Raw genomic sequence first — 56,623 nt, 5'->3', positions numbered from 1 at the left:
CAGCTCCAACGCCCGTTGAAGGAAAACTCATCACTTGACGTTCCAGGTCGCCAATGCGGTCCTGTAGGTTTGCGATTTCTTCCAGAAATAACTGTTCGCTCTCGTCTGATGTAAGCCTGCTCTTGTCGCGTAACCTTTGCGCTCTGAGGGCCTGCTCTTGTAGCTCAGTCCAGTCCCAACCAGACGCCGGCATTTTTCCACGAAGGTCCGATGCAGCGGCTTTAGCAACAGCGGCAAGTCCAGAACCGTCTTGAATCTGCCAGCCAAGGTAAAAGCGCCTAACAATTCCAAGGTTCGGAACAGAAAGTGCGATAGTTCCTCCATAGGCATTGCTAGCCTCGCATGCATCACGGAGTTGAAATGAGAACGACCTCGATGGCTCAACCACCACGTGAGCCAATCCACCAAGGTCATATGCCAACTTGTCTATCTCTTGGGAAGACAACAACCAGGCACCATCAGCAACCGCAGAAACATACAATACAGGCAGCCAATGCGTCGCACGCCCCAACGTCACAGCCTTTGCTGTAGCTAAGCCCCCTTCATCGTCAGGCAAAAAAACAGGTGAATCGCTGATTGCAAGCTCTCCATCTGCTGCACCCCAGCCATTCTTAAGCATTGCCTTGATCAAGTAGGGCTTTCGAGGTCGCTCGAGACGGGCGTCGGGCTCTAACGCCAAGCATTGCGTCCTAAACCGAACATGATCTTGATCAGTTTCACACTGCCCTCGTCTCAGCACTGCTTCGGTACGCCAAAGTCGCCCTTCTGAGTCGGGAAAGTCGTGACGAAACCCAATCGCTCGCCACTCATCGCCATCAGAATGCTCTCGAAATCTCAGCTCCTCGCCATCGCTTGAACGCAAATGTGCATTTTCAGCGTCCATATCTTTGAAGGCATCAGAATTCAGAACGTTGCTGTAAGATGTGCCCTGCAGCCAAGCGATCACTTCTGCAACGAAGGCCGCACGGTTTGGCCGCTTTGCGACCGGAAATTCTGTAGCAAATGGAACCATTGATTGAAGTTCGTCAATCTTCCCCTTCTGGTCAACATCTAATCAGATTCATACAAGCGCTCGTTATTTTTTTGGGTTTCTTTCCCTTCAGCGCAATGGCGCTCGCATGATCAAACGATGAACCTGGACAGCACCCTACCTTGCCTCCCCCACCCTCCTGCCTACGTTATGTCAGGAGTGCGGTGGCTGCGGCTGGACGCTCCGGCACCACCTCTCTAAAGCTTTTCCGCTTCCGGCTTTCCTCTTCTAAAGGGACACGACCACCGCATGGCGCTTGAAAAAATCCGCGTACAGGGTGCGCGCGAGCACAATCTGAAGAATGTGTCTGTCGAGCTGCCGCGCGACAGTCTGATCGTGTTCACCGGCCTGTCGGGCTCGGGCAAATCCTCCCTCGCCTTTGACACGATTTATGCAGAAGGCCAGCGCCGCTATGTGGAAAGCCTGTCGGCCTATGCCCGCCAATTCCTGGAGTTGATGGCCAAGCCGGACATGGATTCGATCGAGGGCCTGTCTCCGGCCATCTCCATCGAGCAGAAGACCACGTCGAAAAATCCGCGCTCCACCGTCGGCACGGTCACCGAAATCTATGACTATATGCGCCTGCTCTGGGCGCGTGTCGGCGTGCCCTATTCGCCCGCGACCGGCCTGCCGATCGAAAGCCAGACGGTGAGCCAGATGGTCGACCGTCTGATGGCACTGGAAGACGGTTCGCGCCTCTACCTGCTGGCCCCCGTCGTGCGCGGCCGCAAGGGCGAATACCGCAAGGAATTCGCCGAATGGCTGAAATCCGGCTTCCAGCGTGTGAAGGTGAATGGCGAATTCTACACGCTGGAAGAGGCGCCGACGCTCGACAAGAAGTTCAAGCACGATATCGACGTCGTCGTGGACCGGGTCGTGATCAAGGAAGGGCTGGAAAGCCGGCTGGCCGACAGTCTGGAAACCGCGCTGAAACTGGCTGACGGGATCGCTGTCGCCGAGTTTGCCGGCAAGACCGACGAGAAGGGCAATCCGGAACGCATCGTCTTCTCCGAGAAATTCGCCTGTCCGGTTTCCGGTTTCACCATCGAGGAAGTCGAACCGCGCCTCTTCTCCTTCAACAATCCGGTCGGCGCCTGCCCGAGCTGTGACGGTCTGGGCCAGTCGCTCAAATTCGACGAGGATCTGGTGATCCCCGATCGCGACAAGCCGCTGTCCGATGGCGCGATTGCGCCGTGGAGCCGGGCGACGTCGAAACTCTACCAGCAGACGCTGCAGGCCCTGGCGGAGCATTTCGGCGGCGACATGTTCCAGGCCTGGCGCGACCTGCCTGAGGAATTCCGCAAGATCGTCCTGTGGGGCACGAAGGAGAAGGTCACCTTCGTCTATGAGGACGGGCTGCGGAAATTCGAGACGCAGAAACCCTTCGAGGGCGTGATCCCGAATTTGGAGCGACGCTGGCGCGAGACGGATTCAAGCTGGGTGCGCGAGGATCTTTCCCGCTTCCAATCCTCCCAGCCCTGCGAAACCTGTGGCGGCCGCCGCCTGCGCCCGGAAGCGTTGAGCGTGAAGATCGATGGCCAGGATATCTCCCACGCCTCGGAACTCTCCATCCGTCATGCGGAAGCCTGGTTCACCGCCCTGCCGGAACATCTGACCGCCAAGCAGATGCAGATCGCCGAGCGGATTCTCAAGGAAATCCGGGAGCGTCTGAAATTCCTGGTCGATGTGGGTCTGGACTATCTCACCCTGGACCGCGCCTCCGGGACGCTGTCGGGCGGGGAAAGCCAGCGCATCCGCCTGGCCAGCCAGATCGGCTCGGGCCTGACCGGCGTGCTGTATGTGCTCGACGAGCCCTCGATCGGCCTGCACCAGCGCGACAATACCCGCTTGCTGGAAAGCCTGCAGGGACTACGCGATCTGGGCAATACGGTGATCGTGGTCGAGCATGATGAGGATGCCATCCTGACGGCCGACTATGTCGTTGATCTGGGTCCGGCCGCCGGTGTGCATGGCGGCGAGATCGTGGCCGAGGGCACGCCCAAGGAGATCATGGCCAATCCGGACAGCCTGACCGGGCAATACCTGTCCGGTGTTCGCCGGATCGAGGTTCCAGAGAAACGCCGCAAGGTCGACAAGAAGCGGATGGTGAAAGTCGTCGGCGCGACCGGCAACAATCTCAAAAGCGTGGATGCGGCCTTCCCGCTGGGCGTGATGACCTGTGTCACTGGTGTGTCCGGTGGCGGCAAGTCGACCCTGACGATCGAAACCTTCTACAAGGCCGCCGCCCGCAAGCTGGCCAAGGCCCAGCAAGTGCCGGCCCCGCACGACAAGATCGAAGGACTGGACCAGCTGGACAAGGTGATCGATATCGACCAGTCGCCGATCGGCCGCACGCCGCGCTCCAATCCGGCAACCTATACCGGCGCCTTCACCCCGATCCGCGAATGGTTTGCCCAACTTCCCGAGGCCAAGACGCGCGGCTACAAGCCGGGCCGTTTCTCCTTCAATGTGAAGGGTGGGCGCTGTGAGGCCTGCCAGGGCGATGGCGTGGTGAAAATCGAGATGCACTTCCTGCCGGACGTGTTCGTGCCCTGCGATGTCTGCCACGGTAAACGCTTCAATCGCGAGACGCTGGAAATCCAGTTCAAGGGCAAGTCCATCGCCGATGTGCTGGACATGACGGTCGAGGAAGGCGCGGACTTCTTCAAGGCCGTCCCCGCCGTGCGCGACAAGATGGAAACGCTCAAACGCGTCGGCCTGGGCTATGTGAAAATCGGCCAGCCCGCGACCCAGCTCTCCGGCGGTGAAGCCCAGCGCGTGAAACTGTCCAAAGAGCTCTCCAAGCGCGCCACTGGCAAGACGCTCTACATTCTCGACGAACCGACAACGGGCCTGCATTTCGAGGATGTCCGCAAGCTCCTGGAAGTCCTGCACGAACTGGTCGAGGCCGGAAACTCGGTCGTCGTCATCGAGCACAATCTGGACGTCATCAAGACGGCCGACTGGCTGATCGATCTGGGTCCGGAAGGCGGCGATGGCGGCGGCCGGATCGTCGCCGAGGGCACGCCGGAGAGTGTTGCCGACGTCGAGGAAAGCTGGACCGGCCGCTATCTCGCTCCGATGCTGGAACGGGCGAAGGAATTGCGGAAGAAAGCAGGCTAGGCCTGGCCCCTCAGATCAGACGGACTTCCTCGTTCGGCGCGTCTTCCGTTTCCATTTGAGGAGCAGAAGGTCCGGGTTTTCGGACCTGCTGGGGCGCCTGCGTCAGACGTTTCCGCAGCACCCAGGCCAACGCCAGGGTCAAGATGGCAAAAACAATCGGATCAGCCAGATCGGGCCAGGTCAGGAAGACCGTGTCACCCTCCCCGTAATCGGCGGACCAGTTCAGCGCGTCCATGATCGCGCCTCCGACAGGCTGGTCCGGTGACAGCCCGATATTGTCCAGCGACAGGCCGACAATGATCCAGATATTGAAACCGGCATGCAGGCCTGCGGCCAGGTAGAGGGAGCGCTGCCAGATCGCCACCAGGCAGAAGAAGATGCCGGACAGCATGATGGCGCCAATCCAGAACCCGCCGATCAACCAGCCATCCTCGTAGAATTGCATGTGGTAGAGGCCGAACAGGAGGCTGCTCGCCAAGCAGGCTATTCCAGCCCCCCAGCGCAGGCTCATGGCGGACAGGAGCCAGCCCCGGAACACGATTTCCTCGAACCAGGCATAGGCCCAAAGACTGGCCGCCAGCAGGCCCAGCAGGATCATGTCGCGCGGGGCCAGTGCCTGCCAAGTCCGCCAATAGGCCTGCAGGCCCGGATAGGGATCAACGCCTTCGCCGAACCACAAGCTGAGTGCCCATCCCGCCACGCCGATCAGCCAGGCGATTCCGGCGCCGATGAGAAGCCCGGAAATCTGGCGCAGAAAACCGAAGCGAACCGGCAGGCCGATACTGTCACGACCACGCCCCTCCACATGCCGGATCCAGGCCGTGACCATCCAGAAGCCCAGCACTGCCATGATGGCCATGTAGAGAATTTCGATCTCAACCATCATCCGCTGATTGGAAAAGTCATAGGCAAGAGGCGCGGCAGCCACGGCGGCCATAATGAAAGCGGCCAGCCCCGCGATCAGCAGAGCCAGTCCGCCCATCAGGGCGAAAGGCGTCAGCCAGGCACGCACCCGCCAGGGTTCAGCGACCGGTGCGAACAAGGCTTCGGGGCCCTGCCATGTCGAGACGAGCCATTTCACCGGGACAGGCCCGGCTTGGGGAAGTGTGCAAGGGGGGCTGATGTCATGCCCGTCAGTCCTCGGCCTCGATCCGGGCTTCTTCGCTTGCGATCGCCCGTGTCCAGTCATCATCCCGGCCACTAATGGCCAGGGCGAAATAGGCCGACATGCCATAGCCCAGCAGGGCGATCGGCAAGTTCATGAGCGCGGACACCGCGGCATAGGGAAAGATCTGGTCCAGGCCGAGCCGGTCGCCGGTCAGCATGGCCTGCATCATGTCCTGCTGCAGGGAGAGCGCCGGGACCAACAAGCCGACCGCCATGATCACAAGATTGGCGACAAAGGACGCAACCACGATGACAAGACCACTGAGAAAAGCCTGTCCGACATGACCCTTCATGCCATCCCAGGCTCGTTGCACAGCAAATTGACGCGTCATGGCACTGAGCGCGACGGCCGGCGTCAAGCGGACCAGGGCGTAGAGCAGTCCAATGCCCAGCGGCAGGAATAACAGGTTCAGAATGAGGAAGCCCTGATGGATGGCTGAGAGGCTTAGTATCACGGCCACAAGGACCCCGGGCACGAGCAATACGGTCAGCGTCAGAGCCAGGGCGACCAGCAACGCCCACAATTCCTCTGCGCCAAACCGGACAGGAAGCCAGCCCACATCCTGACCGGTTGTGAGGAGTCGCATCCAGGCAACAAAGGGAATGATCCAGAACAGGAAGGCCAGCGGCAGCACGGCAAAACTCTGGATCATATAGCCCAGAGTCGCTCCCTCCGACGCCCCGTTGCCCATCGGAGGCGTGGGCTGCATCCAGAGTTGCAGCGTGACCCCGCCGGTCATCCAGACAGCCGTCCAGCCCAACAGAAGCCAGAAAGCACGCGGCCGGATGCGGCCAACCAGGAATGCCATCGCCACCGCATTCATCGGGTTGATATTGGTCATGTTTCCCCCTCCTGTCCCCAGAAGAGGGCTAACATGCACCTGCAATCAGAGCCAGCAAAAGCGCCAGCTGCACGCAGCTTGTAGCGTGAACTTACCCCTCGCTCGGGCTGGCGCCCAGCGGGTGGCCCTTGTCCAAGTGGGACGGGTCCGTGGCGGCGCTGGCATCGTCATCATTGCGGATGGCGTTATAGGCGCCGACCGAGTGCCACATGGCTTCCATGACGATCTGCGAACCATAGCTGACCAGGAAGGCCGCGATCAGGCTGATCCGGCCCGTGGTGGAATTGAGCGCGGCGCCAAACATGTCGAACACGACTTGCGGGTCTTCACTGCCATCCATGGTGTTGAGCTGTTCCAGCAGCGGCATGAAAGCGCCCAGCAGCACCATTTGTGTGACGATCCCGATCACCGAGGAGACCACCATCATCATCACCCAGACGGCGAGATAGGCGACCAGCATCTGCCAGAACACACCCTTGGTGGCAGTCCAGCTCTCGAAGAAGCGGAATTGGCCCTCGCGCACGGTCATGGCCGGAGCAGACGCCAGTTTGACCGACAAGACGAGAATGGCTCCGAACACGCCAATGAAGACCAAGATGCCCAAGAGGACGGCGGCACCGCCACCCCCGTCTGCGCCGACCAGGGCCCCGCCGACACCGGCGAAGACGGCGACCAGAATGATACCGGCATAACCTGCCAGGATCAGAATGAGATACATGATGTTGACGCCGAACAGACGCACTTCGTCACCGCCGAAGCGGAAGGGGATGACCGGCTTCACCTCACCCTTGGTGAGGTAACGCAGCCAGGCCCCCTGCACGGCGAGCGAAACCATGATGCCGAACGGCACGGACAGGGCGAAAAAGCCGAAAAAGGGTCCCAATATGCCCAGCACCCGGCTGAAGGCTTCGCTCTCATCCAGCGTGCCATTGGCGTCGGCGATAGCCAGTTCAAACAGGCCGGAAATGGCCGGCCAGAGGATGAAGAAGCTGGCAATGGTCAGGCCGCCGACCAGGGCAAGCTGGCAAATGCCGATCCAGATCGCGCCGCGCGGATTGCGGCTGAGACAATTGAAGAAGTGCAGGATGGCTGCACCGAGATCGAATGGCTTCGCGGTCATGATGGCTCCCTCCACGCCGGTCATGGTGAGAGCCTATCATGCGCGTTTCGCGTGCACGCACCAGAGGGATGTGTGCGCCCAATATCCCGCCCGGTCTATTGCGGCGAAAGCGCTTTCATCCGGTTCTGGTAGATATAGGCGTAGAGCCCTGAAAAGACGGGGACATTAATGGCAGAGAACAGGCCAAGCCAGAGCGAGTACTCGCGCATCCGCATCATGCCGGGAGCTGTTGCATTCTCCTCACCCAGCAGATGCGCCACGTCGAGGATCCGCTGTCCCAGCAAACCGCTGATGGCTTCGTAGAGACCCAGCTCTATCAGGATGGGCAGGCCCGCGGGCAGGAGGCAAAGCACGATGCGCCAGCCATTGCGGTCGCTGAGCGGCCAGACCTTCATCACCCGGATGGCCCGCTGGTCGATCGTCGCCGGCAGGGAGAGTACCAGCCGGCCGGTTAGCCATACGACAATCGCCATCGCTCCCAGGCCCAAGGCAATCACCGCCACCCAGTCAGCCCTTCCCATGTAGGAAACGGCCTCCATCAGGTCGAAACCGGTTTCTTCCGGGTCCAGACCGGCGCGTTCCAGCGCCATGCCGGCCACTGTGCCGAACACCGTGCCCCAGAACAGGAAGACCAGAACGAAGACAATCGCCGTCAGCAGGGCGACCAGAAGCGAAACGATGAAGACACGGAACTCGTCGCGCCCCAGCTGCAAACCCATCCAGCCGGAGAAATCGCCCCGCACGGCCATGCGCAAGGCCGCTGCCGACAGGGCAATACTGGCGATGATGCTGGCAATGGAGACCAGCATGACCAACGGTTGGAAGCCCGGATCCAGCGTGCCCGTGACCAGTCCCTGCGTCAGAAAGAGATAGAGCGCATAGGCCACCGTATAGGGCAGGCCCGCGATCAGGATCGGCCGCCAGTGCGCAAGGAAGAAGGCATAGGCGGCAAACACGCTGCGCAGGATCGGAATGGCGGTCGGGGTCATGGGCGTCTCCGCTGGATGTGCGCCAGAGATACCCTGCCCCGCCACGGGATCAAGCGCGACGCGCGGTCGCGCTATTCATTCATGCGGTAGTCGAAACGGGTTTCGAGGCCTTGGTGGGGAACCGGTTCGCCATCCCGGGTTGCCGGCTGATACCGCCAACGCCGAACCGCCTCCACCGAGGCATCGTCGAAAATTCCAGGCGGGAATGACCCGATGACCTCGACATTCTCGGTCCGGCCGTCCGCTGTCACGTCAAACCGCACATAGACCACGCCATCGAGGTCAGACACGGCGGCTTCGTAGGGATAGCGTGGCTCGCGGCGCGTCAGCGGTTCGGCATCGCAACAGGGTCGATCGGGCTCTGGCTCTCCGACCACGCTCGAGGCGAGCTCATCGGCTGCGGTATACCGCTCCGCATGGAACGGATTTTGGTCAAGGCGCGCATTGAGCCGCGCGAACGCCGCGTCTGTTTCAGCGTCATCCGCGTGATACAGATTCAACCGGGCCGAGGTGTAGGCGGCACGAAGCGTTGATGCGTTGGCATGATCCGGATCCACGTCTGACAGGACATCCTGCGCCATGTGGAGCGAATAGGTCGCCCGTTCGAAATCCTGGTCGAGCGTCTGGGCCACACCCGCATAAAGCTGGGCGAGCCCGTAGCGCGTATCCGGCTCGGTCAAAGAGGCTTCAAAGAGATTGACGGCCTCCGTAGCAGCCATGCCCGCATCAGCAATCTGCCCTCGCCCCATCGCGGTAAGCGCCCGCGTCAGATAGGCATCACCCGCAAAATCACTGGCCGAGGAAAAGTCGCCCTCCAGATCATCGAGCGCCCGCACAGCGTTGCGCGAACAGGCATAGGCGTCTGATGCATCCGAATTGCGCAGGGCAATGAGAGCGGCATTGTGCCAGCGCCAGGCCCGGTCGACCGGGTCGACTTCAGCACGATCCGACAGGCGGGCGGATTCGCGCCAAGCATCCTGGGCCGTTTCCAGATCACCATTGGCCGACGCGGCAAAACCGTGATTCTCCGCCAGGACCGCCAGCGTGCCCTCATCGATGCGCGCGCGCTCACCCGCTTCATGGGCCCGGCTCGCGGCTTCCAACAGAGCCACCGCATCACCGGCATCCAGCGCGGTCTGGTAGTCCTGATAGGCTGAAGCCACATCATCCGGAAGCCCCTGCGCGTGGGCTGCACCCATCGCCAGCGTGATCCCGGCGATGATCGTGAAATGTCTGATCAATGTGCGCATGTTTATCCCCCAGTCGCAGACAGGATGCCGACAGGTCGCACCACGTCAAGTTGTTTGCAAGCCCGGCCTTTCCCGTTGACCCGCTCACCGGCACGGCTAACGTGACCGGACCGAGTGTGTTGGGGGCGTGGCATGAGTGATACGGAAAACGGATCGGCAGGCGGGGATGAGGCCGGTGCGGAACAGCCGGCTGAGGGCACGACGCCCGAAGCGGCTCAATCAGAGGCTTCAACGGCCGGTGCCGGCGCGGAAGCGCCCGCCGAGCCGCCAGCCGAACCGCCTGCAGAGCCACCCGCCGCTGATGCGGAAACCGCATCCGGGGAACCGCCGGAAAGCCTTGTTTTCAGTCAGCACGCCACATGGGGCGGGATTGTCCCGATCACCCTGCTCAATGCCTTGCTCAACATTATCACGCTGACGCTATGGCGCTTCTGGGGGCGGACCCGTGTGCGGCGCTATCTCTGGTCCAGCACGACCGTGAATGACACGCCGCTGGAATATACCGGCTCGGGCTGGGAGCTTTTCCGGTCCTTCATCATCGTCATGCTGGCCATCTTCCTGCCCATCTATGCGCTGATGTTCGCCGGCCAGCTCCTGCTGCCGCCCGAGCAATTCATGCTCTATTTCGGCCTCGCCTATCTGCCCATCCTGCTCTTCTTCTCCTGGCTGCTGGGCATGGCGGTCTGGGTGGCCCGGCGCTATCGCCTGTCGCGGACGACCTGGCGGGGCATACGTCTGGGCCAGACCGGATCGGCCAACCGTTTCGCCTGGGCCTCAGTCGGCTATTCCATCCTCACTTCGATCACGCTGGGCTGGTTTGCGCCGGCCGCAGAGATGCGCCTGACGCGCCTTTTGTGGGCTGACAGCTTCTATGGCGACCGGCGTTTCAAAGTGCCTGCCAGCGAAGAGGGGTTGGCCGGGCCGACCTATGGCGCTTTTGCCCTGGCCTGGATTTCCGGCGTGGTCGGCTATTTCGCCTTCATCGCGGTCTACATGTTTCTCGTCTGGGATACGATCGAGGCAGGCGGGCAGCCGGACTTCGACATCGTCCTTCTGGTCAAAATCTATGCCGCCCTGCTGGTCTACATGATCATTGTCGGCGTGTTCAGCCTGCCCTATGCGGCGGCCCTTCTGCGCCGCAAGGCCGAGATCGTCACATTCGAAGGCGTCACCTTCTCGATCAAGGCGACCACGCTGGGCCTGGGCTGGATCTATGCCGGGAATTTCCTGATTGTCGCCCTGACCCTCGGCCTTGGCCTGCCGATCGCGCAGATGCGCCTGTGGCGCTATATTTTCAACCGGCTGGAAGCGCAGGGCGAGATCGATATCGCCGCGATCCGCCAGAATGCAGACAAGGGACCGAAGTCCGGCGAAGGTCTCGCCGATGCCTTCGATATCGGCAATGTCATCTGATCCGGCACCCATCATTGGCCAGTTCGCCGACGGCGACACGGCCCAGATTCACACCGTCACGGTGGCGGTCGAGGATGATCGCCTCGCCCTGACGGGCGACAGTCTGCGCCTGTATTGGCGGATCAAACGCCTGCGCCGCCTGCCCGATCGGCCGGACGGGTCCGTGGTGATCAGTGAAGACCAGTCGGACGCCCGCCTGAGCCTGGATCCGGACAATGCCGCCCGGCTGCGTCCGCTTTTGCCCAAGCTTCTGGATGACCGGAAAATCCGCCGCGGCACCTGGATGCTGGGCGGATCCCTGACGGCCCTGGCCGCCGGGCTGGCCGGTTTCATGGTCTATGGACTGCCGCTGCTGTCGACCCCGCTGGCCCATGCCGTGCCGCTGGATGTGGAAGCGCGCCTGGGAGCTCGCTCCAACCAGTTCGTCGCCTGGTTCACCGATGAATGCGAAACGCCGGAGGCGGCCCAGGCCGCGCTGGATTCGCTGGGTGACCGGCTGGAGACGGTGTCCCAAAGCCCGTTCGAGCTGAAACTGCGGATCGTCGACGCCCCCTTCCCGAATGCCTTCGCCCTGCCCGGCGGCTGGATCGTGGTGACCGATGATCTGATCGACATGATGGAAAGCCCGGACGAGCTGGCCGGTGTTCTGGCTCATGAGGCTGCCCATGTCGCCCAGCGGCATGTCATGGCGGCCCAGTTGCGCGAGATGGGCGCCGGCGTCCTGCTGGAATTCCTGATCGGCGGCGGCACCGGGGCCGGACAGGAGATTGCCCGCACCGGCGCGACACTGGAAAGCCTGCGCCATTCCCGCGCCGCCGAGGCCGAGGCTGATGATTACGCACTGGCCTATCTGGAGGCCGCCGACATGAATCCAGAAGCCTTGGCCGACTTCTTCGACCGGATGCAGTCCGTGTTCGAGGAGTTGGAAGCTGAGGCCGAAGATGAAGAGGACGCGGCGGAGGATGATTCAGTCCGCTCCCACCAGGAACGTGCCGAAGACTGGCTGCGCGCCACGCTGCGCACCCACCCCGACACGACCCGCCGTGCCGACACCGCCCGCGAGGCGGCGGCCGGGCTGAGCTGGTCCGGTGCCGCCGTGATGAGCGATGAAGACTGGGCCGCCCTGGATGCGGTCTGCGAAACCGGCGTGCGCATCAATGACACGGCCATGGAACGCGCAGCGGACCGGATCGCCGATGTCTTGAGCCAGCCGGGCAAGGATGAGGACGAGGCGGTGTCTGACGAAGTCGATGCCCAGCCGGGTGAAGAGCAAGAATGAGGCGAAGCGGTTGCCTCGAGCGCACTAATCAGAGAGCACAGTATCAAGGAAATAGGCTGTTTCGACCCGCCCCCGTGCCGTGAACCGGACTCCCCCGCGCCCTTCCGAAAGCTCTGCGAGACCAAACAGGTCGACACGCCGGACAGTATAAACGGACGCGTCAGCCTCGCACTGCGGACGGAACCCAGACTCGCGAATGGCCTGCCGGACGCTCCGCAAATAAGCTCGCTCTTCACGCCCCTCATAATGCATGTCGGTGATGGCAGGTTCGCCGCCGGCGGCCGGAACCTCCAGAAGCGATTCAACGACAGCATACCGATTGCCATTCATCATGGCGCGCATGGGGAACTCGACAAACGCTCCCGGCTCCAGGGTCACCGGTGTTCGTCGCATATAGGCACACCAGACAGGCCGAGTTTGGGGAGCAAACCTCTCGGCTCCGCTTGCACTGTCCTGGAACCCCTCAGTGAGCAGGCCTGACACGCGAGACAACACCGTGTCGCGATAGTCATCCGCCCCATTCTCGTCTGTAACAGACAAGGTCTGGATGGCTTCTTCCATATGGAACCATGCCCGATCAAACTGCTCTTCGGATTGCAGCTGATCGATCAGTGAAACCACCACATTGGTGTAGCGCCGCGCGTCGGGGACGCCCGCCGCCAGCATCTGGTTCACGGCGTCTTCGAGATCTCCAATCCCGGCCCCGTCAAACTCCGCCGCGGTCTGTGGTGGATCCGGAACCAGCATGCCCTCCGTCCACGAACGGTGCGCATGTCCATGACGGGCAGCCAGTCGCAAACCAAAAGGCAAAGCTTGCCCATAGGTGACATGGTCCCCTTCATTGTCCGCAGCCTGCAAGGCGATGCCGACGAGGAGAAGAGCCGTCTCCTCTTCCTGCTGTTCGGCCAGATCGTGCAGTATCGCGATCTCCGGCGCGATTTCCGCAAGGACCTGCCAATCATGAAGCTCAAAATGCGCGTTCACCGCATTTGTACCGAGCGCTTTGAGTGTGTCCGCGTCGACTTGCATTGCCCGACCTGCATGCCAGGCTTCCAGTGCAGCTGTGGCGGCGGCCTGCACGTCGCCGGATTCCTGCGCCTGAGTGTAGCGCACATAGGGCTCGGTCACCGAGGGCGGGAGCTGGGCCTGTGCGTATCCGGAAAGGACGACGCAAAGAAGCGCCAAAACCCCTAAAAAACCTGGGTCTGTTCATGCCGTCACTCCCCTTCAGGCCGACCGGCGAGTTGGAAATCGAACCGCACCAGCAAGTCCTCTTCCCTCACGGCTTGGCCAGTCTGCCGTGCCGGGCGGTAGCGCCACTCGGAAACGGTGGAGATAGACGGCGTGTCGAAAACACCCTCCGGATAGGCATCGGCGATCTCTACATTCTCGACGTCACCGGCCTCGTCTACATCGAACCGGACAATGACATAGCCTTCCACGCCAGCCCGAGCCGCCGTCGCGCCAAAAGGCGGCGTTGGCCGGAAGGCGGGCTCGGCCGGTTCGTAGCCTTCCGGTGGTTCGCCAGGCCGGAGCGCCAGACGCAAATCAAAATGCCGGATTTCGGCTATATAGCGCCAGTTTTCCTGGTTGGGCTCGCCCAGAATCTCTAGCCCGCGGGCCAGACGCGTGCGGGCCAGACCCGGCCGATTGGTATATGCGGCAATACTGGCACTATGTCCCCAGATTGACGACACGGCACCATCGTCCCAACCCGCGCTCCGGTAGACATCTTCAGTCAGGGACCAATGCATTTCCGCCAGTTCGGTTTGATCCGTGTAGTCCGCCAGCTCCGCCACCATGCCTGACATGATCGCGATCATGTCTACGCCGGCCCCCTCCTCCTGTGCTGCGGCCAAAGCCCGTTGAGCAAACGTCAAGGCGGTTTCCGGATCGTCGGCATCGAGGGCTGCCTGCGCCGCACGATACGGGCGCGCAACTGATGAGGGCGCTGGAATTTCGATAGTCTGCGGCTCGCCCGTGCTCTGAGCAGCCACCGGCACCTGCGACAGCCAAAGCCCGAGCAGAAAAACCAGACACAACTTTTTCATGCAACACATCCCCCTGCCCGCATTCCTAGCGCAGACCCGGACGGCAAGAAAGTCTCCACTGACCCCGCTCGCTTGACTTCACAGGGCTGCGGATCGATATGCCGCGGATGACTGATCAAGCGATGAAACCCGTACACGTTATCGGCGGCGGCATGGCCGGTTCCGAAGCTACCTGGCAGCTCGTCTCCCAGGGCGTGCCTGTCATCCTGCACGAGATGCGCGGCGTGGTGGGTACTGATGCGCACAAGACGGACGGGCTGGCCGAACTGGTGTGTTCGAACTCCTTCCGTTCCGACGACCACCAGACCAATGCGGTGGGCCTCCTGCACGAGGAAATGCGGCGGCTGAACTCGATCATCATGGCCGAGGGTGACAATCATCGCCTGCCGGCCGGTGGCGCGCTGGCGGTGGACCGGGACGCTTTCTCCGACGCCGTTACCAAACGGCTGAGCGAGCATCCGCTGGTCACGATCGAGCGGGGCGAGATCCCGGCCCTGCCGCCGGAAGATTGGGACAGTGTCATCATCGCCACCGGTCCGCTGACGTCGGAAAGCCTGTCCAAGGCGATCCTGGACGCAACCGGTGAAGGCGAGCTGGCCTTTTTCGATGCCATCGCGCCGGTGATCCATCGCGAAAGCATCAATATGGACAAGGCCTGGTTCCAGTCGCGCTATGACAAGGGCGAGACGGAAGCGGAGAAGAAGGCCTATCTCAACTGCCCGATGGACAAGGACCAGTATGAGGCCTTCATCGATGCCCTGCTGGCCGCGCCGAAGACCGAATTCAAGGAATGGGAAGAGAACACGCCCTATTTCGACGGCTGTCTGCCGATCGAAGTGATGGCGGAGCGCGGGCGCGAGACGCTGCGGCACGGGCCGATGAAACCGGTCGGTCTGACCAATCCGCATGATCCGACGGTGAAGCCCTGGGCGATTGTCCAGCTGCGCCAGGACAATGCACTGGGCACACTGTTCAACATGGTCGGCTTTCAGACAAAGATGAAATACGGCGCCCAGACCGATATTTTCCGCATGATCCCGGGCCTGGAAGATGCGCAGTTTGCCCGTCTTGGCGGCATCCACCGCAACACTTTCCTGAACTCCCCGCGCCTGCTGGATGACCAGCTGCGCCTGAAATCCCAGCCGCGCCTGCGCTTTGCCGGTCAGCTGATCGGTGTTGAAGGCTATGTGGAGAGCGCGTCCATGGGCCTGCTGGCCGGCCGTTATGCGGCGGCAGAACGCCTGGGCCAGCCGATCACACCGCCGCCGCCGACCACGGCCATGGGCGCCCTGATCGCCCATGTCACCGGCGGTCATCTGGATGCCGGCAAGGGCAGTTTCCAGCCGATGAATGTCAATTTCGGTCTCTTCCCGATGATGCAGGCCCCCTCCCGCGATGAAGAGGGCAACCGCATCCGCGGCAAGGCGAAGTCCGTGGCGAAGAAGAAGCTGATGAGCGCACGGGCTCTGGAGGATTTGGCGGTGTGGTCAGCGAGCTGACCACACCATCCGCCTGATCCCTACCAGGGCAGGTCCTGGCCGGAGACGTGGAAGAAGCGGCCGGACATGGCCGGCTGTTTGTAGGCGCGCGCGATCAGGTCGAGCTGGCCTTCCACGCTTTCGGTGACGGTGAGCTGGCCGTTCGGGCCGCCCATATCGGTGCGCACCCAGCCCGGATGCAGGATGATCACGACAATGCCCTTGTCCTTGAGATCCAGGCTGAGGGATTTGCCCATCGCGTTGAGCGCGGCCTTGGAACCGCGATAGCCATAGCCATGGCCGCTATCATTGTCGGCGATCGAACCCATGCGGGAGGATTGCAAGGCGATGACCTTCATCTCCGAGGCGGCGACCTGATCGGCAAAGGCTTCGGCCAGAGCGATCGGGGCGATGGCGTTCACGGTGAATTCGGTCTGCATGTCCGCATTGGCGGCGCTGCCGAAACTGCGCGTGGAGCTGGCCGCCATGCCGGCATTGGCGAAAAGCAGGTCGATCGGCGTGGTCACCGTCTTGGCCAGTTTGGCGGGGCTGGAAAGATCGGTGGCGTCATAGGCGACAATGTCCAGCTTGCCCTCGCCCACCGGCAGGGCTTTCAGGGCATCCGCGGCATCGGGATTGCGGACAGCCGCCGTGACATGCCAGCCGCGCTCGAGCAATTGGCGGGTGTGTTCCAGGCCAAGGCCGCGATTGGCTCCGGTGATGAGCGCGTGATGCATGTCCAACTCTCCCGTGGATCGTCTGTCGTGTCATTGAGTCTTTGAAGACGCCCGTGATGGCGCAGTCTGCGTCGTCCTGCAACTCTATCCGTGCAGGCGCAAAAGTCACCGCCCCGTCAGCGACAACCAGGTCAGCCGCATCTGGCGCGCCAGGAGCGGCCGGTCCGGCGCAATGGCATAGGGGCTTTCGGGCAGATGCTTGAAATAGGCCGGTGCCAGGACGGCATAGCCCAGCGCCGGCACGGCCTCTGCTGGCAGGGCACCGCCAGCCCGCAGGCCCGCGATCGCGGAACGGGCGGCGTCACGGACCGGTTCCAGCGCGTCCCGAACCTTTGCTTCTCCCAGCCCCTGGGCCAGCATGGCCGGCGTCGCGCCGACAGCGCCCAACGCATCTCCGCCCACCGGCGCCCGTCCTATGCGGGCACGGTGCGGGAAGGCGCGCAGCAGACCTGTCAGCCCCCAGGCCCGGCCGGCAGCGTTGAGGTGATCAGCCGACATGTCCGCTCCGGCGATCCGGACCGCAAGACGGGCCAGTCGGCTGGCTGTGGCATCGACATAGTCGATGACATCGTCGAGCGTGGCGAAGGGGCGGGCCGAGATGTCATCAAACCGCGCCTCGATCAGTCCCTGGAACTCCGCTTCGGGGATGATATCCGTCAGCGGGGCGAGGCCTTCGGTGACGGCATGGCGTCGAACTTTCGGGCTGTCCGCATAGAGATCGCTGACGGCATCGCGCCACCAGGTCAGCTTCATCTCGCCGATCATGCTCTCCGACGTCGCCTCGGCAATCTTGCCGAGCTCGTGATTGAAGGCATAGAGCGCAAACAGGCGGTCACGCACCTCCGGCGTGGCGAACAAGGCCGCGAGGCGGCGGTCCGGGTCTGCTTTTTGAAGCAGAATGTCGAAATCTTCGTCTTGCATGTGCCTAACCGGTGGACATGGGACCTGCCCACACCATATGTCGGACAACAGAAGAATGCCCGTAAGGGTTCATCCACATCCCACCATCAGCCCATTGAGAGGTTTCCATGGCTTTCACTCTGCCCGATCTTCCCTACGCCAAAGACGCGCTTGCCCCTCATATCTCGTCTGAGACGCTGGATTTCCACCACGGGAAACACCACAACGCCTATGTGAACAATCTCAACGGCATGGTTGAGGGCACGGACCTGGCGTCGAAATCGCTGGAAGACGTCATCTGCGAGACCGCCGGTGTCGCCGACAAGGCCGGCGTGTTCAACAATGCCGCCCAGATCTGGAACCATACCTTCTACTGGCAATCCATGCGCCCGAATGGCGGCGGTGCCCCGACCGGCCCGCTGGCCGAGATGATCGACCGTGACTTCGGTTCTCTGGACGGTTTCAAGGATGCCTTCGCCAAGGCGGGTGCCACGCAGTTCGGTTCCGGCTGGGCCTGGCTGGTGGTCAAGGACGGCAAGCTGGAAGTGCGCAAGACGCTGAACGCCGAAACGCCGCTGACCGAAGCCGGCGTGACGCCGCTGCTGACGATGGATGTGTGGGAACACGCCTATTATCTGGACTTCCAGAACCGTCGTCCGGACTACATCTCCACCTTCCTGGACCACTTAATCAACTGGGAATTCGCAGCCGAGAACCTGGCTGCCGCCTGATCACGTGAATTTGGGCTCGCCCACGCGAATTTGGGGTCGCCAACAAGGCGGCCCCGCCCTACCCTTCTCCCCGGTCGATAAAAACAATCGGGGGAGACTCCCATGCTCATCCGCAGCCTCGCGGCCGCGGCGCTCCTGACGAGCGTCAGCCCGCTTCCCGTCCTCGCGCAGGACATGCACCCGGTCGAGGATCCGCGCGCCCTGGGCTTTGACCCGGCCGGCCTGGACGCGATCGACGCCCGCATCGAAGACCTCTCAGCCGCCCATGCCCGTCCGGGCTATGCTGTGATCATCACGCGCGGCGAGCAGGTGGCCTATGTCGCCGAGGCCGGCACCGCCAATTTCGAAACCGGTGAAGCCTTCACCATCGATACGCCGGTACGGATCGCGTCCATGACCAAGCCGGTGACCGCCGTCGCCATCATGCAACTGGTCGAGGACGGGCTGGTGCAACTCGATGCACCCGTGAGCCAGTATCTGCCTGCGTTCGCGGATGTCCAAGTAGCCCTCAGCCCGATGGCCGGACCGGACGGTGTCATTGCCACGCGCGCGCCGGACACCGAGATGACGGTGGAGCACCTGCTCACCCATACAGCCGGTCTGGGCTATCTGTTCGAGGCTGAAACCGATCTGGGCCAGCTCTACCTCGATAACTCGCTGTATGACGGTGAAGGCGATCTGATGGCCCGTATGGAGCAGCTGGCCGATCTCCCCCTCTACACGGACCCTGGCGAGACCTGGATCTATTCCTATTCGATCGACGTCCTGGGCGCGATCGTGCAGGCCGCGTCAGGCATGCCGTTCGAGGACTATCTGGAGACGGAAATCTTCACGCCACTCGGCATGGATTCCACCGGCTTCTTCTTCGACGATGTCGATTTCACCGAGGACGAGCTCGCACCGCTTTACGTCCATGACGAAGCTGGCGAGCTGGTCCTGGTGCCCGAAAGCCCGTTTCCCGACTGGCCGTCCGGTGGGGGCGGCCTGGTCTCGACGGCCACGGATTACGCCCAATTCGCCATGATGCTGGCCAATGGCGGCACGCTGGGCGATGTGCAGATCCTGCAGCCGGACACTGCCGCCCTGATGATGAGCCCGCACACCACACCGGAACAATTGGGCGAGCGCTGGGAAGCGCGCCGTTTTGCCTATGCCGGTGATGTTGTCATTCCACCCGCGGACGGCGAAACCGCGCGCGGCATTCCCGGGGACTATTCCTGGGGTGGCCTGTTCGACACGGACTTCTTCGTAAGCCCGGCTACGCGCGTGGCCGTCATCACGACGACGCAGATCCAGCCTGGCCCCCACCGTCCGGAACCCCGGACAAGCGCGCAGATTCGCCCCCTCGCCTATCAGGCGATGGCGTTCGACTGAGTTGCCTGAAACTTTCTGCGGCAGGCGCGACGGAATGGGTCCGCCCGCACGTGGAATGGGGGCAGACGGGACCCCTCCCTGTTCACGGCCCGTCTCGCACATGTCCCCCCTGACATGTCGCAGGGCCCGCCGAAGCAGCGGGCCCTGCACTTGTTTCAGGGGAATGTCGCAAAGCGCCCGAAGGCGCAGGATCAGGCGCCCGACTGGGTGCCCTCACGCTGTACATTCGTGAAGAGAAGCAGCGGTGCCGCGACAAAGATCGAGGAATAGGTCCCGATCAGCACACCCCAGATCATCGCGAAGGCGAAGCCTTGCAGCGAGGCCCCACCGATCAGGTAGAGCGAGATCAGGGCGACCAGCGTGGTGGCAGAGGTCAGGATGGTGCGCGACAGCGTGTCATTGATCGACAGGTTGAGCACATCCGCCAGCGGCATTTTCTTGTACTTGCGGAGGTTCTCACGGATGCGGTCATAGACGACGACGGTGTCGTTCATCGAGTAGCCGACGATCGTCAGAATGGCGGCCACGGTTGCCAGGTCGAACGTCATCTGCGTGACCGAGAACATGCCCACCGTCGCGATGACGTCGTGGATCAGCGCCACGATGGCGCCCACCGAATACTGCCATTCGAAGCGGAACCAGATGTAGATGAGCATCAGGAAGAGCGCGACGCCAATGGCGGTGAAGCCGGTGAAGATGAGTTCACGCGAAACCGCGCCACCGATCACGGTCGTCCCGCGCAGTTCCAGACCCTCTACCGAGGCCAGAGCCTCCTGAAGCGCTTGCCGGGCCGTCTGGTTAGCCTGCTCACCTTCCATGCCCTCACCCGGCTGCAGCGGCAGCGAAACGAGGAAGGTCTGGCGCTCAGGGTCCGAATTGCCGGCGCCCTGTACCCGCGGATCGCCGAGGTCCAGCGAGGTTGCGAGGGTACGCAGGTCTTCGGTGGTCGTGTTATTGCTGGTCTCCACCTCGGCCTGGATACCGCCGCGGAAGTCGATGCCGAAATTGATCCCGACATTGGCAAATTCAAACAGCGAGAACAGCAGGACAAGGGCCGACAGACCCAGGGCCATGAACCGGACACGGATGAACGGGACCTTGGCCGTCGTCGGCAGGAGATTGATGAGTGCGAGCTTCATGATCCGGCCCCCTTAGATCGGCAGCTGTTTCGGCTTGAAGCCGCGCAGCCAGAGCACGGCGAGAAGACGGGAGAAGACAAAGGCCGTGAAGACCGAGGTGATGATGCCGATGCCCAGGGTCACGGCGAAGCCGCGGACCGGGCCGGCGCCCAGAAGATAGAGCACGGCGGCGGCGATGAAGGTGGTCACATTGGCGTCGAGAATGGCGGCCAGGGCCCGTTCATAACCGGCCTGGATGGCATTCGCCGGTGTTCGCCCGTTCAAACTCTCCTCGCGGATACGTTCGAAGATGAGCACATTGGCGTCGACGGCCATACCGATGGTGAGGATGATGCCCGCAATGCCCGGCAGGGTCAGCGTCATGCCGAGGCCGGACAAGCCGCCCAGGATCAGGACCACATTGACCAGGAGTGCGGCAACGGAGAATGCACCGAACACGCCATAGGCCGCCAGCATGAAGACGATCACCAGCGCAAAGCCGATGATGATGGCCAGCTTGCCGCTTTCGATCTGGTCATGGCCGAGGCTCGGCGTCACCGTGTATTGGACGACCGGCGTCAGCGTGGCCGGCAGCGCCCCCGCATTGAGCAGGATGACCAGCTGGGACGCCGTCTCATAGGTGTAGCCGCCCCCAATAACGCCCGATCCGCCCAGGATCGGCTCATTGATGCGCGGCGCCGAAATGATCTCGCCGTCGAGCACGATGGCGAACTGGCGGCCGCGATTATTGGCTGTCACATCCCCGAAGACGAGCGCGCCCTGGGTGTCAAAGCGGAATCCGACGACCGGTCCGGAATAGCTCGGATGGGTAGTGACGTTGGAATTGGTCAGGTTCTCACCCGTCAGCAATTGGCGCGTTTCCACGGCGAGGTACTGGACAGGCTGAGTGTTGGCGACCGGGTAGATCGTGCGCCCCGGCGGCGTGCGGGCCTGACCGTTGGGGCCCGGATCGATCGTGCTGTCGACCATGTGGAAGCTGAGCGCCGCCTGCGTACCGACCAGGTCGATGATTTCCTGCGGATCTTCCGCGCCCGGCACCTGGACCAGGACCCGGTCTTCGCCGGAACGGGCGATCGTCGGGTCCGTCGTGCCCAGACCATCGATCCGGCGACGGATCACGGTGATGGCCTGGCTGAGCGTGCGGTTCTTGATGGCGGCGAACTGCTCGTCCGTCACCGTAATGCGGATCGCACCGGGATCATTCGGATCGGCCGCCATGCGGTACATCTGGGCCAGGCTGGGACCGCCGAATTCCGTCGTCACCGGCCCGTTCAACGTCTGCAGCTGTTCCAGTGCCTGGTCGCGCTGTTCCGGACGGATCATCAGGACGACGACTTCATCGCCGATCACCGAGACCGAACGCGGCAGCAATTGCTCATTGCGCAGGGTCTGGCGGCTGTCGGCGGCGAGGCCTTCCAGCTGGGCCGTGCGGACCTCGTCCATGTCGACTTCAAAGACGATGTGCGAACCGCCCTGAAGGTCGAGGCCGAGATTGATCGTGCGGCTGGGCAACCAGCGCCAGATACCGCGCGCCTCGCGGCTGCCATCGATATCGCTGATCGTGTAGCGCTCTTCTTCCGGCACCATGTTGGGCACGGTGTAGAGAATGCCCAACAGGACAACAAGGATGATGGAGAGAAGTTTCCAGCGCCCGAAATACAGCATGGCAGCGCGGCCTTTTCAGTTGGTCGTCGAGAAGTGGATCAGTCGTCCTTGGCGTCATTCGCCGGCTTGGGCTCGGTCCGGCCCTTCACCGAGGCGATCGTCTGGCGGACCACGCGAACCTTCACGCCTTCAGACAGCTCAACCGTCACTTCTTCGTCGGCCACTTTGGCGACCTTGCCGATCAGACCACCCTGAGTGATCACTTCATCGCCGCGCTTGAGGCCTTCCACCATTTCCTTGTGTTCCTTCATCCGCTTTTGCTGCGGACGGATCATCAGGAAATAGAGCACGCCGAACATAAGGACGAGCATGAGGACCTGAGGGCCGAAAAAAGCTTCCATGACAGTCTAATCCCACGATGGCTGGGCCAACCCACGCGCAAAGGCGCGGCCGACCGAAAAAGAAAGTGCGCGGGACTATATCGGGGTCACCCTGTCATGCAACAAGGCCTGGCTGTTGGAAACCTGCAGGCGATCAGCGCAGATAGCTCATCGGATCGACCGGATTGACGCCATTGCGGATCTCGAAATGGACCTGCGGCCGGTCCACCGAGCCGGTATCGCCTGCCTCGGCGATGATCTGGCCCTGACTGACCTGATCGCCTTCACGCACCAGAAGGCGCGAATTATGGGCATAGGCCGTCACGAAACCACCTGAATGGCGCAGCAGAACGAGCTGGCCATAGCCGGCCAGTTCAGACCCGGCATAGACGACCTGACCCGCTGCAGCGGCACGGACACTGTCGCCTGTGCGTGCTTCGATATTGATGCCATCATTGCGGCCGCCATCCGGCTTGCGGCCAAAGCTCGACAGGACAGAGCCGCGGATCGGCCAGTCAAAGCCCGGCGCTCCGGCCTGGGCCGGCGGCGGACGGTTCTCGCGGGCCGGCGGACGGGCCGTCGAGGCTGATCCGGCGCGGTTGTCGCGGCTTGCCAGATTGACCACGGTCGCCCCCTGCGGCAGGCGGATCTGCTGACCGACTTCCAGGCTGTAGGGCGGGCGGATGCCATTATGGGCGGCCAATTGCTGGAACGGCACATCATAGCGAAGGCCGATCCGGTAGAGATTCTCGCCACGCTGGACGACATGCACCGCCGGCCGCGGCATGGACAGGACCTGACCGACATTCAGGGCATAGGGACGATAGAGCGAATTGGCGCTGGCCAGAGCTTCCATCTCGACACCACACCTCACGGCGATTTCCGACAGCGTGTCGCCGCGGCGCACCGTGTAGGCATTGCCGCATTCAACACGACTGATCCGCGATGAGGCGGACGGGCCGGAGCTGCTACCCGGATAGCGGTTTTCCACCCGGGCCGGCTCGCGCGGGGTCGACGCACAGGCCGCGAGGCCGGCGCTGAGGACCGCGACAAGGCAGATCAGGTTTGCAACACGCATGACGAATGAACGCTCCGAAGCCAGATTGCCTGACATACAGCCATGGCAAGGCTTAACCGGCGGTTATCCATGACGCGCAAGGACCACAAAACACGCTTTTAGATTATGCATGCCTCAAGGGGCGTTCCGGTTCAGGCGGAATCCAGTTGCGCGAGACACCAAGCGTAGGCCTTATCCCGGTCGTCAAAGCGCTGATACTTAACGTCCCACTCGCGGACATACTCCATCAGCAGGTTTTCCAGAGCCTCATTGTGGCCGGGAGGCGGGAGATAGGCGACGGGCAATCCGGACAGGACTTCCAGCCCGTCATTCCAGATTTCCCGCAGCAGGCTGAATGGCGGATTGTCACTGATGGCGCGGGCATCGACAATTATGGCGTCCAGACGCCCTGCCGCCCGCAAATCTCCGATCCGGAGATGCAGGGTGGAGTGTCCCAGCCGACTGATCTGTCCTTCGAGCTCCTGGATCCAGATTCGCGGATCCGGGCTCTCCACCAGTTTCGTGCCCATGCTCATTTCTAGCACAGTCCCATTATAACGGGAGGACTAACTTCTAACGCGAAATCAAAGCCTTGAAGGTCGCGCAATCAGAGCGCGCGGGCTTCACCCTTTACCAGCGGCACGAAGCGGACATCCATGATGTCGCTCTCCTCGATGTCGTCGCCATGACGGACATAGCGAACCAGAACCTGTTTGGTCCCGCGGTCGACCGGTGCCACGGCGATGCCGCCATCCTTGAGCTGTTCTAGGATCAGGTCGGGGCGCTCGGGCGCTGACGCGGTGAGAATGATCCGGTCAAACGGTGCCTGTTCTGTCCAACCCAGCGTGCCATCGCCGATCTTGGTCACGATATTGGTCAGGCGAAGCGCCTCGAAACGGGCCTCCGCCTCACGGGAGAGCGTGCGATAGCGCTCCACCGAATAGACCCGGCGCGCCAGCCGCGCGAGCACAGCAGCCTGGTATCCCGACCCGGTACCAATCTCCAACACCTTGCAGCGATCATCCAGTTTCAGAGCCTGGGTCATCAGGGCCACGATGAGCGGCTGGGATATGGTCTGACCGCAATCGATCGGCAGGGCCCGGTCATCATAGGCCTGATCCCCGAAACGCTGCGGCACAAAGAGATGGCGTGGCGTGCGCTCCAGTGCACCCATGACCTTGGCATCGGTCACACCACCGCCCCGTAGGCTCATCACCAGCTGGATCATGCGCGGATCGGGGAGTTGCATGTCCGTTGCCCTGCCTCAGCTCTTGGGCGGCACGCCGCCCAGCATTTTCTTCAGATTGCCCAAGGTCTCGCCATGGGTCAGGTCCATGTGGAGCGGCGTGACGGAAATCTTGCCGTCATAGATCGCCTTCAGGTCCACACCCTCGGGGGGATTTGACAGGATACCCTTGAAGGCAAGCCAGTAATAATCCATGCCGCGCGGATCGGTACGGTGTTCGGCGTGCAGGATGTGCTGGTCACGGCGGCCCTGGCGGGTGACCTCAACCTCGGTGACATCTTCCGGCTTGCGGTCCGGGAAATTGATATTGATCAGGACATCGTCCGGCCATTTCAGATCGAACAGGCGGCGCAGGATCGGTGCGCCATAGAGCTCGGCGGTTTCCCACTCGATCGGATCATCCTTCTTGAAGCCATAGGCCTGGGACAGGGCGACGGACGGAATGCCCAGCTGCATGCCCTGCATGGCACCGGCAACCGTGCCGGAGAAGGTGACATCCTCGGCGATATTCTGGCCGCGATTGACGCCGGACAGGACAAGGTCGGGCTGCTTGCCCGGGATGATGTCCTGCACACCCATCAGCACGCAGTCGGTCGGCGTGCCGGAGACGGAGAATTTCTGGTCGCCCCATTTGCGCACGCGCAGCGGGGAATGGAGGGTCAGGGACCGGCCGGCTCCGGATTGTTCCTCGGCCGGGGCGACAATCCAGACATCGTCTGAAAGATCCCGCGCGATCTTCTCCAGCACTTTCAGGCCGTGGGCCCGGATGCCGTCATCATTGGTCAGAAGAATTCGCGGATTGTCGGGGATCATGGGATTTCGTCCTTGGCATCAGTCAATGCACGCTTCTAGACGATTTGCCCCGACCTGCCAGCCCACAAGTCTGTCAACAACAGGAAAGAGCCAGGCGGCTGGGCGGCCGCCTGGCTCATGATCCACAGAGTTCGAGCTACCAGCCTTCCGGCGTATCAATGGAAGGCGGCAGGAAGATCTCGACCTCGAATGGATCAAAACTTGAATCCGGCCAGATGCCGGTACCGGGGGACGTGATCCCGTCATTCGGAATCACGCCCCCGGTCGCAATCCCGGTCCCCCCCTGTGACAGGGATTGCAATCCGGTCAGGCCGTCAAAGGCCTGCGTATCGATGGCGCTGTCCCAGCCCATTGCCGACACATCCGATGCGCCGATCTGTCCGGGAAGACTGAAATCATCCGACAGGTTCACCAGACCCGGCTCCTGGGATGAGCCGGTGGTCTTGCTGACCGTCCCGGTTTCAGCATCCGGCATGGGCAGGCTGGTGAAAGCGATCGCCTCGGCAGCGCCGCTGGCTGCACCTTCATCCTGGATGATGATGCTGGCCGACGCCGGAGTGGACGGTCCGGAAACCTCCACAGACCAGCCATCAATGGAGGAATTGCCGACTCGGCTGTCCACAAAGTCCAGACTGTCAAAGGTGAAACTGACCGTGAGCGGACCGTCCGCCGTGTCGACCGTGCCGGACCAGCTCACCTGGGCATCGGTGATGGAGTCCAGATACCGCGCCCAGTCGCCGTTTTGGACATAGCCCCCAGTATAGCCCGATAGGTCGAACTCACTCGGATCGACGACGCTGGCGACACCATCGACATAGGTCGTGGCCATGATGTTGTAGTCGGCATTATTGCCATTGAGGTGGAAGACCACGCCATTGGACGGCAAGCCGGCCGGCGCAGACAAGGTGGCGGATGTGCGCACTTCGCTGAACACCTGGCCGGTGTCGAAATCGACCACGAACCACATGCCGGCATTGCCGATCTGGTGCGTGGCCTCAGACCCGCCCGTGATGACGGTGTCCGCATGGGCGACACCGTATTCCACCGTGAGGGTTTCAGTGGCGCCTGCTGCGATATCGCCGAACTGGGCCGGGTCGACAACCAGTTCGCCCGTGAAGGCATCCACGGTGAAGTCGACCGGATCGCCGCTTTCCGTGGTCACCGACACGCCGGTGACCGCCATGGCATCGCCCTCGGGGTCGCTGGCATTCCCGAACAAGTCCAGCACAACCGGTGCCGCATTCTCCGCCACTGTCACCGAGACAGGCGCGGATACAGTCGGCAGATCATTGCTGCCGAAGATCATGATGTTGAACTGGGACGTGCTGGTGGTGAGACCGTCGCTCAGCTCCACATCGAAGGTCAAACGGACACTCGCCCCGTCATCGAGATAATCGAACACACTGGCATCCGCATCAAAGGACCAGCTGAGTACGCCATCGGACGCCTCCAGCGTCAGCATGGAGGCGAGGTCGACACCCGCCAGACCCGTTGACTGCCCCTGCAGACGGACCTGGCTGACAGTCGCTGTGTGCGTGTCATTTCCGTCCTGGTCCGAATAGGACAGCGTGCCGCTCTCACTCAAAACGGCCGCATCATTTTCGCCGAAGTTCAGCGAGACACCGTCATAGATGGCAACCGGGTCATTGGCCCCGTCGACCGTGATGGTGACGGTGCGCGGCGTCACACCGCCCTGCCCGTCCGAGACGTCGAAGCTCAGCGTGATGGTCTCGCTATCGCCCTCCGACAGATCGTTGAAGAAGCCCGGATAGAAGGTGATGCTGCCCGTGTCCTCATCGAGGCTGTAGATGGCCGTGCGGTCCGGGTTGGAGAATGTAAGCACCGTATTGCTGATGCTCAGGGCATTCCCGTCCGCATCGCTGGCACCATCAAGCAGATCGACCGAGAAGAAGCCGGCATCCTCCGGCATGTTGACGGCCAGCGCCGGTGCGTCCGGCGCCGTGTTCAGCCCGGTAATGGTGATCTCCACGGGCGCCATCACCGTGTCATGGCCGTCGCTCACCTCGACATCATAGGTCAGGGTCAGAACCTGACCGGTAGAGAGGTAGGCGAACAAGGCAGGATCGGCCGTGAAAGTCCAAGCAACCGACGGACCGGTCTCGCTCGCGTCAAAACTGATCAGGCCCAGCACGTCCGCTGCGGTCAGGTCGCCGACTTCGCCAGCCAGGCTCACGCCGAGCGCCGTGCCCGTATGTTCATCGCTGGCATCGGGATCCCAGATACCGATCACGCCATCGGCGGTCAGATCGCCTGCGGCATCGGTCTCGGCATCGACCTGGAGTTCCGAATTCCACGGCTCGAAATAGGGCGCATCATTCTGGCCCACGACCGTGAAGTGGAATTCACGGGGCAGTACGCCGCCATCAGAATCCACCAGGTTGAAGCTGATGGTCAGGATTTCGGTCTCGCCCTCGGCCAGGTCTTCATACTGGCCATAGGGGAAGGTCACCGTGCCCTGTTCCAGATCGACATTGGCCGTAACGGCGCGATCCGGATTGTCGGTATATGCCGTCACATCCGTGACGATCACGCTGTCGCTGTCCACATCCTGGACGCTGGCCAGAAGGTTCACCCAGAGCGGTTCGCTTTCGCCCAGAGACAAGGTGAAATCGACGAAGGTCGGCAGATCATTTGTACCGGTGATGGTGATGGACACAGTGGTGGTGTCGCTGTCGCGACCGTCCGTCAGCTCGACTTCATAGGTCAGGGTGACGCTTTCGCCTTCCTGCAGATAGTCGAAGATTGTGCTGTCGGCATTGAAGGTCCAGCCCAGTTCCCCATCGACGGCATTATCATCGAGACGCAGTAGCCAGTAGAGACTGCCGGGATTGAGATCGCCGGTCTCGCCGGACAGGGTCAGATTGTTGATCCAGCCATACTGGCTGTCGCTGGCATCGGGATCGTCGAACGCAATACTGCCCGTCGTGGTCAGTGTCGCGGCGTCATTCTCGTCGAATGTGGCGTCGAGCGAGGAGTTCCAGGGCTCGATATAGGGCGCATCATTCTGGCCGATGACGGTAAAGCTGAGAGTTTGCGGCACAACTGCGCCATCACCATCATCCAGATTGAAAGCAATGGTGAGAATTTCAACCTCGCCTGCGGCGAGATCCTCGAACTGGCCGGACGGGATGATGACCGTGCCCTCTTCCGCGTTCACATTCGCCTGGATGGCCCGGTCCGGATTGCTGGAATAGGCGACGACATCAGTCGCGGTGACACTGTCGCTGTCCGGATCTTCCACGCCAGCCAGGAGATTGACCCAGAGCGGCGAGTCCTCGCTCACGTCGGTCGTGAAGGTCTGGAAGGTCGGCGCGTCATTCGTGCCGGTCACCGTGATGGCCACGGTGGTGGAGGTTTCAGACCGCCCGTCCGAAAGGACAACGTCATAGGTGAGCGTCACACTCTCACCGTCCTGCAGATAGTCGAAAAGACCGCCATCCGCCATGAAGGTCCAGCCGAGCTGGCCATCGGTCACTTCATTGTCGAGACGCAGCAGGCCGTAGAGATTGCCGGGGTTGAGGTCGCCGGCATTGCCCGACAGGGTCAGCCCGCTGAACCAGGCATCATGATTGTCATTGGCGTCCGGGTCGTCGAAGGCGATGCTGCCGGCCGTTACCAGGGTGGGCGCATCATTCTCGCCGACCGTCGCCTCGAGCGTGGAGTTCCAGGGCTCAATATAGGGCACATCATTCTGGCCGATGACGGTAAAGCTGAGTTCACGCGGGACGATCCCACCATCGCCATCATCCAGGTTGAATGTGATGGTCAAGACTTCGACTTCGCCTTCGGCAAGGTCCTCGAACTGGCCATAGGGCAGGATGACCGTCCCCGCTTCCAGATCGACATTCACCGTGACATTGCGATCCGGATTGCTGGTGTGAGCCGACACATTCGTGGCCGTGACCGTGTCGCTGTCGACGTCTTCCACGCTGGCCAGAAGATTGACCCAGAGTGTTTCGCTCTCGGTCAGGCTCAGGGTGAAGTCGACGAAGGTCGGCAAATCATTCGTACCCGTGACCACAAAGGTCGCGGTGTTCGGCGTGACGCCACCATGATTGTCACCAACCAGATAGGTGATGGTGACCGTTTCGGTCTCGCCTTCGCGCAGATCAGTAAACTGGTTCAGATCGAGCTGGACGGCATCATAATTATTCGGGTCGAGGCTCCAGATGATCGTCCGGCCAGGGTTGCTGGAAGAGACCGACTGGATTTCCTCGACACCGATCTGGTCGCCATTGTCCGGATCGCTGGCGGTGGCCATGAGATCGACGGAGAACAGGCCCGAATCCTCACTGACACTGCCCGCATCGATCGCCTCGACAATCGGGGCATCATTGCTGCCAGTGATGGTGACCAGAATGTCGCGCGGCACGGAACCGCCATTGCCGTCATTCAGATAGAAGCCGATCGTGAAGGTTTCCGTCTGACCTTCGGCCAGATCGTCGAACTGGCCGGCCGGGAAGGAGATCCGGCCGGTTTCCGGATCGAAATCATAGGCCACGCTCCGATTATTGCTGGACAGGTAGACGTCCAGATGACGCAGGGTGACGGTGTCACCATCGGCATCTTCCACTCCGGCCAGAAGATTGATGTAGAAAGGCTCGTCCTCCGGAATGACCGGAGAAAAGTCGACATAGGTGGGCGCGTCATTGAGACCGATCACGTTGAAGGTCGCTGTCGTCTGCGTCACACCGCCATGATTGTCACCGACGAGATAGGTGATGGTGATCGTCTCGGACTCGCCAGCACCCAGATCATTGAACTGGTCCAGATCCAGCTGGAGCGCGTTCTGATTGTTCGGGTCCAGACCCCAGATGATGGTCCGGTCCGGATTGGTCGATGAGACAGACTGGATTTCCTCGATTCCGAGCACATCGTTCTGGTCGGGATCGGTCGCGTGGGAGACGAGGTCCAGCGAATAGAGGCCGGCATCTTCCGTGGTGGTGCCGGCAAACAGATCGGCAACGACCGGCGCATCATTGGTACCGACAATGGTGAGGGTGACAATGCCATCTGCCGTGTCCGTGCCATCGGTCACGGAGAAAGCGATCTCAACCTCGATCGTCTCGCCTTCGGACAGGTATTCATAGCCGGTGAGCGTGTCAAAGATCAGCGCGCCGGTCTGCGGATCAATATCGATCTGACCTTTGAAGGCCACGGTATCCAGATATGACAGCGTGACGTCGTCGCCGTCGAAATCGAAGGCACTGGCCAGCACATCGACCGTGACCGTGCCGTTTTCCTGGATTTGGGCGGACTGGTCCGCATCAATCATCGGGCCATTATTGCGACCGTCGAGATAAACGGTGGCGTCGTCGAAGGTCAGGATATCAACATCCGCCATGCTGACGGTGCCTTCATCGGTCTGGATGCGATAATAGACGCCATCTTTCACAATGTTGGCATCACGCAAATCGCCGGACATCAGAACCGTGTCCGTTCCGCGTCCGCCGAAAATCACATCATTTCCGCCGCCGCCGATCAGGATATCATCACCGTCATCGCCGACCAGGATGTCGTCCCCGGCCCCGCCATTCAGGATGTCATTGCCCTTGCCGCCATCCAGACGGTCATTCCCGAAACCACCGCGGAGGATGTCATCCCCCCGGCCGCCATAAATCCGGTCATCACCCCCGCCGCCGGACAGGTCATCATCCCCCCAGAACCCCAGCATGAGATCGCGGCCATTGCCGCCCTCGAGGACATCATCACCGCGGGTACCGATATGGACCTGAATCCGGTTGGGATTACCCTGCCCAGGCGCTGCAGCGGCAGCAGCAGGCGCGTTTGACGAATTAGCCGCCTGCGCGGAAAGCGTATCGGCCTGATCGATCTTGTTCTTGGACTTGCCTGGCATGATCCCCTAACGCCGCCTTGGCGACGCCTCCCCCATTTCGTTATTGGCGCGCCATCGGCGCTGAGTGCCAAAACTCACGAAAAACGGGGGGAGGAACAATCACCCGAAAGGGTGGGTCACCAGAGGATCAAGTGTCAGCCGGGCAGACTGGCAAAGCCGGATGGCGCGAAATCGATCGCCTTCACAGGACGCACGGGATCCGGCGCCTGCAGCGGCGGACAAATGGCCTCGCCAGCCATGTGGGTGGCCCCGACGACAACCGCGAGATTGAACTCGTCGAACACATCAATGCCGCTGAGATAGCAACCCGCACCCAAGCGGTTTGCCGCCTTGGCGAAAGCCATCAGGAGAGCGATGTCATCATCGAGGTCCGGGCTGTCCGCCATGCCTTCGGGAATGCGGCAGCCAAACAAGTCCACACCACATCCCTCAAACCGGGACAGATCCGACCGGCGCATGTCCAGATGCACCATGTTGGTCGAGCCGTAAGACTGGAGAAGGTGGAAAATCTCGAACAGCTTTCCGGCTGGTACACCCTCAGGAATGCCATCGACGCAGATCGCAAAATGCTTGCGCAGGGATTGGGGAATGAGGTTGAGCAGCTTGAAATAGTCCTGACGCGCAGACCCCACGGCAAGGGTCTCATAATTCACCGCGATCCCGACCTGACCGGTCGCCCCGGTCTTGTGCAATTCCTGAAACCCGCGCTGAGCGGCGATGGCGACGGCATGATCGATCGTACGAACCACGCTTTCATCAGCGCCCGGCCACAAAAGCGCCCGGCCGAACACCGTCCGCCCGTCGCGTGTGCCCTGCGGTACGGTGACCTGCATCGTGAGCGCTTCCCGCCGGGCATCCCAGAAAGGCATGAAAACAATCTCGTCGAAAAGGGCTTCCGGCTGTGCGTCGGCGTCAGGATGGGTCTCGCCGGTCGTTTGGGCATCCTGATCCGTAGAGCCGCTCTGCTCGGGCCCCAGCTCATTCCAGCCCTTGGAGATGTCGGCGATCTGCGCTGGACATGCCGGCCTTGCGACAATCGGGCTGGTCTCCGTGCGCACGGATTTCAGGGGCGCACGCACCGGGGGATTGAAAGGTTTCTGGTCGTCGGGCGCCTTGGTTGGCGCCGGCACAGCAGCCGGCCCGCCCTTCAGAATGATCGGCTTGGCCGCCGCCAGCACGGAAGCGAACTCGGCCTTGGATACCGAGCGCGCTTCAGCCTTTACCTTCAAAGATTTGAGTGGGGCATGATTGGCAAGGAAACGATTGAGGGCGACCGAAATTTCCGCGACTTTCGCTACAGCCGCCGCACCGACCAAGTCGCCGAGAATGAGCATGAAGCCATTCTCGCAATGAACCAGAACATCACGCGAGGTGATGCAACGCTCGATAAAATGCGCACTCGCCTTGTTTATCTCGCCGCTCAGCCGCGCCCAGTCGGGCCCGGCCCGCTGGCGCACCGCGTCGAGATTGACCCATTCGAAGCGGCCCATCTCGATCGACTGCCTGCTCTTCAGGGCGAGCCTAAGCTGCTGGTCAGAGCATTGTCCCATCAGCGCTTTCCTGCCTTGCCTACGCGCAGGATGGCCACTTATGGCTAAGCAAGGGTTATCAGCGCCTGCCCGCTACACGGGTATGCCGCCGTTTCAGGTGCATTGGCTATGACAGGTCGTTCCGAATTCAGGCGCTGATGACGTCGACGCCACCCATATAGGGACGCAAGGCCGCCGGGATGCTGATGGACCCATCCTCATTCTGGTGGTTTTCCATCACGGCCAGAAGTGCACGGCCGGTGGCGACACCGGAACCATTGAGCGTGTGCAGGAATTGCGGGCGCTTTTCTCCGGCCTTGCGGAAACGCGCATTCATGCGACGCGCCTGGAAGTCCCCGCAGTTCGAGCAGGAGGAGATTTCCCGGTAGGTGTCCTGGCTGGGCAGCCAGACTTCCAGGTCATAGGTCCGCTTGGCAGCAAAACCCATATCGCCCGAGCACAGCAGCATGACGCGATAGGGCAATTCCAGCAGCTGCAGGACGCGTTCGGCAGCGCCAGTCATGCGGTCCAGCTCTTCAGCACTTTCCTCGGCCGCAACGATGGAGACCATCTCGACCTTGTTGAACTGGTGCATGCGGATCATGCCACGCGTGTCCCGGCCAGCCGATCCGGCCTCGGCGCGGAAGCACGGCGTGTGGGCCGTATAGCGCATCGGCAGGCTGGCCTCCTCATGGATGGCGTCACGAGCCAGATTGGTCAGCGGCACTTCCGCCGTGGGGATCAGCCAGCGATGGTCTGTCGTGCGGAACAGATCCTCGGCGAATTTGGGCAATTGGCTGGTGCCGAACATGGCTTCATCGCGGACCATGAGCGGCGGGCTGACTTCGGTATAGCCATGCTCGGAGGTGTGCAGGTCGAGCATGAAGTGTGCGAGAGCACGCTCCAGCCGGGCCAGACCGCCCTTCAGCGCCACGAAACGGGCGCCGGAAATCTCGGCGGCCTTCTCGAAATCCATCAGGCCCAGCCCTTCGCCCAGATCGACATGATCCTTCGGCTTGAAGCTGAATTCACGCGGCGTGCCCCAGCCGCGCACTTCCTCATTGTCAGTCTCGTCGGCGCCGGCCGGCACATCCTGCTCGGGCAGGTTGGGAAGGGCAGCGAGATGCTGGTTGAGGGTTTCCTCGAAATGGCGGGCCTGCTGGCCGGCTTCTTCGAGCACGGTCTTGAGACGGTCGACTTCACCGCGCAGACGGTTGAACTCGTCCTCGTCACCGGTCGCCTTCGCCTTGCCGATCTGCTTTGACAGCGCATTACGCTCGGTCTCGGCTTCCTGATGCTTGGTCAGGGCTTCGCGGCGGCTCGCATCCAGCTCCAGCAGGGAGGCTGATTGCGGTTCCATGCCCCGCAGGGCCAGGCCCTGGTCGAACGCTTCGGGATTGTCGCGGATCAGCTTGATATCATGCATGGGAATGACCGGTGCAGGTTGGAGGAATATTGGGGGCGGCTATAGCCCTGCCCGCGCGCGCCGTAAACCGGCCTTGCCTCAGGACTCGTCGTCTTCGAGCGGTTTCGGCTCCATCAACCGCATGCCGGCGATGGAGATGAAATAGAGCAGCATGAGTGCACCGCCGAGCATGAGCTGGCTGATCGGGTCCGGCGGCGTCGCGAACGCGGCGAAAAGCGCAATCCCGACCACGGCAAAGCGCCAGCCTTTCAGCAGGGTCTCTCCGCGCAGGATGCCGGCCTTTGCCAGCAGCATGAGAAAGACCGGCATCTGGAAGGAAATCCCGAAGACCAGCATCAGCGTGGTGATGAGATTCATGTAGTCGGACACGTTCAGCAGTAGCTCGATCCGCGTGCCCGCCAGTTCGGGGACCTGTTCCTGCCCCAGCGAAAAGCGCATCACCATGGGCAGAACGAAGAAATAGACAAAGGCGACGCCGGCACCGAACAGGATGGGCGACATGGCGAGGAAGGGCGCAAAGGCGCCACGCTCATTTTTGTAGAGGCCGGGCGCCACGAAGCCGTAGATCTGCCAGGCAATCACCGGAAAGCCGATGATGATGGCACCGACCAATGAGAGCTTCAGCCGGACGAAGAAGAATTCCAGCGGTGCAAAGAAATTGGCTGTGAGGTCCAGCTCTTCAACCGGCACGCCGCGCACCGAGGCCGCCGCATCGCGATAGGGCAGAAGCAGCCATTGATAGATCTGACCGGAAAAGACGAAGCAGAGGATGAATCCGACCGTCAGGAAGGCCAGGATCACAACGAGACGCGAGCGCAGCTCGATCAGGTGATCCAGCAACGGGGCGCGGCTCGCCTCGACCTCGTCCTTCTCATGCTCCAGCTGGGCCATGCCTAACCGTCAATCCTGTCCGATTTTGCAGCCGGCAAAGGCGTTTTCCCGTCATCCGGCAGACCGGTTGCGCCGGTCTTGGCCGGCGGCTCGGCGTGGACTTCCTTGGTCACCTTGTCGAGCTCGCCCTTGATCTGGTTGACCGGGTTGGCTTGTTTGAGCGCCTCGATTTCCTTGCGCAGCTCAGACAGCTCGGTCTCGCGGCCGATTTCCTCGAAAGAGTTCTGGAATTCCTTGGCCAGGCCGCGGGCCTGGTTCATCAACTGACCCACGCGCCGCATCATGACCGGCAATTGCTGGGGGCCGACGACCACCAGAGCCAGCACAAGCACGACCAGCAATTCCGGCATGCCGATGCCGGGGCTCATCGCCTAGCTCCCGGTCTTTTCGTCGTCGCGGGTTTCGGAGCCGATCGTCGCCGAAGCGTCATTCGCGGCTTCGTCGCTCTCTTCCTCGTCACGCAAACCCTTGCGGAAACTGGTGATGCCCTTGGCGAAATCACCCATGACCGAGGCAATCTTGCCCCGCCCGCCGAACAGCAGGACAGCCAGAAGGACCACCAGCAGGATTTGCCACATACCCGGAGCCATAGGCTTCTCCGTCTTTCAACACGTCAATTGGGTCTACTGCGTTTGCCGCGTGGCGTCCAACCCGTCAATCACGCTCACGGACAATCTATCGCATGTGCTGCGTTACGCCGCACCATCGGGATCATCTTCAGCACCTTCCATGAAATCGACATGGAATGCATGGGCTTCTTCATCATCCAGCGGATCCTCGATGAGCTCCATCTGATCCGGGCGCGAAGGGTCGGGCACGGTGAAGTCCGGCGGCAGGCGCGCATCAAGCAGGCCGGCCGCCTTGAGGTCCGCCATGCCCGGCAGATCGCCGATCGTCTCCAGCGAGAAATATTCGAGGAATTGCGCGGTCGTGCCATAGGTTACGGGACGCCCCGGCGTCCGCCGGCGGCCACGTGGCCGGATCCAGCGCAGCTCGAACAGGAGATCCAGCGTGCCCTTTGAAACGGCCACACCCCGGATTTCCTCGATCTCGGCCCGCGTCACGGGCTGGTGATAGGCAATGATGGAGAGGGTTTCGAGCGCAGCCTGGGAGAGCTTGCGCGGCTCCTGGCGCACTTCTGTGAGCACATCGGCCAGGTCCGGTGCCGTTTCGAAACGCCAACGGCCACCGACGTCCACCAGACGCACACCGCGCTCGGCATATTCAGCGGCCAGCGAGGCCAGCAATTCCTGGATATTCGCTTCGGAAGGCAAACGGCCGATCAGGGTTTCCTCGTCCAGCGGTTCATTGGCCGCGAACAACAGGGCTTCCAGAATGCGCAGATTGCGCTTCTCGGTATTCACCGCGAGATGCACGCCCAGGGATTGGGAGGCTTCCTCATCCGCCATCGCTGACGGCCCCTGGTGCTCGGCGCGCTCCCGGAGTGCCGCAATTGCATCGGAAATCGGGTCTACGGTCTCGGTATCGGTCTCGTCAGTCATGCGATGCGTCTCTCTCCGCGGCGCGCACATATAGCGGCGCATAGGCCTCACGCTGACGCAATCGTGCATGGCCCTCCTTGGTGATTTCAAGCGCGGCCAGCATGGAACTCGCCCGGACGGACCGCAAAGGTGGCGGATCCGCGCCCAACTCCCCGGCTCCGGGAAGCAGGCTGTCCAAATCTTTCCACTCCCGAATTTCGGGCATCAGCGTTTCGAGACGCTCTCTTGCAGTTTCCAGGCCGTAAACCTTGGGCGTTGGCGGACGATATGTGGATCGCGCCATGCGCACGCGGCGCTGGGAATAGGCGGAGAGGAGATCGTGGAGGTCCGCCTCATAGGTGACCGAGCGCGTGGACCGCACACCTTCCGGCGCTCCGCGCATGTGGACATCCGTGTGCAGCAAGGGCTGGGCAAACAGGGCGTCGCCCGCCGCGCGCATCGCTTCCAGGCGCCGCAGACGGAAAGCGAGGGCCGCTGCCAGCACTTCGGCGGGAGCGTCATCCTCGTCCTTCTTCGGCTTGGGCAGAAGCAGTTTGGACTTCAGATAGGCCAGCCAGGCGGCCATGACGAGATAGTCGGCAGCCAGATCGAGACGACGGCGGCGCGCCGCTTCCATGAATTGGAGATATTGCTCGGCCAGTTCGAGGATGGATATCCGGGCAAGGTCGATTTTCTTCTTGCGCGCCAGGGCCAGAAGCAGGTGAAGCGGTCCCTCGAATCCATCGAGATCAACGATCAGGCCATCGTTTTCCGCCTCTTCGGCGGCTTCAAACCGGACGTCTTCCTCGAATTCCTCGATCAAGCCGTGCTCCAAATCAGGACATCGCAGCCCCGGTAACCGGCGCCAAAAGCATATTGAGACGCGATTCGGCCTCTGCCGGGTCGAATTCTTCGATCGTGTCACGCGCGGCTTCCGCTGCCAGGGCACGTTCGAGCGCCTTGCCGGCCATCGTCTTCGCGCCTTCAGCGACAGCGATCATCTCTTTCATGTCGCCATTGCAGTGGAGCAGCATGTCACAGCCCGCCGCCAACGAGCGCTCGCCCCGCTCCCGGAATGTGCCCGTCAGCGCTTTCATGGAGAGATCATCAGTCATGATGAGACCGTCGAAGCCGATCTCACCGCGGATGATCCGGCCGATCATTTCGGACGACTGGGTCGCCGGGTTCTCGTCATCAATGTCGGCGTAGACGATATGGGCCGTCATCGCCATCGGTGCATCGGCGAGCGCCTTGAAGGGCGCGAAATCGGTCTCTGCCAGGAGACCGTGCTCTTCCGGGACAACCGGCAATTCCAGATGGCTGTCCGCTTGGGCGCGACCGTGACCGGGAATGTGTTTGATGATCGGCGCGACCCCGCCCGCCATCAGGCCTTCCATGGCGGCGCGTCCCAGATGGGCGATCGGTTCCGGTGACGTCCCGAAGGAGCGGTCACCAATAATGGCATCCGCCCCCTCGATGCGCAGGTCTGCGACCGGTGCGCAATCGACGTCGATCCCGACCGTGCGCAGCTCATGCGCCAGGAGGCGGTGATTGATGCGGGTTGCCTCGATGGCGGCTTCCTCATCCTTCAGGAAGAGATCGCCGAACACCTGGGCCGGCGGTGCCTTGCGCCAGGTCGGCGGTTTCAGGCGGGCGACGCGACCACCTTCCTGATCAATCAGGATGGGCGCGTCACGACCGACACAATCCCGCAATTCCAGCGTCAGGCGGGAGAGCTGGCGCACGCCTTCCACATTGCGGGCGAACAGGATGAAGCCCCACGGATCAGCGTCGCGGAAAAAGGCTTTCTCGTCCGGGCTGAGCGTCAGCCCTTCCAGACCGTAGATCGCGGACGACAGGCTCATCGGCGCGCCACCAGGCAGTCCTGGCCACGCGACTGCAATGTGGAGCAGAACTCCACGGCGCTGTCGCGGCTTGCGAACGCCGCAATGCGCAGGCGGTGATAGGTACCGCGATCAGGGATCTCGACGCTGAGCACATCCGGCGCTGCCCCGGAAGCGATGTCGGAGAAACGTGTGCGGAAGGCGACCCAGGCCGCTTCGGCGTCAGCTTCACTGCGGAAAGAGGCGATCTGCACGACCCAGTCCCCGCCCAGATCGACAGCGGACGAAGCCGGCGGCGTGACAGGTTGCGGGGCCGGCTCCGGATCACGGACAGGCTCGCTGGCTGGCGGTTCCGGCTGGGGCTCGGGTTCCGGATCCGGCTGACGTTCCGGACGGGAAGGTGCCGGATGCGGTGTCACATCAGGCTGGCTGTTCCGCGTTGCCGGAGCGGCGGCCTCATCGGCATCCACGGTCTCGACGCGCAGGGCCGGACGCGATTCCTCGATCGGCTCCTCCGGTGCCGGACGCAAGGAGACGTCCTCATCACCGGTTTCCGCATCACCGGTCAGGCGGTCATAGACACCCAGTTCCGTGCCCGGCGTTTCCTCACCGCCCGGGTCGGCCGGACGCTCACGATAGGGTTCTTCATTGGCCACCAGGCGCGGAGCACCGTCACGGCCGCTCTCGCGCAGGCCCTGATTATAGGCACTCCAGACCACGCCCAGGAACAGGATGAACACGGCCAGAGCCGCCGTGAGAAGCAGCGGCCCGCGCCGGGCATCCTCCTCACGCGCGTCAAAAGTCGAATACTCATCCGTCGGCGGGGCGTAAGCGCCGATGCGCTCGTCGTCGTCCTGGTCCGTCATACGTGTTCCGGCGTCTCAATATACGTGTGTCACGCGAATCGCATGGCACTGTCCAAACGATAGCACTCTCCGGCCCCTGCGATCACGCGGCCGGAAGCGCGTCTGACTGTTCTGACTCAGAAATATCCCTGAACCGTGAACAGGCGGCGATGCTCTTCCACAGCAAATCGGTCTGTCATCCCCGCGATATAGTCACAGACATGACGGGCCGAACCGGACGTGCCGGCGCCACTCATCCCTGCCTGGATATCATTGGGCAGGACGCCCGGATCATTCAGGTAGAGATCGAACAGCTCGCCCATGACACGGCAGGCCTGGCTCATCATGCGATTGACCTTGTAGTGCCGGTACATGTTGGCGAAGAGATGGCGGCGCAGCGCGGCCAGATGCAGGGTCATCTCTTCCGAAAACGCCACCACCGGCGCGTCCAGCGCTCGAATATCGGCCGCACTTTGCGGTTTGGCCGCCTCGAGCCGGGCACGGGTCTCGGTGAGAACATCGGCCACCATGACACCAATCAGGTCCCGCACGGCCTCATGAATGATGATGGTCCGCTCGGCATCCGGCCAGCGCGTCATGGCGCGCTTGAAAATGTCGCCGACGAGGGGAAGCTCCAGCAAGGGTTCCAATTCCAGCAGGCCGGAGCGCAGACCGTCGTCGATGTCGTGATTATTGTAGGCGATATCGTCGGCCAAGGCCGCGATCTGGGCCTCCAACCCGGCATGGGTGTGCAGCTCCAGCTCGTCCAGCCCGTCATAGGCGCGGAAAGCCCAGGCCAGATCCGCCTTTGTCGTCCCTGCGGAAAGCAATGGCCCATTATGCTTGACCACACCTTCCAGGGTTTCCCAGGTCAGGTTCAGACCTTCAAACTCCGGATAACGCACTTCCAGCTTGGTCACGACACGCAGGGTCTGCGCATTGTGATCAAACCCGCCGAAATCCTTCATCTTCTCGGCCAGGACGCGTTCGCCCTCATGGCCGAAAGGCGGGTGACCCAGATCATGAGCCAGGGCCAGGGCCTCGGCGAGATCCTCATCCCCGCCCAGCATGCGCGACAGGGTGCGCGCGATCTGGGACACCTCCAGTGAATGGGTCAGGCGTGTGCGGTACTGGTCGCCCTCATGCGCCACGAAGACCTGGGTCTTCTCCTTGAGGCGGCGGAAGGCGGCTGAGTGAATGATCCTGTCGCGATCCCGCTGGAAGGCATTGCGCATTTCGCTGTCCGGCGTCGGGAAGCGACGGCCCCGAGATTGACCGGGATGACAGGCGAAACGGGCGCGAGACCGGTCTGTGGCCGCAATCGTCATGTGGGTCAGGCCTTTCATCAGCGCGTGTTGAGGTCCATATACTCGCAGACACGTAAACACAAACCTCCGGACGAGCTGCCATGACGGCCAATGTCACGCTTTCAGCGTCTGCCGCGAAACAGATCAACACCATTCTGGCCGCCCAGACGGCGGGCACATTGCTGCGCATCGGCGTGGAAGGCGGCGGGTGTTCCGGCTTCTCCTACACATTCGATCTGGACACGGCCGTGAATGCGGACGACCAGCTGATCGAGCGGGATGGTGCCAAGGTCGTGATCGACGAGGCCTCCCTGCCCTTCCTGGACGGGTCGGAAATCGATTATGTCGACGAGCTGATCGGGGCGGCCTTCAAGATCCACAATCCCAATGCGACGGCCGCTTGCGGATGTGGTACGAGTTTCTCGATCTAGCTATCGGGGGACTGGCATGGGCTATGTCAGCGGATTTGTGGCGGCGGTTCCGGCTGCCAACAAGCAGGCCTTCATCGATCACGCCAAGCTGGCGGCGGAGATCTTCATGGATCATGGCGCGCTGGAGATCGCCGAGAACTGGGGCGTGGACGTGCCGGATGGCCAACTGACTTCCTTCCCGATGGCTGTGAAATGCGAACCGGGCGAAGTCGTCGTGTTCTCCTGGATCAAATGGCCGGACAAGGCCAGTTGTGACCATGCCATGGCCGCGATGATGGATGACCCCCGCATGACTCCCGACAACATGGTCATGCCATTCGATGGCAAGCGAATGATTTTCGGTGGGTTCGAAACCATATTCACCGCCTGAGTAGCTCCGGAGATTTCATGTCCTGCAGTGTTTCAGACGCCCTTGAGCGCCGCATTTCCACGCGTGCCTTTCTCGACACCCCTGTCAGCGAGGCGCAGGTCCGCGATCTGCTGACCAAGGCGAGCCGGTCGCCGTCGGGCGGCAATCTCCAGCCCTGGCAGGTGAATGTTGTGACGGGGGACGCCCGTCAGCGTGTGATCGAGGCGGTACGGGCCAGCCAGGCGGAGAATCCGCTGGGCGAGCCGGAACTGGAATACCAAGTCTATCCCAAGCCGATCATCGACCCCTGGCGTGCCCGGCGCTTTGCCTGTGGCGAGGCCATGTATGCCTCGATCGGTGTGCCGCGCGAGGACAAGACGGCCCGCCTTCTCCAGTTCGCTCGCAATTTCGAATTCTTCGGGGCGCCGGTCGGGCTCTTCATCTCGCTGCACAAATCCATGCAGCCGGGGCAATGGTCCGATTGCGGCATGTTCATCCAGTCTTTCCTGCTGGCCGCCGAAGAGGCCGGGCTGGCGACCTGTGCGCAGGAATTCTGGGCGGCCTTCCCCAAAGCGGTGAAGGCCAGCGTCGGCATCTCAGACGACTACACCCTGTTCTGTGGCATCGCCCTGGGTCATGCCGACCCGGACGCGCCCATCAACACGACGCGCACAGAGCGCGCGCCGGTTGATGAGTTTGCGGTATTCGAAGGGTTCTGACCTATTCGGCCAGGCGCGCGATGAACCAGTCGCGGGCATCGGGTCCGGCGGCGTCTTCCAGCAGGTCGAGCATTTGCGAGGTCGTGCGGACCGGCTGGGCCATGTAGCGGTGGAGGAAATCGGCGAAGGCCGCTTCCCCGATCTCGTTCTCCAGCGCATCCAGGGCCAGCGGCCCCTGGCGATACATGACGAAGAAAGAGGGACGCTCAGTCGATTCCGGTGTCCAGACAGGGGTCAGCTCCTGGCCATCCAGCTGGTCCCGGTAACGCTCAAGACGGGCCTCGTAGGCCGCTTCGCCAAAACGGGCCCGCAAGCCGATATTCGCCATCTGATCGGCGAAGCTTTCATTGAGCCAGTTCTCGATCGTCATCGCATTGCCGTGGCTCCAATAGTGGGAGAGCTCGTGGCAGATGAATTGGGTCAGGCTTTCCGGTGAGGTCTCGGAGATATCCGTCAGGGCAATCAGCGTGCCCCGGGAATAGCCGCCTTCGCTCCGGTCATTCACCGTGATCGAGGCCATGGGAAGCGGACCGCCGGCTCCGGCCCAGTCATTCAGGAAGGCCGTGCAGAAATCCAGCGCTTCAACGACCGGTGTGAGGTCAGCCTCGGCCCGGGCCGCGCGCGTGTCGTAAATGGCATAGCCGTCGGCCTCGACGCTGGAGTAATCCGCCATCAGGGTGAAGGCGAGGTCGAGTGCCGGGCTGTCCTGCTCCAGATGGAAACCGTCGGCGGTGCGCGTGATCGACTGCATTGTCACGCCAGCCCAGTCGCCCTCAATCGCAATGTCGAGATCGGCCGTGACCAAGGATTCAAACCGGGTATCGAAGGGCATCCAGAAACTGTCGACCGTCAGCTCAACCTTGTGGGCGTCCAGCGTGTTGATCGCCATGTCTGGCGCTTCCGGGAAAAGCGGACCGGCATAGGCGATCTCGATCGCGCGAGCCGCGCCACCCTGCGAGGGCACAAGATGGATCGTGTAGGCCTGAAGCGCTCCGGCAAAGCCCTCCATCTCCGCCACCTCGACCGAAGCCACACCGGCCCCGCCGACCTCGGCCATGCCGAGCGCGGTGTTGAGCGCAAAGGTCACGCTGTCGAGGTCATCCTCAAAAGCCGTGATCGTCCAGTCGAGGCTGAGCGTGCCGGCCTCCGGCTGGATCGTCATTTCGCCATCATAGTGAAAACGGGCGTCTTGTGCCCAAGCAGCCGAGGCAAGGCCGCAGGCTGCGAATGCAGCCAGTCCGGTCCGGATCATTCCAGTCCCCCATACTGTCTCTACATCCACCCGATGCCCGAAAACGCCGGTTCGGATGCAGAGTTTCAAGCCCCGCAGCTGAAGCGAGACTCGCAGAAGGCACTGACAATCGCAAGCCAGCCAAGAAGCCCGACCAGCCAAATGATGGGGATAATGATCATCCATTTCAGGCCGGATGCCCTTTTCCCCATGGCAACCCGGACCCAGCCCACGATCAGGCCAAGAATGGAAGCCACCGGACCGGCACTGGAATAGAGGGCGAAAGCAATCAACGCCTTGTTCTCAATGGAGCCGGGCGCATCGAACATCATCACGGCGGGCATCCAGAGACCGGTCGTAACCACACCGAACAGCAGCACGACGGGCGTGGCCAGGCTGGGCCAGATCAGGGAGAGGCGTTTGGGTGTTTCACTCATTCTCGTACGGCGGATCGCATCGCGCACCGCCCTCCCCGCTTTTCTCGAGGGCGAAACGGCTTAAGCTGCCGCTCACCACGCCGATATGAAGACTGCCCATGACCCTGACAATTGCTTCCTGGAACGTCAATTCGATCAAGGCCCGCCTGCCCAATGTGCTGGAATGGCTGGAAGAGGCCAAGCCCGACGTGGCCTGCCTGCAGGAGATCAAGACGGTCGATGAGGGCTTCCCGCGGCTGGAGATCGAAGCGCTCGGCTATAATGTCGAGACGCATGGGCAGAAATCCTACAATGGCGTCGCCATTCTCTCGAAATACCCGATCGAGGAAGTAAAGCCCCGCCTGCCCGGCGATGATGAGGACGAACAGGCCCGCTATCTGGAAGTCGTGATTTCCGCGGAGAGCGGACCGGTGCGGATCGCCTCGATCTATCTGCCCAATGGCAATCCGGCACCGGGCCCGAAATACGACTACAAGCTCGCCTGGATGGAGCGCCTGCGCCTGCACGCCAAGGGACTGCTGGCCTTCGAGGAACCGCTCATCCTGGCCGGCGACTATAATTGCATCCCGCGCGACAGCGATTGCTGGGACATCGCCGAATGGGAGCGCGACGCTCTCGCCCTGCCGCAGACCCGGGCCGCCTTCAAGGCGCTGAAATGGCTGGGCCTGACCGAGGCCTTCGAACAGCTCGACGGGCGCGGCCATCAATACACTTTCTATGACTACCAGGCCGGGCGCTGGCAGAAGGGTCATGGCATCCGGATCGACCATCTCCTGTGTTCACCGCAAGCAGCGGACACGCTGGAAAAGATCGAGATCCACACCAAGACGCGCGGCAAGGCAAAGGCTTCGGATCACATCCCGATCGTCGGCACATTTGCGCTCTAGGCCGAGCCTGACGACCGCAAATGCGGACCGTCAGTCATGACGACATCCGGTCAATGCCCCCACCAAACACACACAACTTTATGCTAGTAAATAATATTTACAGTATTGATTGTAAATAATCTTTACTAGTGATCGTTCATTTACAATCTAGATTTCTTCTGTCAGGTTTCCGATCGGCTGGCGCCCGCATGGATTGGAGACTGACATGCGTAGCTTGAAACTGATCTTGGTTCCGCTTCTCGCGGGCCCGTCCCTCATCCTGTCCCCGATGGCCTTGGCAGACAGTGGCGGCAACGCCTCCGCCCACGCTTCCGGAGAGCTTGTCGGCGGATCTGTAGAAGCCGGAGCAACCCTGGCCTCCGCCGGTATTGCCGTGACCTCCGCCACAGTGGTTGCCGTTGCCGGGACCTCGGCTGCCATCGTCACAGGCGATGCCCAACTGGCCGATGACACGCTGAATTTTGCAGCCGATATCGCGTCTGCCCCCTTTGCCGGTCACAAACCGCTGGAGATTGATGCCGACATAGTCGTGCCGGCCGGAGCCCCCGACGTGCCATTCGAGCGGCCGGCAGCAGGTCAGAACTGATGCGCGCGCTTATCAGGTCGGCCGGGGCATTGACTGCCCTGGCCCTCGCCTTGGCCGCCCCCATGACTGCAGAGGCCGGGTCCGGGGCCGTCGCCATTCCACCCTGGAGCGTCGAGGAGGCCGCCGATTTTTCCAAGCAGATCGAACGCGATCTCGCCGCACGCGGAGCGCGGGTCGCCCTGGTCTTCCGCTCCGGGCGGGCCCGTGAAGACCTGCCCGATGGCGTGCGCTACACGCACGGGGCCTTCTGGGTCTATTCGGAGCTGGAGACCGAGGACGGCCGGCGCGTTCACGGCTATGCCGTCCACAATCTCTATCACTACGAGGATGATCGCCGGTCGTCCTACCTCGCTCAAGACTGGCCATTGAACTTCACCCAGGGCGATGTGATTGGCGAGGTGGGCGTGATCATACCCTCACCGGAAATGCAGAGGCGGCTGGAGATCATGCTCAATTCCGGCGCTGACGACGCCTTGCACCAGCCGGATTACTCGCTGGTCTCGAACCCGCACGATCTGCGCTTCCAGAACTGCAATGAATACTTGCTGGATGTGATCGCAGCAGCCGCCTGGGAAACGACAAACAGGGAGCAGATCAAGGCCAATCTGGAAGCCTGGTTTGAGCCCGCCCCCATCCGCGCCGGTCTGCTGGCCCGCATTTTCGGCCCCTCGGCTGACAAGCGCCTGCGCATGGATGACCAGAGCGGCACGATCCGCACGACCACGTTCAGCGCTTTGGCCAATTTTCTCGGCCAGTACCAGATGCTGAGTGATCACTATGAAATTCGGGCTGATTTTCTCGGCCCGGTCCCGCCGACCGGCTGACCTCGCCAGCCCAGACCGGTTGCGGAGCGCGAGGCATCCTCTGGATGTCTCGCGCTTTTCTTTGCCTAGACCACACGCACGCCGGCTTCGCCAGCTTCAACACGGCCAATGACCGCGGCGCCCTCATGCCCGGCCGCCGCAAACTCGGCCAGCACTGTGTCGACAGCGTCCGAGGCGCAAGCGACGAGCAGGCCGCCGGAGGTCTGCGGGTCGCAGAGCAGGGTCTGGTCGGCTTCTGTCCAGTCGGCCGGCGTCTCGGTTCCCGTCTCGATGGCCTTCCAATTGCGGCCGGAAGCGCCCGTCTTGATGCCCTCACCGGCCATGCGGCGGGCTGTCTGAAAGACGGGAAGTTCGGCGCGATCCACGACGGCGCGCACGCCCGCTCCCTGTGCCATTTCAGTCAGATGCCCCAACAGGCCAAAGCCCGTCACATCAGTCAGGGCATGGACACCGGGCAAGCGGCTGAGCACCTGACCGGGCGTGTTGAGGCGGGTCGTGGAGGCGACCATTTCGGCATAGGCCTCGGGCGGCAGGATCTCTTTCTTCAGCGCGGCGGAATAGATGCCAATCCCAAGCGGCTTGCCGAGAATGAGGACATCCCCCGGCTTTGCGCCGGCATTGGTGAGGAGCTTGTCGGGGTGGACAAGTCCGAGCGCGACAAGCCCGTAAATCGGCTCAGCGGCATCGATGGAATGCCCCCCGGCGATCGGGGCACCGGCCTTTTCAGCGACCGAACGCCCACCTTCCAGGATGGCCCGAACAGTCTCGCGCGGCAGTTCATTCACCGGCATGCCGACAATGGCGAGGCAGAAAACCGGCGTCGCCCCCATGGCGTAAATGTCTGAAAGTGCGTTGGTTGCCGCGATCTGCCCGAAGACATGCGGGTCGTCGACGATCGGCGTGAAGAAATCCGTCGTGGCAACCAGGGCCGTCTCTTCATTGATCCGATAGACGGCGGCATCATCCCGCGTGGCGGCATCGACCAGCAGGTCTTTTGGCATGGGAAAGGCGGACGGCGCCCCGAGGATTTCCGTCAGCACACCGGGATCCAGCTTGCAGCCGCAACCGCCGCCATGGGCCAAAGATGTCAGCCGGACTGGGCTTGTGTCATCCATCATGCCGTTCTTCCCCGTTTTGGTTAGTGTGGGGCAATTCTCCGCCAAAGGCTGTTCATGCCCCACCTCGCTCACACCAATGACCTATCCACGGCCGGATTGGAACGCTTCGATGCCATCATTGATGTGAGAAGCCCGTCAGAATTCGCCGAAGACCATTTGCCCGGCGCCCTCAATCTCCCCGTTCTGGACGATGAGGAACGCGCCCTTGTCGGCACGCATTATACCCAGATCTCCGTGTTCGAAGCCCGGCGGATGGGCGCGGCGCTGGTGTCACGCAATATCGCCCGGCATCTGGAAACCACACTCGCCGACAAGCCCAAGCAATTCCGTCCTCTGGTCTATTGCTGGCGCGGCGGGATGCGCTCGCAGTCCATGGCACTGGTCCTGGCCTCGGTGGGCTGGAAACCCGTTCTGATCGAAGGCGGTTACCGGACCTGGCGGCGCGATGTCGTGGCGGCACAGGACCATGTCGAATTGCCCCGCCTGATCCTGGTGGACGGACAGACAGGCACAGCCAAGACAGCGCTGTTGAAACAGCTGGAAGCGGATGGCGAGCAGATCATCGATCTGGAAGGCCTGGCCCACCATCGCGGCTCGATTTTCGGCGACTTCCCGGACGCGGATCAGCCCAGCCAGAAAGCCTTTGAAACGGCCCTCCACACCATCATCCGCAATCTTGACCGGGACCTTCCGGTCTATGTGGAGGCGGAATCCCGGCAAGTCGGGCGGCGCCGTGTTCCACCGGGATTGTGGGCCGCCATGCAGGCGGCCCCGCGGCTGGTTATCCGCGCGCCGGTTGATGCAAGAGCCGAGTATCTGGTGACGGCTTATCCCGATCTTCTGACACACACGGACAAGCTGGTTTCGGCGATCGACGGACTGCGCCCCTTCCACGCCAAGACGGTCATCGCGGACTGGTTATCCCTCGCCGAAAAGGGCGATTGGACGCAATTGGCGGTCGATCTGGTGACGCAACATTATGATCCGGCCTATGACCGGGCCCGCAAACGGCAGGAGGCTGGCCGGGCAGACCGGGAAATCGAAACGGACCAGCTCGACCCGTCAGCCCTGGTGGATATGTCAGCCCGTATCCGCGCCCTGCCGCCGCTCTAGCGGAAGGATTTTTCCGCCATGCGCTGGACGAAGCCGGTGACCTCGTCCGGGATGATCACCAGCGGCATATGGCCATGGTTCGGCACGGCCTCGATGACGGCATTGGGGAGTTTTTCCCGCAGGGCCGCGATCTGTTCCGGAGCCACCAGGATGAGATCATCCTCGCCATAAAACATGCCGACCGGGACTTCGATCTCGCCGATCCGGTCGGTGATACTGTCCATGTCCTTTTCCACCGCATGCATGTCCGTCGCGGCCGCATAGAAGGCGCGCGGACGCAGACCCAGAAGACCACCCCCGCGCGTGCGGAAATCGGCCGGAGCCGCGTCGGGACCGAAGACGATGGACAGGGTTTTCTCACCCGTGCGGATCGCCATTGGTGTCGCGATGGTGTGGGCGACGAATTTCCGGATGCCCGGATTGGCAATATTGATCCCGGCGAAAGCATCGGACGGCGCTTCCGGCGCTCTCACCAGTGCGGAAATCAAAGCCAGGCCCGACACGCGGTCCGGATGACTGACCGCCAGGGCCAGCGACACGGCACCGCCAAGGGAATGGCCGACAAGCAGCGCATTCTCAATGCCTTCCGCTTCCAGCCAAGCGGCGATCATGGCGGCCTGGTTGGGGATGCGGGCCTGTTCATCCCCATCGCGTTCGGACCAGCCGCAGCCGGGGCGGTCTATGGCGATGGCGCGATAGCCCTTCTCCGCCAGCTTATCCAGCATGGCATAGGTGAAATTGGCATGGCTGCCGGCCAGACCGTGGATCATCACGACAGGGTGCCCCTCGCCCTTTTCGATCCAGTGGATCCGGCCACCGGGCACGTCAGTGAACTGGCCCTTGGGCGGCAGGCTGGCTTCGACCTTCTTGGCCACGGACCGGGTGAACCACCAGGCCGCGAGCACGGCGGCAACGAGACTTCCGACAATGATGGCGGCGACAGTGCTGATCATCTTGTGCCCCTTATTTCACGCGTGAGGACAGCAGGCGTTCGACCATACCCCAGTAGGAAACCGGGAACAGCCGTTCCAGCCAGGCCAAGACATGGGCGTCATTGCCGACGAGGACACGGCCGATGCGGCGTTCTACGCCGCGGAGGATGATTTCGGCGGCTTTGGAGGGGGGCATAACCAGTGCCTTGTTAGCGCGCTCGCGGCCGGCAGCCACCTCGGATTCATCAGCATTATCAGGCATGCGCGCACTGGTGGCGATGGATGTGGCGATGCCGCCGGGGTGGATAGTGGTCACGCCGATGCTGGAGCCGCGCAGCTCGTGACGAAGGGCGTTGGAAAAGCCGCGCACGCCGAACTTGGCACTGGAATAAGCCGTCTGACCAGGCGGCGCGACAATGCCGAAAATGCTGGAAACATTGATGATCTGGGCTTTTTTAGCGGCTTTCAGCAAGGGCATGAAAGCCCGCGCCATGCGCACAACGCCGAAGAAATTGATCGACATCAGCCAGTCGAAATTCTCCGGACTGACCTCTTCGAATGTGCCGCCCAGCGCCACTCCGGCATTGTTGAAGAGCAGCGAAACGGACGCGTATTTTAATGAAACCGCGCCGAACAGGTCCTGAATGGCCTGCGGATCGGCGACATCCAGCTTGTAGGTGTCGACCTCGACTCCGAGCGCCCGCGCTTTTTCAGCGACCGGTTCCAGACCCGCCTCATTGATGTCTGTCAGGATGAGGTGGCAGCCACGCTGGGCGAGCCCCTCGGCCAGGGCGGCACCGATGCCCGAAGCGGCACCGGTGATCAGGGCGCGTTCCCCTGCCAGCGACCAGGCACTCATTCAGCAGCCTCTTCATGGGCAGAACCGGGGATATCCGCATGCCATTCCCCGGCCTGAAGGAAGTGCATATAGCCGTCCTCCAGCTTGCCATAACGGATGGCCAGCATGTCCTGGATATAGTTCTGATAGGTCCGCCAGGGCGCATAGCTGCCCTGTTGCGGCAGGTGGGGCAGGGCCCGCTGGACATAGCCGGACGAGAAGTCCAGCAGCGGGGCGGGCTCCAGGTCTGCCGGCGGGACCGGGACGGCGATGTCGGTGCCGGTCTTCTTCATGAAGTTCAGCATGCGGCAGACGCGCTCGAAGGTGAGGTCCACTTTCAGCGTCCAGGAGGCGTTCGTATAGCCGAATGCGAGAGCGAGATTGGGCATATTGCCCAGCATCATGCCGCGATAGGTGAAGAGGTCGTGCGGATCGGCGGTCTGCCCGTCGACGCTGAGCACACTCCCGCCGGCCAGCTGCATGTCCAGACCGGTGGCCGGGATGATGAGATCGGCCTCGATCTCCTCACCGGATTTCAGCTTGATCCCGGTCTCGGTGAAACGCTCGATATGATCGGTGACGACGGAGGCTGAGCCGTCCTTGAGAACCTCGAAGAAATCCCCGTCAGGTGCCAGGCAGAAGCGCTGGTCCCAGGGATTGTAGTCGGGCGTGAAATGTTTCTCGACATCAAACCCCTCACCCAGCTGGTCCTTCACCAGCTTGATGACATTGCGCTTCACCGCGGCCGGGCGGCGCCGGGCCAGCTGGAAGAAGAAGATCGACAAAAGAACATTCTTGAAGCGTGACAGGGTGTAGGCCATGCGCGAGGGCAGGATCTTGCGCAGGAAATCGGCGATTGCATCACGCGAGGGACGCGCGGCGATATAGGTGGGCGAACGCTGCAGCATGGTGACATGCGCGGCCTTCTCCGCCATCGCCGGGACCAGGGTCACCGCGGTCGCGCCGGACCCGATGATCACGACCTTCTTGCCGGTATAATCGGTATTCTCCGGCCAGAGCTGGGGATGGATGATCTCACCCTTGAAATCCTCCATGCCCTCGAATTCCGGCATATAGCCCTTGTCATAGCGGTAATAGCCGGAACACAGGATGACGAAGCGCGCCGTGAAGGTCTTGCGCTCCCCCTCATGCTCGGCAACGACATCCCAGCGGGCGCGGCTGGTATCCCAATTGGCGGAGATCACGCGATGACCGAAACGGATGTGCTGATCGATGCCCGCTTCCCGCGCCGTGTCCTCGACATAGCCGCGAATGGACGGACCATCGGCGAACACCTTGCCGCTCGTCCAGGGCCGGAAATTATAGCCGAATGTGTACATGTCGCTGTCCGAGCGGATGCCCGGATAGCGGAACAAATCCCAGGTTCCGCCCATCGCCTCGCGCGATTCCAGGATGGCATAGCTGCGCCCGGGGCAGCGTTTCTGCAGATGATAGGCGGCGCCGATGCCCGAAAGGCCGGCCCCCACGATGACAACATCCAGATCCTGGTCGGTCATCCGATCTCCCCAATAGGCTTTGTTATTGGGAAAAGTGAACACTGTTCGCGGACTTTGCGCAAGCGCCACTTTCCAGCCGGGTCTGGACGAATGCGAAAGATTCCGAATATTCGAAATACAAGCGCACCTCTGGACATTGATGATCCACCGCCTAACTGATGCGCCACGAATTGGTCGAGGAGAAAAACGCATGACCGACACGTCCGCCCTCTTCCGCCCCTGGTCCCTGGGATCACTGGAGCTGGATAACCGCATTGTCATGGCCCCGATGACGCGGTCGAAATCCCCGGACGGCATTCCCGGCCAGCCGGTTGCCGATTATTACCGCCGCCGCGCGGAAAACGCCGTGGGACTGATCATCACGGAAGGCACGACGGTCGACCGCCCCGGCGCCAGCTTCGACCCGGCCATACCGAACTTTCATAACCCGGATTCTCTGGCCGGCTGGAAACATGTGGTCGACACCGTCCACAAGGCGGGCGGCAAGATCGCACCCCAGCTTTGGCATGTCGGCCTCGCCCGCCGTCCGGGCACGGGTCCGCACCCGGAAGCGACTTCGGACAGCCCGTCCGGCATCCTTCCCGGCGGCAAGAAAATCGGCGAACCGATGAGCGCCGAGGACATTGCCGACACGATCGATGCCTTTGCCAAGGCTGCCAAATCGGCTGCCGAGATCGGCTTTGACGCCATCGAACTGCACGGCGCCCATGGCTATCTGCTCGACCAGTTCTTCTGGGAGGGCATGAACCAGCGCGATGACCGCTATGGCGGTGGTCTGGTGGAACGCACCACGATCGTGCAGGACATCGTCAAAGCCGTCCGCGAGAACATCCCCGCCGACCTGCCGCTCATCCTGCGCTTCTCGCAGTGGAAACAGCAGGACTACACGGCCCGCCTGGCCGAAACGCCGGACGAACTGGCCGCATTCCTGGGTCCGCTGTCCGATGCCGGCGTGGACATTTTCCACTGCTCCACCCGCCGTTTCTGGATCCCGGAATTCGAAGGCTCCGATCTGAACCTGGCCGGCTGGACCAAGAAGCTGATCGGCAAGCCGACCATCACGGTGGGCTCTGTCGGCCTCAATTCGGACTTCCTCGGCTCCTTCATGGGCGAGAATTCGGAAATGTCCTCGCTAGACGGTCTGATCGAGCGCCTGGAAAACGACGAATTCGACCTCGTCGCCGTCGGCCGCGCCCTGATCAATGATCCGGAATGGGCCAGCAAGGTCCGCGATGGCCGCTTTGACGAACTGACCGATTTCAACGCGGAAACGCTGAAAGAACTGGTCTGACGTTTTCAGTCAGCTCAAACGAAAACGCCCGGCCAATCGGCCGGGCGTTTTTGGTTTTTCGTCCATCCGGCCAAGAAAAAACCCGCCTCGCGGCGGGTCGGAAGAAAAATGGTGCCCGGGGGCGGATTCGAACCACCGACACGCGGATTTTCAATCCGCTGCTCTACCAACTGAGCTACCCGGGCGCCGGGCGGACAGGCGGCTGGGCCGCTGTCGAGAGCGCGGTTTATAAGCGGGCTTTCCGGCCCTGTCCACGCCCGTTTCAGCGCAAAACTGCATCGGATGCAGGTGCGATTACTGATCTTCTTCCGTCGGCGGGTTGTCTTCGGCGACATCGGCCGGTTCGCCGGGGATGGCGTAGCTGTCATTCATCCATTTGCCCAGGTCGAGATCGGCGCAGCGTTTCGAGCAGAAGGGCTTGAAGTCGGGATGGGCCGGCTGGCGGCAGATCGGGCATTTCATCATGCGGGTTTCCCCTTGAGCATCAGGCGCGGGCGACACGCTCTTTATCGCGGGCGAGATCGGCGTTTTCGCGCAAGTCGAAGCGCGGGCCGATCCGGTCGGTCAGGGCTGATTTCCAGCCGATTGTGTCAGCGTCCAGCCAGGCAAAAACCTCGGGACCAACCTCCAGCAGCTGACGGCGGCCGCGATTAGACATGGCTTCGGCCTGCAGGCGGCGCAGGGCTTTGAGGGCACAGGTTTCCACGGACAGGGCACCCGTGTCATCCCGCAGGATTTCCGACAAGGCACGGCCGCGGCGCTGGCGGGCCAGCTCGCCGACACAGAATTGCGAAAGCGGGGCGACATCCACCTTGGCGCGGTCGCGCTTGAAGGCACCGCGCATGGCCTGTTCCACCGCCTTGCGATCCGGCACGCCGCGCATGTGGACGAAGTCGATGGCGATGATCCCGCCCAGACCGCGCAGGCGAACCTGGCGGGCGGACTCCTTGGCAGCGGAGACATTGAGCTGGGAGGCCAGTTGGGCGGCATTGCCCTGCCCCTTGCGGCCATCCGCATCGACATCGATCGTCGTCATGGCACGCGTGGTCTCGATCCAGAGCGAACCACCGCCCGGGATGGGTGCGCGCGGATCGAGGGCATCCTCGAACTCGGCTTCCAGGTCGAAGGGGGATTCGTCGGCCCAGAGCGCTTCGGCCTCGCCAAAAGCCTTCACCAGGCGCTGGGCCAGGATGGGGGCGGGTTCCAGGCATTCCGGGGCATCGCCCTCTTCCACCTCGACCAAAGCGAGATTGGGGCCCTTTTCGGCATAAGCTTCGCGCGTGACACGGACACCGATGGCGGCGCCTTCATGCAGCCCGCGCGGACGGCCGGACTTGCCGAAGGGCAGGAAGCCCTCCTGCCCGACACCCAGATCAACGAAGGCGGCATTGAGCGCGGGTTCGACCCGGCGCACGCGGCCACGATAGATCTCGCCCTCGATGGCGGTCTGCCCGGCCTCGCTCCAGCGTTCCTGGTGCAGCTCGACAATGCGGCCATTCTCGACCACGGCAGCGCGGGTCTCGCCGATATTCTCTTCGATCAGGATCTGGCGGTTCATGCGCCTGGCTCCAGTGTGGCGATGCGGTCCGTGACAGGATAGCCCAGCCCGGCGAGCAGATTGGCTGTTTCATAAAGCGGCAGGCCGACCACGCCGGTGAAGGAACCGATCAGATTGACGATGAAACAGCCGGCCCGGCCCTGGATGGCATAGCCGCCGGCCTTCCCGTGCCATTCGCCCGAGGCGATATAGGCCTCGATCTCGTCATGCGAGAGCGGCTTCATCTTGACCCGTGTCTCGACCACGCGTGCGGCCATGCGGCCATCGGGTGCGCGGGCAGCAATACCGGTGAAGACGCGGTGATTGCGGCCGGACATGAGTTTGAGACAGGCGCGCGCCTCATCCGCTTCCAGCGTCTTGGGCAGGATGCGGCGACCAACCCCGACCACCGTATCGGCCGCCAGAATATAGGCATCGCCTGCCCCCGGATGCGCGGCACACTTTTCCTGCGCCAGGCGCAGGGCCAGCGGTCCGGGCAGCTCGCCGGGGATCTCGAACTCGTCGATATGGGTGGGTTCGACCGCGTCAGGTGTCAGCCCGGCCCCGCTCAGCAAATCGAAGCGGCGGGGCGAGGCGGAAGCCAGGATCAGGCGTGGACGCTGGATGGCCGTGTCGGCATGCGTCATCGCACGTCCCGCACCGGGCTTACTTGAAGCGATAAGTGATCCGGCCCTTGGTCAGATCATAGGGCGTCATTTCGACAAGAACCTTGTCGCCGGCCAGAACGCGGATACGGTTCTTGCGCATCTTGCCCGCGGTGTGGGCAATGATCTCGTGGTCGTTCTCGAGCTTGACCCGGAAGGTCGCGTTGGGAAGAAGTTCAGTGACTTCGCCCGGGAACTCCAACAACTCTTCTTTCGCCATGCGGCTCCTCATTTGCCTTCTAAAGGCATGAAATTCATGGATAGCAGCGCCGACTCGCCAGTCACCCGGCGGGCCGGAGCGCGCTATATAGTCCCTCTGGCAGGCAAAAGTCGAGGCTTCAGGCGCTTTTTGCGCTGGCATCCCATTGGGCGATGCGCGCAGCGATGGCATCACGGGTCTCGCGATAGGCCGCAATCCGCATGTCGCGATTGCCGCCGGTCTCGCTGGGATCGGGAATCGGCCAGGCCTGGAACTCCGCTCCGGTGCGCGCTGCATAGTCCCGCGCGGTACGGTCTGCCGCTGTCGACAGGGAGACGACCAGCTCGGCCGCGGGCTCACCGACACCATTGAGCGCGATCGGGGAGAAATCCTCCAGATCGACACCCTTTTCCAGCATGACCGAGACCATGAAGGGATCGACGAAGGCGGCCGGGATGACACCGCAGGAGCGGGCCATGCCCTCGCCATAGCGCTGGTCCCAGAGCGCGGCGCCCATGGGTGAGCGGATGGCATTGCGGCCGCAGACGAAGAGGACAGTGGGCACACTCATGCGGCGGCCCTCCGATGCAGGGCGCAGATCAGGGTGAAGAGACGGCGCGCCGTGTCGAAATCCACCTCGATCTTGCCTTCCAGGCGTTCGCGCAGAAGCGTGGAGCCTTCATTGTGCACGCCGCGGCGGCCCATATCGATCGCCTCGATCTGGGCGAGCGGGGCATCGCGCACGGCCTCGTAATAGCTTTCGCAGATCAGGAAATAATCCTTGATGATCCGGCGCAGCGGGCCCAGCGCGAAGACGAAGGCGCGCACGGGCGTGTCATCTTCCAGCCGGACATCGAAGACGAGGCGGTCATCCTCGATCGCCAGGCGCAGGGCGAAGGGCCCTTCCGCGTCGCCGGACGGCCGGAACTGGTTGGATTCCAGCAGATCGGCGATCGCCACGCGCCGCTCATGGTCGGCATTGACGTCGCCGGGGCCCATGCTGGCCGCATCGAGATCGATCCTG

Annotated in this window: 54 protein-coding genes and 1 tRNA gene (2 of these 55 only partly in view); 14 read left to right on the top strand and 41 right to left on the bottom strand. The window is 62.2% G+C overall.

Annotated elements, in window-relative coordinates; genetic code table 11:
• Window positions 1–1,012 carry the 5' portion of a hypothetical protein gene (locus tag I0K07_RS07300; protein ID WP_203292176.1) on the bottom strand. It extends 443 nt beyond the left edge of the window, so 1,012 of the gene's 1,455 nt are visible here — the first part of the coding sequence; its start codon is at window positions 1,010–1,012; its stop codon lies beyond the left edge, outside the window.
• A gap of 267 nt (window positions 1,013–1,279) precedes the next feature.
• On the opposite strand from I0K07_RS07300, the gene uvrA reads away from it, so the two are divergent.
• The gene (gene uvrA / locus I0K07_RS07295; RefSeq protein ID WP_203292175.1) at window positions 1,280–4,153 is read left to right on the top strand and encodes an excinuclease ABC subunit UvrA; all 2,874 of its coding nucleotides are present in this window, start codon (window positions 1,280–1,282) and stop codon (window positions 4,151–4,153) included.
• A 10-nt stretch (window positions 4,154–4,163) separates the two neighbouring features.
• Here uvrA and I0K07_RS16040 read toward each other — a convergent pair whose 3' ends face one another.
• The 5 genes from I0K07_RS16040 to I0K07_RS07270 form a co-directional block, all read right to left on the bottom strand.
• Window positions 4,164–5,234: a CPBP family glutamic-type intramembrane protease gene (locus I0K07_RS16040; protein WP_203292174.1), complete on the bottom strand. Its 1,071-nt coding sequence runs from the start codon at window positions 5,232–5,234 to the stop codon at window positions 4,164–4,166.
• A 52-nt stretch (window positions 5,235–5,286) separates the two neighbouring features.
• On the bottom strand, window positions 5,287–6,162 hold the full coding sequence (locus tag I0K07_RS07285; RefSeq protein WP_203292173.1) for a hypothetical protein: 876 nt from the start codon (window positions 6,160–6,162) through the stop codon (window positions 5,287–5,289).
• 91 nt (window positions 6,163–6,253) lie between these two features.
• The gene (locus I0K07_RS07280) at window positions 6,254–7,282 is read right to left on the bottom strand and encodes a hypothetical protein (RefSeq protein WP_203292172.1); all 1,029 of its coding nucleotides are present in this window, start codon (window positions 7,280–7,282) and stop codon (window positions 6,254–6,256) included.
• Between the two features lie 95 nt (window positions 7,283–7,377).
• Window positions 7,378–8,271: a hypothetical protein gene (locus tag I0K07_RS07275; RefSeq protein ID WP_203292171.1), complete on the bottom strand. Its 894-nt coding sequence runs from the start codon at window positions 8,269–8,271 to the stop codon at window positions 7,378–7,380.
• Between the two features lie 71 nt (window positions 8,272–8,342).
• A complete protein-coding gene (locus I0K07_RS07270; RefSeq protein ID WP_203292170.1) occupies window positions 8,343–9,521 on the bottom strand; it encodes an energy transducer TonB in 1,179 nt (392 codons plus the stop codon).
• A gap of 132 nt (window positions 9,522–9,653) precedes the next feature.
• Between I0K07_RS07270 and I0K07_RS07265 the strand changes: the two genes are divergently transcribed.
• Window positions 9,654–10,934: a YjgN family protein gene (locus tag I0K07_RS07265; protein ID WP_203292169.1), complete on the top strand. Its 1,281-nt coding sequence runs from the start codon at window positions 9,654–9,656 to the stop codon at window positions 10,932–10,934.
• Window positions 10,924–12,213 carry a M48 family metallopeptidase gene (locus tag I0K07_RS07260; RefSeq protein ID WP_203292168.1) on the top strand — a complete coding sequence of 430 codons (1,290 nt, stop codon included), beginning with the start codon at window positions 10,924–10,926 and terminating at the stop codon, window positions 12,211–12,213. The genes I0K07_RS07265 and I0K07_RS07260 overlap by 11 nt, the downstream gene beginning before the upstream one ends.
• Window positions 12,214–12,237: 24 nt before the next feature.
• On the opposite strand, the gene I0K07_RS07255 is transcribed toward I0K07_RS07260, so the two are convergent.
• Both I0K07_RS07255 and I0K07_RS07250 read right to left on the bottom strand, forming a co-directional pair.
• Complete coding sequence (locus I0K07_RS07255; protein WP_203292167.1) at window positions 12,238–13,341, bottom strand: hypothetical protein; 1,104 nt, start codon at window positions 13,339–13,341, stop codon at window positions 12,238–12,240.
• Window positions 13,342–13,430: 89 nt separating this feature from the next.
• Window positions 13,431–14,264, bottom strand: coding sequence for an energy transducer TonB (locus I0K07_RS07250; RefSeq protein WP_203292166.1), 834 nt, complete (start codon window positions 14,262–14,264; stop codon window positions 13,431–13,433).
• Between the two features lie 122 nt (window positions 14,265–14,386).
• Here I0K07_RS07250 and trmFO point away from each other — a divergent pair, with 122 nt between their 5' ends.
• On the top strand, window positions 14,387–15,763 hold the full coding sequence (gene trmFO, locus I0K07_RS07245; protein WP_238934639.1) for a methylenetetrahydrofolate--tRNA-(uracil(54)-C(5))-methyltransferase (FADH(2)-oxidizing) TrmFO: 1,377 nt from the start codon (window positions 14,387–14,389) through the stop codon (window positions 15,761–15,763).
• Between the two features lie 20 nt (window positions 15,764–15,783).
• Here the strand turns inward: trmFO and I0K07_RS07240 are convergent, their stop codons facing one another.
• Window positions 15,784–16,479, bottom strand: a complete 696-nt coding sequence (locus tag I0K07_RS07240; RefSeq protein ID WP_203292164.1) for an SDR family oxidoreductase — start codon at window positions 16,477–16,479, stop codon at window positions 15,784–15,786.
• 105 nt (window positions 16,480–16,584) lie between these two features.
• Window positions 16,585–17,400 carry a squalene/phytoene synthase family protein gene (locus tag I0K07_RS07235; RefSeq protein WP_203292163.1) on the bottom strand — a complete coding sequence of 272 codons (816 nt, stop codon included), beginning with the start codon at window positions 17,398–17,400 and terminating at the stop codon, window positions 16,585–16,587.
• Between the two features lie 107 nt (window positions 17,401–17,507).
• Here I0K07_RS07235 and I0K07_RS07230 point away from each other — a divergent pair, with 107 nt between their 5' ends.
• The gene (locus I0K07_RS07230; protein ID WP_203292162.1) at window positions 17,508–18,110 is read left to right on the top strand and encodes a superoxide dismutase; all 603 of its coding nucleotides are present in this window, start codon (window positions 17,508–17,510) and stop codon (window positions 18,108–18,110) included.
• Between the two features lie 102 nt (window positions 18,111–18,212).
• Window positions 18,213–19,484, top strand: a complete 1,272-nt coding sequence (locus tag I0K07_RS07225) for a serine hydrolase domain-containing protein (protein WP_203292161.1) — start codon at window positions 18,213–18,215, stop codon at window positions 19,482–19,484.
• Window positions 19,485–19,675: 191 nt separating this feature from the next.
• Here I0K07_RS07225 and secF read toward each other — a convergent pair whose 3' ends face one another.
• The 18 genes from secF to I0K07_RS07135 form a co-directional block, all read right to left on the bottom strand.
• A complete protein-coding gene (gene secF, locus I0K07_RS07220) occupies window positions 19,676–20,623 on the bottom strand; it encodes a protein translocase subunit SecF (RefSeq protein WP_203292160.1) in 948 nt (315 codons plus the stop codon).
• Window positions 20,624–20,635: 12 nt separating this feature from the next.
• Window positions 20,636–22,288, bottom strand: a complete 1,653-nt coding sequence (gene secD, locus I0K07_RS07215) for a protein translocase subunit SecD (protein ID WP_203292159.1) — start codon at window positions 22,286–22,288, stop codon at window positions 20,636–20,638.
• A gap of 38 nt (window positions 22,289–22,326) precedes the next feature.
• On the bottom strand, window positions 22,327–22,629 hold the full coding sequence (gene yajC, locus I0K07_RS07210) for a preprotein translocase subunit YajC (protein WP_203292158.1): 303 nt from the start codon (window positions 22,627–22,629) through the stop codon (window positions 22,327–22,329).
• Between the two features lie 133 nt (window positions 22,630–22,762).
• Window positions 22,763–23,686, bottom strand: coding sequence for a M23 family metallopeptidase (locus tag I0K07_RS07205; protein ID WP_203292157.1), 924 nt, complete (start codon window positions 23,684–23,686; stop codon window positions 22,763–22,765).
• Between the two features lie 131 nt (window positions 23,687–23,817).
• Entirely contained in the window at window positions 23,818–24,195 is a 378-nt protein-coding gene (locus I0K07_RS07200) for a hypothetical protein (protein WP_203292156.1), read from the bottom strand.
• A gap of 77 nt (window positions 24,196–24,272) precedes the next feature.
• Window positions 24,273–24,914: a protein-L-isoaspartate(D-aspartate) O-methyltransferase gene (locus I0K07_RS07195; protein WP_203292155.1), complete on the bottom strand. Its 642-nt coding sequence runs from the start codon at window positions 24,912–24,914 to the stop codon at window positions 24,273–24,275.
• 15 nt (window positions 24,915–24,929) lie between these two features.
• The gene (gene surE / locus I0K07_RS07190) at window positions 24,930–25,724 is read right to left on the bottom strand and encodes a 5'/3'-nucleotidase SurE (protein ID WP_203292154.1); all 795 of its coding nucleotides are present in this window, start codon (window positions 25,722–25,724) and stop codon (window positions 24,930–24,932) included.
• A gap of 136 nt (window positions 25,725–25,860) precedes the next feature.
• Window positions 25,861–31,602, bottom strand: a complete 5,742-nt coding sequence (locus I0K07_RS07185; protein WP_203292153.1) for a VCBS domain-containing protein — start codon at window positions 31,600–31,602, stop codon at window positions 25,861–25,863.
• 134 nt (window positions 31,603–31,736) lie between these two features.
• Window positions 31,737–33,152, bottom strand: a complete 1,416-nt coding sequence (locus I0K07_RS07180; RefSeq protein WP_203292152.1) for a hypothetical protein — start codon at window positions 33,150–33,152, stop codon at window positions 31,737–31,739.
• Window positions 33,153–33,279: 127 nt separating this feature from the next.
• Window positions 33,280–34,557, bottom strand: a complete 1,278-nt coding sequence (gene serS / locus I0K07_RS07175; RefSeq protein ID WP_203292151.1) for a serine--tRNA ligase — start codon at window positions 34,555–34,557, stop codon at window positions 33,280–33,282.
• A gap of 78 nt (window positions 34,558–34,635) precedes the next feature.
• Window positions 34,636–35,448 carry a twin-arginine translocase subunit TatC gene (tatC, locus tag I0K07_RS07170; RefSeq protein ID WP_203292150.1) on the bottom strand — a complete coding sequence of 271 codons (813 nt, stop codon included), beginning with the start codon at window positions 35,446–35,448 and terminating at the stop codon, window positions 34,636–34,638.
• A gap of 2 nt (window positions 35,449–35,450) precedes the next feature.
• A complete protein-coding gene (tatB, locus tag I0K07_RS07165; protein WP_203292149.1) occupies window positions 35,451–35,816 on the bottom strand; it encodes a Sec-independent protein translocase protein TatB in 366 nt (121 codons plus the stop codon).
• Window positions 35,817–35,819: 3 nt separating this feature from the next.
• Complete coding sequence (locus I0K07_RS07160; RefSeq protein ID WP_203292148.1) at window positions 35,820–36,038, bottom strand: twin-arginine translocase TatA/TatE family subunit; 219 nt, start codon at window positions 36,036–36,038, stop codon at window positions 35,820–35,822.
• Window positions 36,039–36,140: 102 nt separating this feature from the next.
• Window positions 36,141–36,950, bottom strand: a complete 810-nt coding sequence (gene scpB, locus I0K07_RS07155; protein WP_203292147.1) for an SMC-Scp complex subunit ScpB — start codon at window positions 36,948–36,950, stop codon at window positions 36,141–36,143.
• Entirely contained in the window at window positions 36,943–37,752 is an 810-nt protein-coding gene (locus I0K07_RS07150; RefSeq protein WP_203292146.1) for a segregation and condensation protein A, read from the bottom strand. The genes scpB and I0K07_RS07150 overlap by 8 nt, the downstream gene beginning before the upstream one ends.
• Before the next feature lie 13 nt (window positions 37,753–37,765).
• Window positions 37,766–38,794 (bottom strand): beta-N-acetylhexosaminidase, encoded by a 1,029-nt coding sequence (nagZ, locus tag I0K07_RS07145; protein WP_203292145.1) that lies wholly within the window; start codon window positions 38,792–38,794, stop codon window positions 37,766–37,768.
• The gene (locus I0K07_RS07140; protein WP_203292144.1) at window positions 38,791–39,639 is read right to left on the bottom strand and encodes an SPOR domain-containing protein; all 849 of its coding nucleotides are present in this window, start codon (window positions 39,637–39,639) and stop codon (window positions 38,791–38,793) included. The genes nagZ and I0K07_RS07140 overlap by 4 nt, the downstream gene beginning before the upstream one ends.
• A gap of 116 nt (window positions 39,640–39,755) precedes the next feature.
• Window positions 39,756–40,964 carry a deoxyguanosinetriphosphate triphosphohydrolase gene (locus tag I0K07_RS07135; protein WP_238934637.1) on the bottom strand — a complete coding sequence of 403 codons (1,209 nt, stop codon included), beginning with the start codon at window positions 40,962–40,964 and terminating at the stop codon, window positions 39,756–39,758.
• A 62-nt stretch (window positions 40,965–41,026) separates the two neighbouring features.
• Here I0K07_RS07135 and erpA point away from each other — a divergent pair, with 62 nt between their 5' ends.
• Genes erpA through I0K07_RS07120 form a run of 3 tightly spaced genes read left to right on the top strand, consistent with a single transcriptional unit; the run spans window position 41,027 to window position 42,424 of the window.
• A complete protein-coding gene (erpA, locus tag I0K07_RS07130; protein WP_203292143.1) occupies window positions 41,027–41,356 on the top strand; it encodes an iron-sulfur cluster insertion protein ErpA in 330 nt (109 codons plus the stop codon).
• Between the two features lie 16 nt (window positions 41,357–41,372).
• Window positions 41,373–41,726: a DUF1428 domain-containing protein gene (locus tag I0K07_RS07125; protein ID WP_203292142.1), complete on the top strand. Its 354-nt coding sequence runs from the start codon at window positions 41,373–41,375 to the stop codon at window positions 41,724–41,726.
• A gap of 17 nt (window positions 41,727–41,743) precedes the next feature.
• Window positions 41,744–42,424 (top strand): nitroreductase, encoded by a 681-nt coding sequence (locus tag I0K07_RS07120; RefSeq protein ID WP_203292141.1) that lies wholly within the window; start codon window positions 41,744–41,746, stop codon window positions 42,422–42,424.
• 1 nt (window position 42,425) lies between these two features.
• On the opposite strand, the gene I0K07_RS07115 is transcribed toward I0K07_RS07120, so the two are convergent.
• Both I0K07_RS07115 and I0K07_RS07110 read right to left on the bottom strand, forming a co-directional pair.
• Window positions 42,426–43,676 carry a M1 family aminopeptidase gene (locus I0K07_RS07115; protein ID WP_203292140.1) on the bottom strand — a complete coding sequence of 417 codons (1,251 nt, stop codon included), beginning with the start codon at window positions 43,674–43,676 and terminating at the stop codon, window positions 42,426–42,428.
• A gap of 65 nt (window positions 43,677–43,741) precedes the next feature.
• On the bottom strand, window positions 43,742–44,119 hold the full coding sequence (locus I0K07_RS07110; protein WP_203292139.1) for a hypothetical protein: 378 nt from the start codon (window positions 44,117–44,119) through the stop codon (window positions 43,742–43,744).
• Window positions 44,120–44,190: 71 nt separating this feature from the next.
• Here I0K07_RS07110 and I0K07_RS07105 point away from each other — a divergent pair, with 71 nt between their 5' ends.
• The 3 genes from I0K07_RS07105 (at window position 44,191) to I0K07_RS07095 (ending at window position 46,389) form a co-directional block, all read left to right on the top strand.
• Complete coding sequence (locus I0K07_RS07105) at window positions 44,191–44,979, top strand: exodeoxyribonuclease III (protein WP_203292138.1); 789 nt, start codon at window positions 44,191–44,193, stop codon at window positions 44,977–44,979.
• A gap of 205 nt (window positions 44,980–45,184) precedes the next feature.
• A complete protein-coding gene (locus I0K07_RS07100; protein ID WP_203292137.1) occupies window positions 45,185–45,565 on the top strand; it encodes a hypothetical protein in 381 nt (126 codons plus the stop codon).
• Window positions 45,565–46,389, top strand: coding sequence for a DUF2145 domain-containing protein (locus tag I0K07_RS07095; RefSeq protein WP_238934636.1), 825 nt, complete (start codon window positions 45,565–45,567; stop codon window positions 46,387–46,389). The genes I0K07_RS07100 and I0K07_RS07095 overlap by 1 nt, the downstream gene beginning before the upstream one ends.
• A gap of 65 nt (window positions 46,390–46,454) precedes the next feature.
• On the opposite strand, the gene selD is transcribed toward I0K07_RS07095, so the two are convergent.
• Window positions 46,455–47,507, bottom strand: coding sequence for a selenide, water dikinase SelD (gene selD, locus I0K07_RS07090; protein WP_203292136.1), 1,053 nt, complete (start codon window positions 47,505–47,507; stop codon window positions 46,455–46,457).
• Between the two features lie 54 nt (window positions 47,508–47,561).
• Between selD and mnmH the strand changes: the two genes are divergently transcribed.
• Window positions 47,562–48,620 carry a tRNA 2-selenouridine(34) synthase MnmH gene (gene mnmH / locus I0K07_RS07085; RefSeq protein WP_203292135.1) on the top strand — a complete coding sequence of 353 codons (1,059 nt, stop codon included), beginning with the start codon at window positions 47,562–47,564 and terminating at the stop codon, window positions 48,618–48,620.
• Here the strand turns inward: mnmH and I0K07_RS07080 are convergent.
• The 3 genes from I0K07_RS07080 to I0K07_RS07070 are packed head-to-tail and all read right to left on the bottom strand — an operon-like array spanning window position 48,617 to window position 51,907.
• A complete protein-coding gene (locus tag I0K07_RS07080; RefSeq protein WP_203292134.1) occupies window positions 48,617–49,573 on the bottom strand; it encodes an alpha/beta fold hydrolase in 957 nt (318 codons plus the stop codon). The two genes, mnmH and I0K07_RS07080, sit on opposite strands and share 4 nt — an antisense overlap.
• Before the next feature lie 10 nt (window positions 49,574–49,583).
• Complete coding sequence (locus tag I0K07_RS07075) at window positions 49,584–50,411, bottom strand: SDR family NAD(P)-dependent oxidoreductase (RefSeq protein WP_203292133.1); 828 nt, start codon at window positions 50,409–50,411, stop codon at window positions 49,584–49,586.
• The gene (locus I0K07_RS07070) at window positions 50,408–51,907 is read right to left on the bottom strand and encodes a flavin-containing monooxygenase (RefSeq protein WP_203292132.1); all 1,500 of its coding nucleotides are present in this window, start codon (window positions 51,905–51,907) and stop codon (window positions 50,408–50,410) included. Before I0K07_RS07070 ends, I0K07_RS07075 begins: the two co-directional genes overlap by 4 nt.
• Window positions 51,908–52,097: 190 nt before the next feature.
• On the opposite strand from I0K07_RS07070, the gene I0K07_RS07065 reads away from it, so the two are divergent.
• Window positions 52,098–53,198 (top strand): NADH:flavin oxidoreductase, encoded by a 1,101-nt coding sequence (locus tag I0K07_RS07065; protein ID WP_203292131.1) that lies wholly within the window; start codon window positions 52,098–52,100, stop codon window positions 53,196–53,198.
• A gap of 109 nt (window positions 53,199–53,307) precedes the next feature.
• Here the strand turns inward: I0K07_RS07065 and I0K07_RS07060 are convergent.
• The 7 genes from I0K07_RS07060 to I0K07_RS07030 all read right to left on the bottom strand — a co-directional run.
• A tRNA-Phe gene (locus tag I0K07_RS07060) sits at window positions 53,308–53,383 on the bottom strand.
• A gap of 109 nt (window positions 53,384–53,492) precedes the next feature.
• Entirely contained in the window at window positions 53,493–53,660 is a 168-nt protein-coding gene (locus I0K07_RS07055; RefSeq protein ID WP_203292237.1) for a DNA gyrase inhibitor YacG, read from the bottom strand.
• A gap of 22 nt (window positions 53,661–53,682) precedes the next feature.
• Window positions 53,683–54,756: a ribonuclease E/G gene (locus I0K07_RS07050; protein ID WP_203292130.1), complete on the bottom strand. Its 1,074-nt coding sequence runs from the start codon at window positions 54,754–54,756 to the stop codon at window positions 53,683–53,685.
• Window positions 54,753–55,382 carry a Maf family nucleotide pyrophosphatase gene (locus I0K07_RS07045; protein WP_203292129.1) on the bottom strand — a complete coding sequence of 210 codons (630 nt, stop codon included), beginning with the start codon at window positions 55,380–55,382 and terminating at the stop codon, window positions 54,753–54,755. The genes I0K07_RS07050 and I0K07_RS07045 overlap by 4 nt, the downstream gene beginning before the upstream one ends.
• 19 nt (window positions 55,383–55,401) lie before the next feature.
• A complete protein-coding gene (infA, locus tag I0K07_RS07040; RefSeq protein ID WP_019961978.1) occupies window positions 55,402–55,620 on the bottom strand; it encodes a translation initiation factor IF-1 in 219 nt (72 codons plus the stop codon).
• Window positions 55,621–55,738: 118 nt separating this feature from the next.
• Complete coding sequence (locus I0K07_RS07035; protein ID WP_203292128.1) at window positions 55,739–56,170, bottom strand: arsenate-mycothiol transferase ArsC; 432 nt, start codon at window positions 56,168–56,170, stop codon at window positions 55,739–55,741.
• Window positions 56,167–56,623 carry the 3' portion of a UPF0262 family protein gene (locus I0K07_RS07030; RefSeq protein ID WP_203292127.1) on the bottom strand. 26 nt of this gene lie beyond the right edge of the window, so the window shows 457 of its 483 coding nt (coding positions 27–483); its start codon lies beyond the right edge, outside the window; its stop codon occupies window positions 56,167–56,169. Before I0K07_RS07030 ends, I0K07_RS07035 begins: the two co-directional genes overlap by 4 nt.

The sequence above is a fragment of the Maricaulis parjimensis genome, assembly GCF_016817355.1.
GTDB lineage: Bacteria > Pseudomonadota > Alphaproteobacteria > Caulobacterales > Maricaulaceae > Maricaulis > Maricaulis parjimensis.
Note: the sequence above shows the minus strand (reverse complement) of the source record. Positions and strands in the feature narration are given on the sequence as shown.

Coding starts and splice junctions, on each gene's coding strand:
- uvrA (WP_203292175.1), top strand. CDS start 1,280: ATGGCGCTTGAAAAAATCCGCGTACAGGGTGCGCGCGAGCACAATCTG.
- I0K07_RS07285 (WP_203292173.1), bottom strand. CDS start 6,162: ATGACCAATATCAACCCGATGAATGCGGTGGCGATGGCATTCCTGGTT.
- I0K07_RS07280 (WP_203292172.1), bottom strand. CDS start 7,282: ATGACCGCGAAGCCATTCGATCTCGGTGCAGCCATCCTGCACTTCTTC.
- I0K07_RS07275 (WP_203292171.1), bottom strand. CDS start 8,271: ATGACCCCGACCGCCATTCCGATCCTGCGCAGCGTGTTTGCCGCCTAT.
- I0K07_RS07270 (WP_203292170.1), bottom strand. CDS start 9,521: ATGCGCACATTGATCAGACATTTCACGATCATCGCCGGGATCACGCTG.
- I0K07_RS07265 (WP_203292169.1), top strand. CDS start 9,654: ATGAGTGATACGGAAAACGGATCGGCAGGCGGGGATGAGGCCGGTGCG.
- I0K07_RS07260 (WP_203292168.1), top strand. CDS start 10,924: ATGTCATCTGATCCGGCACCCATCATTGGCCAGTTCGCCGACGGCGAC.
- I0K07_RS07250 (WP_203292166.1), bottom strand. CDS start 14,264: ATGAAAAAGTTGTGTCTGGTTTTTCTGCTCGGGCTTTGGCTGTCGCAG.
- trmFO (WP_238934639.1), top strand. CDS start 14,387: ATGAAACCCGTACACGTTATCGGCGGCGGCATGGCCGGTTCCGAAGCT.
- I0K07_RS07240 (WP_203292164.1), bottom strand. CDS start 16,479: ATGCATCACGCGCTCATCACCGGAGCCAATCGCGGCCTTGGCCTGGAA.
- I0K07_RS07235 (WP_203292163.1), bottom strand. CDS start 17,400: ATGCAAGACGAAGATTTCGACATTCTGCTTCAAAAAGCAGACCCGGAC.
- I0K07_RS07230 (WP_203292162.1), top strand. CDS start 17,508: ATGGCTTTCACTCTGCCCGATCTTCCCTACGCCAAAGACGCGCTTGCC.
- I0K07_RS07225 (WP_203292161.1), top strand. CDS start 18,213: ATGCTCATCCGCAGCCTCGCGGCCGCGGCGCTCCTGACGAGCGTCAGC.
- secF (WP_203292160.1), bottom strand. CDS start 20,623: ATGAAGCTCGCACTCATCAATCTCCTGCCGACGACGGCCAAGGTCCCG.
- secD (WP_203292159.1), bottom strand. CDS start 22,288: ATGCTGTATTTCGGGCGCTGGAAACTTCTCTCCATCATCCTTGTTGTC.
- yajC (WP_203292158.1), bottom strand. CDS start 22,629: ATGGAAGCTTTTTTCGGCCCTCAGGTCCTCATGCTCGTCCTTATGTTC.
- I0K07_RS07205 (WP_203292157.1), bottom strand. CDS start 23,686: ATGCGTGTTGCAAACCTGATCTGCCTTGTCGCGGTCCTCAGCGCCGGC.
- I0K07_RS07200 (WP_203292156.1), bottom strand. CDS start 24,195: ATGGGCACGAAACTGGTGGAGAGCCCGGATCCGCGAATCTGGATCCAG.
- I0K07_RS07195 (WP_203292155.1), bottom strand. CDS start 24,914: ATGCAACTCCCCGATCCGCGCATGATCCAGCTGGTGATGAGCCTACGG.
- surE (WP_203292154.1), bottom strand. CDS start 25,724: ATGATCCCCGACAATCCGCGAATTCTTCTGACCAATGATGACGGCATC.
- I0K07_RS07185 (WP_203292153.1), bottom strand. CDS start 31,602: ATGCCAGGCAAGTCCAAGAACAAGATCGATCAGGCCGATACGCTTTCC.
- I0K07_RS07180 (WP_203292152.1), bottom strand. CDS start 33,152: ATGGGACAATGCTCTGACCAGCAGCTTAGGCTCGCCCTGAAGAGCAGG.
- serS (WP_203292151.1), bottom strand. CDS start 34,557: ATGCATGATATCAAGCTGATCCGCGACAATCCCGAAGCGTTCGACCAG.
- tatC (WP_203292150.1), bottom strand. CDS start 35,448: ATGGCCCAGCTGGAGCATGAGAAGGACGAGGTCGAGGCGAGCCGCGCC.
- tatB (WP_203292149.1), bottom strand. CDS start 35,816: ATGAGCCCCGGCATCGGCATGCCGGAATTGCTGGTCGTGCTTGTGCTG.
- I0K07_RS07160 (WP_203292148.1), bottom strand. CDS start 36,038: ATGGCTCCGGGTATGTGGCAAATCCTGCTGGTGGTCCTTCTGGCTGTC.
- scpB (WP_203292147.1), bottom strand. CDS start 36,950: ATGACTGACGAGACCGATACCGAGACCGTAGACCCGATTTCCGATGCA.
- nagZ (WP_203292145.1), bottom strand. CDS start 38,794: ATGAGCCTGTCGTCCGCGATCTACGGTCTGGAAGGGCTGACGCTCAGC.
- I0K07_RS07140 (WP_203292144.1), bottom strand. CDS start 39,639: ATGACGGACCAGGACGACGACGAGCGCATCGGCGCTTACGCCCCGCCG.
- I0K07_RS07135 (WP_238934637.1), bottom strand. CDS start 40,964: ATGAAAGGCCTGACCCACATGACGATTGCGGCCACAGACCGGTCTCGC.
- erpA (WP_203292143.1), top strand. CDS start 41,027: ATGACGGCCAATGTCACGCTTTCAGCGTCTGCCGCGAAACAGATCAAC.
- I0K07_RS07125 (WP_203292142.1), top strand. CDS start 41,373: ATGGGCTATGTCAGCGGATTTGTGGCGGCGGTTCCGGCTGCCAACAAG.
- I0K07_RS07120 (WP_203292141.1), top strand. CDS start 41,744: ATGTCCTGCAGTGTTTCAGACGCCCTTGAGCGCCGCATTTCCACGCGT.
- I0K07_RS07115 (WP_203292140.1), bottom strand. CDS start 43,676: ATGATCCGGACCGGACTGGCTGCATTCGCAGCCTGCGGCCTTGCCTCG.
- I0K07_RS07105 (WP_203292138.1), top strand. CDS start 44,191: ATGACCCTGACAATTGCTTCCTGGAACGTCAATTCGATCAAGGCCCGC.
- I0K07_RS07100 (WP_203292137.1), top strand. CDS start 45,185: ATGCGTAGCTTGAAACTGATCTTGGTTCCGCTTCTCGCGGGCCCGTCC.
- I0K07_RS07095 (WP_238934636.1), top strand. CDS start 45,565: ATGCGCGCGCTTATCAGGTCGGCCGGGGCATTGACTGCCCTGGCCCTC.
- selD (WP_203292136.1), bottom strand. CDS start 47,507: ATGATGGATGACACAAGCCCAGTCCGGCTGACATCTTTGGCCCATGGC.
- mnmH (WP_203292135.1), top strand. CDS start 47,562: ATGCCCCACCTCGCTCACACCAATGACCTATCCACGGCCGGATTGGAA.
- I0K07_RS07080 (WP_203292134.1), bottom strand. CDS start 49,573: ATGATCAGCACTGTCGCCGCCATCATTGTCGGAAGTCTCGTTGCCGCC.
- I0K07_RS07075 (WP_203292133.1), bottom strand. CDS start 50,411: ATGAGTGCCTGGTCGCTGGCAGGGGAACGCGCCCTGATCACCGGTGCC.
- I0K07_RS07070 (WP_203292132.1), bottom strand. CDS start 51,907: ATGACCGACCAGGATCTGGATGTTGTCATCGTGGGGGCCGGCCTTTCG.
- I0K07_RS07065 (WP_203292131.1), top strand. CDS start 52,098: ATGACCGACACGTCCGCCCTCTTCCGCCCCTGGTCCCTGGGATCACTG.
- I0K07_RS07055 (WP_203292237.1), bottom strand. CDS start 53,660: ATGAAATGCCCGATCTGCCGCCAGCCGGCCCATCCCGACTTCAAGCCC.
- I0K07_RS07050 (WP_203292130.1), bottom strand. CDS start 54,756: ATGAACCGCCAGATCCTGATCGAAGAGAATATCGGCGAGACCCGCGCT.
- I0K07_RS07045 (WP_203292129.1), bottom strand. CDS start 55,382: ATGACGCATGCCGACACGGCCATCCAGCGTCCACGCCTGATCCTGGCT.
- infA (WP_019961978.1), bottom strand. CDS start 55,620: ATGGCGAAAGAAGAGTTGTTGGAGTTCCCGGGCGAAGTCACTGAACTT.
- I0K07_RS07035 (WP_203292128.1), bottom strand. CDS start 56,170: ATGAGTGTGCCCACTGTCCTCTTCGTCTGCGGCCGCAATGCCATCCGC.